This window comes from Streptomyces sp. NPDC002643 (genome assembly GCF_053592555.1).
On record NZ_JBSFVY010000031.1, the window covers coordinates 11,204 to 58,429 of the forward strand.

45 protein-coding genes and 1 riboswitch are annotated in these 47,226 nt (G+C 71.4%); of the genes, 18 read left to right on the top strand and 27 right to left on the bottom strand.

Features of this window, described 5'->3' with window-relative positions; translation table 11 throughout:
- Positions 1–153 precede the first annotated feature (153 nt).
- The gene (locus ACWD4G_RS35170; protein WP_451300825.1) at positions 154–984 is read right to left on the bottom strand and encodes an alpha/beta fold hydrolase; all 831 of its coding nucleotides are present in this window, start codon (positions 982–984) and stop codon (positions 154–156) included.
- A gap of 240 nt (positions 985–1,224) precedes the next feature.
- Here ACWD4G_RS35170 and ACWD4G_RS35175 point away from each other — a divergent pair, with 240 nt between their 5' ends.
- Both ACWD4G_RS35175 and ACWD4G_RS35180 read left to right on the top strand, forming a co-directional pair.
- Positions 1,225–2,112 (top strand): RNA polymerase sigma-70 factor, encoded by an 888-nt coding sequence (locus tag ACWD4G_RS35175; RefSeq protein WP_451300827.1) that lies wholly within the window; start codon positions 1,225–1,227, stop codon positions 2,110–2,112.
- A gap of 193 nt (positions 2,113–2,305) precedes the next feature.
- Positions 2,306–3,067 (top strand): GntR family transcriptional regulator, encoded by a 762-nt coding sequence (locus ACWD4G_RS35180; RefSeq protein WP_451300829.1) that lies wholly within the window; start codon positions 2,306–2,308, stop codon positions 3,065–3,067.
- Positions 3,068–3,233: 166 nt separating this feature from the next.
- On the opposite strand, the gene ACWD4G_RS35185 is transcribed toward ACWD4G_RS35180, so the two are convergent.
- The 3 genes from ACWD4G_RS35185 to ACWD4G_RS35195 all read right to left on the bottom strand — a co-directional run bounded on the left by ACWD4G_RS35185 (position 3,234) and on the right by ACWD4G_RS35195 (position 6,491).
- On the bottom strand, positions 3,234–4,376 hold the full coding sequence (locus ACWD4G_RS35185) for an ROK family protein (RefSeq protein ID WP_451300831.1): 1,143 nt from the start codon (positions 4,374–4,376) through the stop codon (positions 3,234–3,236).
- A 122-nt stretch (positions 4,377–4,498) separates the two neighbouring features.
- On the bottom strand, positions 4,499–5,167 hold the full coding sequence (locus ACWD4G_RS35190; protein ID WP_451300833.1) for a response regulator transcription factor: 669 nt from the start codon (positions 5,165–5,167) through the stop codon (positions 4,499–4,501).
- 163 nt (positions 5,168–5,330) lie between these two features.
- On the bottom strand, positions 5,331–6,491 hold the full coding sequence (locus ACWD4G_RS35195) for a sensor histidine kinase (protein WP_451300835.1): 1,161 nt from the start codon (positions 6,489–6,491) through the stop codon (positions 5,331–5,333).
- 108 nt (positions 6,492–6,599) lie between these two features.
- Here ACWD4G_RS35195 and ACWD4G_RS35200 point away from each other — a divergent pair, with 108 nt between their 5' ends.
- The 3 genes from ACWD4G_RS35200 (at position 6,600) to ACWD4G_RS35210 (ending at position 8,803) form a co-directional block, all read left to right on the top strand.
- Complete coding sequence (locus ACWD4G_RS35200) at positions 6,600–7,571, top strand: ABC transporter ATP-binding protein (RefSeq protein ID WP_451300837.1); 972 nt, start codon at positions 6,600–6,602, stop codon at positions 7,569–7,571.
- Between the two features lie 2 nt (positions 7,572–7,573).
- Complete coding sequence (locus ACWD4G_RS35205; RefSeq protein ID WP_451300839.1) at positions 7,574–8,296, top strand: ABC transporter permease; 723 nt, start codon at positions 7,574–7,576, stop codon at positions 8,294–8,296.
- 69 nt (positions 8,297–8,365) lie between these two features.
- Positions 8,366–8,803, top strand: coding sequence for a hypothetical protein (locus tag ACWD4G_RS35210; protein ID WP_451300841.1), 438 nt, complete (start codon positions 8,366–8,368; stop codon positions 8,801–8,803).
- A 104-nt stretch (positions 8,804–8,907) separates the two neighbouring features.
- Here the strand turns inward: ACWD4G_RS35210 and mug are convergent, their stop codons facing one another.
- The 10 genes from mug to ACWD4G_RS35260 form a co-directional block, all read right to left on the bottom strand.
- The gene (mug, locus tag ACWD4G_RS35215) at positions 8,908–9,453 is read right to left on the bottom strand and encodes a G/U mismatch-specific DNA glycosylase (RefSeq protein WP_451300843.1); all 546 of its coding nucleotides are present in this window, start codon (positions 9,451–9,453) and stop codon (positions 8,908–8,910) included.
- Between the two features lie 16 nt (positions 9,454–9,469).
- Positions 9,470–10,912: an adenylosuccinate lyase gene (purB, locus tag ACWD4G_RS35220; protein WP_451300845.1), complete on the bottom strand. Its 1,443-nt coding sequence runs from the start codon at positions 10,910–10,912 to the stop codon at positions 9,470–9,472.
- 59 nt (positions 10,913–10,971) lie between these two features.
- On the bottom strand, positions 10,972–11,322 hold the full coding sequence (locus tag ACWD4G_RS35225; RefSeq protein WP_451300847.1) for a DUF4326 domain-containing protein: 351 nt from the start codon (positions 11,320–11,322) through the stop codon (positions 10,972–10,974).
- Positions 11,323–11,347: 25 nt separating this feature from the next.
- On the bottom strand, positions 11,348–12,187 hold the full coding sequence (locus ACWD4G_RS35230) for an SGNH/GDSL hydrolase family protein (protein ID WP_451300849.1): 840 nt from the start codon (positions 12,185–12,187) through the stop codon (positions 11,348–11,350).
- Between the two features lie 623 nt (positions 12,188–12,810).
- Positions 12,811–13,827, bottom strand: a complete 1,017-nt coding sequence (locus tag ACWD4G_RS35235; RefSeq protein ID WP_451300851.1) for a hemolysin family protein — start codon at positions 13,825–13,827, stop codon at positions 12,811–12,813.
- Positions 13,824–15,155, bottom strand: a complete 1,332-nt coding sequence (locus ACWD4G_RS35240; RefSeq protein WP_451300853.1) for a hemolysin family protein — start codon at positions 15,153–15,155, stop codon at positions 13,824–13,826. Before ACWD4G_RS35240 ends, ACWD4G_RS35235 begins: the two co-directional genes overlap by 4 nt.
- 230 nt (positions 15,156–15,385) lie before the next feature.
- Complete coding sequence (locus ACWD4G_RS35245; RefSeq protein WP_451300855.1) at positions 15,386–15,811, bottom strand: GNAT family N-acetyltransferase; 426 nt, start codon at positions 15,809–15,811, stop codon at positions 15,386–15,388.
- A 153-nt stretch (positions 15,812–15,964) separates the two neighbouring features.
- Positions 15,965–16,882: an LLM class F420-dependent oxidoreductase gene (locus ACWD4G_RS35250; RefSeq protein WP_451300857.1), complete on the bottom strand. Its 918-nt coding sequence runs from the start codon at positions 16,880–16,882 to the stop codon at positions 15,965–15,967.
- 60 nt (positions 16,883–16,942) lie between these two features.
- Positions 16,943–19,531 carry an ABC transporter permease gene (locus tag ACWD4G_RS35255; protein WP_451300859.1) on the bottom strand — a complete coding sequence of 863 codons (2,589 nt, stop codon included), beginning with the start codon at positions 19,529–19,531 and terminating at the stop codon, positions 16,943–16,945.
- Positions 19,532–19,535: 4 nt separating this feature from the next.
- Entirely contained in the window at positions 19,536–20,420 is an 885-nt protein-coding gene (locus tag ACWD4G_RS35260) for an ABC transporter ATP-binding protein (protein ID WP_451300861.1), read from the bottom strand.
- A gap of 231 nt (positions 20,421–20,651) precedes the next feature.
- On the opposite strand from ACWD4G_RS35260, the gene ACWD4G_RS35265 reads away from it, so the two are divergent.
- Both ACWD4G_RS35265 and ACWD4G_RS35270 read left to right on the top strand, forming a co-directional pair.
- Positions 20,652–20,891, top strand: coding sequence for a toxin-antitoxin system HicB family antitoxin (locus tag ACWD4G_RS35265; RefSeq protein WP_451300863.1), 240 nt, complete (start codon positions 20,652–20,654; stop codon positions 20,889–20,891).
- Positions 20,892–20,895: 4 nt separating this feature from the next.
- On the top strand, positions 20,896–21,270 hold the full coding sequence (locus tag ACWD4G_RS35270; RefSeq protein WP_451300865.1) for a fic family toxin-antitoxin system, toxin component: 375 nt from the start codon (positions 20,896–20,898) through the stop codon (positions 21,268–21,270).
- Here the strand turns inward: ACWD4G_RS35270 and ACWD4G_RS35275 are convergent.
- On the bottom strand, positions 21,267–21,929 hold the full coding sequence (locus tag ACWD4G_RS35275; RefSeq protein ID WP_451300867.1) for a class I SAM-dependent methyltransferase: 663 nt from the start codon (positions 21,927–21,929) through the stop codon (positions 21,267–21,269). The two genes, ACWD4G_RS35270 and ACWD4G_RS35275, sit on opposite strands and share 4 nt — an antisense overlap.
- 149 nt (positions 21,930–22,078) lie before the next feature.
- Positions 22,079–22,765, bottom strand: coding sequence for an esterase/lipase family protein (locus ACWD4G_RS35280; RefSeq protein WP_451300868.1), 687 nt, complete (start codon positions 22,763–22,765; stop codon positions 22,079–22,081).
- Between the two features lie 110 nt (positions 22,766–22,875).
- On the opposite strand from ACWD4G_RS35280, the gene ACWD4G_RS35285 reads away from it, so the two are divergent.
- Positions 22,876–25,143 carry a LuxR C-terminal-related transcriptional regulator gene (locus tag ACWD4G_RS35285; protein ID WP_451300870.1) on the top strand — a complete coding sequence of 756 codons (2,268 nt, stop codon included), beginning with the start codon at positions 22,876–22,878 and terminating at the stop codon, positions 25,141–25,143.
- Between the two features lie 96 nt (positions 25,144–25,239).
- Here ACWD4G_RS35285 and bioD read toward each other — a convergent pair whose 3' ends face one another.
- The 3 genes from bioD to bioB are packed head-to-tail and all read right to left on the bottom strand — an operon-like array spanning position 25,240 to position 28,518.
- Positions 25,240–25,965: a dethiobiotin synthase gene (gene bioD, locus ACWD4G_RS35290; protein ID WP_451300872.1), complete on the bottom strand. Its 726-nt coding sequence runs from the start codon at positions 25,963–25,965 to the stop codon at positions 25,240–25,242.
- 17 nt (positions 25,966–25,982) lie between these two features.
- Positions 25,983–27,263, bottom strand: a complete 1,281-nt coding sequence (locus ACWD4G_RS35295; RefSeq protein ID WP_451300874.1) for an adenosylmethionine--8-amino-7-oxononanoate transaminase — start codon at positions 27,261–27,263, stop codon at positions 25,983–25,985.
- Positions 27,256–28,518: a biotin synthase BioB gene (gene bioB, locus ACWD4G_RS35300; protein WP_451300876.1), complete on the bottom strand. Its 1,263-nt coding sequence runs from the start codon at positions 28,516–28,518 to the stop codon at positions 27,256–27,258. Before bioB ends, ACWD4G_RS35295 begins: the two co-directional genes overlap by 8 nt.
- 235 nt (positions 28,519–28,753) lie before the next feature.
- Between bioB and ACWD4G_RS35305 the strand changes: the two genes are divergently transcribed.
- Positions 28,754–29,881 carry an 8-amino-7-oxononanoate synthase gene (locus ACWD4G_RS35305; RefSeq protein ID WP_451300878.1) on the top strand — a complete coding sequence of 376 codons (1,128 nt, stop codon included), beginning with the start codon at positions 28,754–28,756 and terminating at the stop codon, positions 29,879–29,881.
- A gap of 102 nt (positions 29,882–29,983) precedes the next feature.
- Here the strand turns inward: ACWD4G_RS35305 and ACWD4G_RS35310 are convergent, their stop codons facing one another.
- Positions 29,984–30,208, bottom strand: coding sequence for a DUF397 domain-containing protein (locus ACWD4G_RS35310; protein ID WP_451300880.1), 225 nt, complete (start codon positions 30,206–30,208; stop codon positions 29,984–29,986).
- 23 nt (positions 30,209–30,231) lie between these two features.
- Positions 30,232–31,089, bottom strand: coding sequence for a helix-turn-helix domain-containing protein (locus ACWD4G_RS35315; protein WP_451300882.1), 858 nt, complete (start codon positions 31,087–31,089; stop codon positions 30,232–30,234).
- A 249-nt stretch (positions 31,090–31,338) separates the two neighbouring features.
- Here ACWD4G_RS35315 and ACWD4G_RS35320 point away from each other — a divergent pair, with 249 nt between their 5' ends.
- The gene (locus ACWD4G_RS35320) at positions 31,339–31,797 is read left to right on the top strand and encodes an ATP-binding protein (protein ID WP_451300884.1); all 459 of its coding nucleotides are present in this window, start codon (positions 31,339–31,341) and stop codon (positions 31,795–31,797) included.
- Here ACWD4G_RS35320 and ACWD4G_RS35325 read toward each other — a convergent pair.
- From ACWD4G_RS35325 to ACWD4G_RS35340, 4 genes are all read right to left on the bottom strand, one after another.
- Positions 31,769–32,245, bottom strand: a complete 477-nt coding sequence (locus ACWD4G_RS35325; RefSeq protein WP_451301004.1) for a DUF6328 family protein — start codon at positions 32,243–32,245, stop codon at positions 31,769–31,771. The two genes, ACWD4G_RS35320 and ACWD4G_RS35325, sit on opposite strands and share 29 nt — an antisense overlap.
- A gap of 151 nt (positions 32,246–32,396) precedes the next feature.
- Positions 32,397–32,870, bottom strand: a complete 474-nt coding sequence (locus tag ACWD4G_RS35330) for a C40 family peptidase (protein WP_451300886.1) — start codon at positions 32,868–32,870, stop codon at positions 32,397–32,399.
- 3 nt (positions 32,871–32,873) lie between these two features.
- A riboswitch (cyclic di-AMP (ydaO/yuaA leader) is annotated at positions 32,874–33,044 on the bottom strand.
- Between the two features lie 496 nt (positions 33,045–33,540).
- Positions 33,541–33,852 (bottom strand): hypothetical protein, encoded by a 312-nt coding sequence (locus ACWD4G_RS35335; RefSeq protein WP_451300888.1) that lies wholly within the window; start codon positions 33,850–33,852, stop codon positions 33,541–33,543.
- A 7-nt stretch (positions 33,853–33,859) separates the two neighbouring features.
- On the bottom strand, positions 33,860–34,501 hold the full coding sequence (locus ACWD4G_RS35340; protein ID WP_451300890.1) for an ATP-dependent Clp protease proteolytic subunit: 642 nt from the start codon (positions 34,499–34,501) through the stop codon (positions 33,860–33,862).
- A 112-nt stretch (positions 34,502–34,613) separates the two neighbouring features.
- Here ACWD4G_RS35340 and ACWD4G_RS35345 point away from each other — a divergent pair, with 112 nt between their 5' ends.
- Complete coding sequence (locus ACWD4G_RS35345) at positions 34,614–34,892, top strand: type II toxin-antitoxin system Phd/YefM family antitoxin (protein WP_451300892.1); 279 nt, start codon at positions 34,614–34,616, stop codon at positions 34,890–34,892.
- 10 nt (positions 34,893–34,902) lie between these two features.
- Here the strand turns inward: ACWD4G_RS35345 and ACWD4G_RS35350 are convergent, their stop codons facing one another.
- A complete protein-coding gene (locus ACWD4G_RS35350; RefSeq protein WP_451300894.1) occupies positions 34,903–35,526 on the bottom strand; it encodes a TetR/AcrR family transcriptional regulator in 624 nt (207 codons plus the stop codon).
- A gap of 136 nt (positions 35,527–35,662) precedes the next feature.
- Between ACWD4G_RS35350 and ACWD4G_RS35355 the strand changes: the two genes are divergently transcribed.
- Positions 35,663–36,637: an alpha/beta fold hydrolase gene (locus ACWD4G_RS35355; RefSeq protein ID WP_451300896.1), complete on the top strand. Its 975-nt coding sequence runs from the start codon at positions 35,663–35,665 to the stop codon at positions 36,635–36,637.
- 49 nt (positions 36,638–36,686) lie between these two features.
- On the top strand, positions 36,687–41,771 hold the full coding sequence (locus ACWD4G_RS35360) for a hypothetical protein (protein ID WP_451300898.1): 5,085 nt from the start codon (positions 36,687–36,689) through the stop codon (positions 41,769–41,771).
- A gap of 138 nt (positions 41,772–41,909) precedes the next feature.
- Here ACWD4G_RS35360 and ACWD4G_RS35365 read toward each other — a convergent pair whose 3' ends face one another.
- Positions 41,910–42,965, bottom strand: a complete 1,056-nt coding sequence (locus ACWD4G_RS35365) for an ABC transporter permease (protein WP_451300900.1) — start codon at positions 42,963–42,965, stop codon at positions 41,910–41,912.
- Positions 42,966–43,135: 170 nt separating this feature from the next.
- Here ACWD4G_RS35365 and ACWD4G_RS35370 point away from each other — a divergent pair, with 170 nt between their 5' ends.
- From ACWD4G_RS35370 to ACWD4G_RS35390, 5 genes are all read left to right on the top strand, one after another.
- Positions 43,136–43,765, top strand: a complete 630-nt coding sequence (locus ACWD4G_RS35370; protein ID WP_451300902.1) for a TetR/AcrR family transcriptional regulator — start codon at positions 43,136–43,138, stop codon at positions 43,763–43,765.
- 131 nt (positions 43,766–43,896) lie between these two features.
- A complete protein-coding gene (locus ACWD4G_RS35375) occupies positions 43,897–44,199 on the top strand; it encodes an urease subunit gamma (RefSeq protein ID WP_048819736.1) in 303 nt (100 codons plus the stop codon).
- Between the two features lie 13 nt (positions 44,200–44,212).
- Entirely contained in the window at positions 44,213–44,524 is a 312-nt protein-coding gene (locus ACWD4G_RS35380; RefSeq protein WP_451300904.1) for an urease subunit beta, read from the top strand.
- The gene (locus tag ACWD4G_RS35385) at positions 44,517–46,238 is read left to right on the top strand and encodes an urease subunit alpha (protein WP_451300906.1); all 1,722 of its coding nucleotides are present in this window, start codon (positions 44,517–44,519) and stop codon (positions 46,236–46,238) included. Before ACWD4G_RS35380 ends, ACWD4G_RS35385 begins: the two co-directional genes overlap by 8 nt.
- Positions 46,238–46,912 carry an urease accessory protein UreF gene (locus tag ACWD4G_RS35390; RefSeq protein WP_451300908.1) on the top strand — a complete coding sequence of 225 codons (675 nt, stop codon included), beginning with the start codon at positions 46,238–46,240 and terminating at the stop codon, positions 46,910–46,912. The genes ACWD4G_RS35385 and ACWD4G_RS35390 overlap by 1 nt, the downstream gene beginning before the upstream one ends.
- Positions 46,913–47,226: the final 314 nt, after the last annotated feature.

The window sequence follows — 47,226 nt, forward strand, 5'->3', positions numbered from 1 at the left end:
ACCGGCGGCCTTCCGGCCCACCGGCGGCCTTCCGGCCCACCGGCGGCCTTCCGGCCCACCGGCGGCCTTCCGGCCCACCGGCGGCCTTCCGGCCCACCGGCGGCCTTCCGGCCCGCCTGTGGCCCACCGGCCCAGGCGTCGGCCGGCCTGCGATCAGCGGCTGCCGTCGAGGATGACGCGGGCCACGAGGGCGGGGTCGTCGTTCATCGGGCAGTGGCCGCAGCCGGGAAGGCGGACCAGACGGGCGCCGGGGATGATCTGCTTGGCGCGGACGCCCTGGCGGCGGACGAGGAGCCAGTCCCGGGTGCCCCAGGCCACGGTGACGGGGAGGCCGGGGATGTCGTCGGAGAACTGGACGCTGCCACCGGCCCGCAGAGTCTCGTCGAACCCGGTCGCCCGCGCGAGCGCCAGCGTCTCCGCGACCACCGCCTCGGGCGAACGGCGGCCGGGACGGGCGTAGATGGTGCTCGTCAGCATCGTGCGCCCGGCCGCCGACCTGGACAACTGCTCGACCAGCGGCAGCGGCAGCCGTCGCGAGATGTGCCGCATGGCGAGCAGCACACCGAAGGCGTAGCGCCGCTCGGCCTCGTTCCAGAACCCGGCCGGGGACAGGGCCGTCACCGACCGTACGAGCTTCTCGCGGCCCAACTCCAGGGCGAGCAGCCCGCCGAGGGAGTTGCCCGCCACATGCGGGCGGTCCAGGTCCAGCGCCTCGCAGAACGCCCCGAACACGGCCGTCGTCGTGGGCAGGTCGTAGGGCAGCCCGGCGGGCAGTCCGGGGGACTCGCCGAAGCCGGGCAGGTCCACGGTGATGACCTCGCGCTCGCCCGTCATGAGATGGGTGACCGGGTCCCAGGCCTGCCGGTGATGGCCGATGCCGTGGAGCAGGAGCAGCGGTTCGCCGGTGCCCTCGCGCGCGTAGGAGACGGTCACGGTCCGCGGGCCGACCGGGGAGGGAACCTTGAAGGAGACCGTGGCGGACATGGTGCAACTCCTCGTCTGTGGGCCCTCGTCGCCGAGGGCGGGCGCGCGGTGTGGCATACGGCCGGTGTGGCATACGGCTTTCGTAGACAGCTTGTCAGCAACTCCTACTGGCGGGTAGCCCTTGGGGGTGACAAGCGTCCGCGTGTCGCCGGGGGCACCCGTATGGCGGGCCGCCGCGGGCAGCCGCGGGCCGTCCGGTGCTCCTGGACACCGCCGTACCCGTCGGGATGGGATGAGACCGTGACCACTGACACCGCGACCGACGTCTTCGAAGAACACCGCCCCGTCCTCATGGGAGTGGCCTACCGCATGCTCGGCCGGGTGGCCGACGCCGAGGACGTGGTGCAGGAGGCCTGGCTGCGCTGGTCCGGCACCGACCGGGCCGCCGTGCGCGAACCACGCGGATACCTGGTCCGCGTCACCACCCGGCTCGCCATCGACCGGCTGCGCCAGGTGCGGTCGCGCAACGAGGCGTATCCCGGCCCGTGGCTGCCCGAGCCGTACGTCACCGACTATGTGGGCACCGTCCCGGACACCGCCGAGCGGGCCGTGCTCACCGACACCGTCTCGCTCGCCGTCCTCGTCGTCCTGGAGGCACTCTCGCCCCTGGAGCGCGCGGTGTTCGTGCTCCGCGAGGCCTTCGGATACCCATACGCCGAGATCGCCGCCATGCTCGACCGCGCCGAGCCCGCGGTCCGTCAACTGGCCGGGCGGGCCCGCAAACACGTCGACGAGCGCAGGCCCCGCTACGAGGTCGACCCCACCGAGCAGCGCGAGTTGACCGAGCGGTTCCTCGCCGCCGCGGCGGGCGGCGATCTCGAAGGGCTGATGTCGCTGCTGGCCCCCGACGCGCGTCTGGTCGGCGACGCCGGTGGTGTGGGCAAGGCTCCGGTGCGCGTCCTCGAAACCGCCGACAAGGTCGGTCGTTTCCTGCACGGCGTCGCCGCCAAGGGCCTCCTGGACGTCTCCGTCCGCCACATGGAGATCAACGGTGCCTTCTCGTTGGTGCTGCTGTCCGCCGGAAAGGTCGACAGCGTGTTCCAGCTCGACGTCGCCGACGGCCGTGTCCAGTGCGTCTACATCATGCGCAACCCGGAGAAACTGGCGGCCCTGTCGCTCGACGACTAGACGCGGCCGGTCACCCGGCGGCTCCCGGCCGCCGGGTGAGGGAGCGCGAGCCCCCGCGAATGACGTCCGGCCCCCTGGATTGGTCTTGACCAAGGGTGGGGGCCCGCCTATGGTCGCAAGAAAGTGCAACAACCTTTAATAAACAAGGGCGCTAAAAACGCCGCCGGGCCACGGCGAAGCAGCGGAGGACAGGGTGGGGACCCAGCAGCTTGAAACGGTGCCGGAACCGAAGTACTGGCATCTGAAGACCGTGCTCACCGAGGCATTGGACTCCGAGTTCTCGGTGGGGGAGATCCTGCCCAACGAGCGTGATCTCGCGGCCCGTTTCGGTGTCGCCCGGGCCACGCTCCGCCAGGCGCTGGAGCAGCTGGAGCTGGAGGGCAGGCTGCAGCGCCGGCGCGGTGTCGGTACGACGGTGGCCCCGCCCCGCGTGGGCGTCGCGGTCGGTGGCGAGCAGCAGGCATGGCCGGGCGCCATCGGGGACGCCTGGCAGGCCGTGGACTGCGCGCAGGCGGCGCCGCCCGCCCAGGTCGCCGACATCCTGGAGAGCCTGCACGGCGAACAGGTGCACATCGTGCGCCGCTCCCGTATGTCCCACGGCCAGCCCGTCGCCGCGGAACTGCTCTACGTCCCGGCCCGCTCGGTGCCCGCGCTCTCCGGCATCGACGCGCCGTCCGGCGCGGCACGCGCGCGTGCCGTGCTGCGCGAGCTGCACCGTCTGGAGCTGGAGGGCCAGGACCGCTCGGTGGAGCTGGGCTCGGCCCGCGCGGACGACGCCAAGGAACTCGACCGGCTCCCCGGCGCACCCGTCCTGGTCGTCACCACCCGCTTCTTCGCCGAGGGCCGCACGGCCGCCGTCTCCCTGGCCACCTACCGTGCTGACACGTGCCGCCTGACCTTCGGCGACACGGGCGGCGTGGAGATCCACCACGGCCCGGAGCGCCGCGCGTCCTGACGACGCCGACCGCGTCGGTCGAGACCGCCACTTCTGAAGCCGCACCCCCGCGCCCCACAAGGGGCGCGGGGCAGTGTGGATATGCGGCTACCGCCGCGCGGGCGCGACCAGCCACGACGGCGCCGCAGACGAACAACTACCCAACACTGCGCCCATAGCGGAGCGCTCACGTGCCGTCCACCGCGAACAGCTCCTCCTCGACATGGTCGAGGGCCAACCGCAGCGCACCCATCGCGACGGCCGCCTCGCCCAGCAGGGACAGGGCCACCCGGGGCGGGCGCAGACAGTAGCGGGCCAGTTCCTCGCGCAGGGGTTCGAGCACATCGTCGATGCCGGCCGCCCAGCCGCCCACGACGACGAGTTCGGGGTCGAGGGCGAGGACGAGGGCGGCCACATCGTGGACCAGTCGCTGTATGAAGCGGTTCACCGCCGCCCGGGCCCCCTCGTCGCCCTCCCGCGCGTGCTTGAAGACCTCGGCGACCGCCTGCTCGTCGAGCGGATGCAGGGGCTCACCCGTGGTCGACAACAGCGCCTCAGGGGTCGCCTCGCGGCCCAGCAGATGGAGTGCGCCGATCTCCCCGGCCGCCCCTCCGTAGCCCCGGTGCAGCCGCCCGCCGATCAGCGAACCCGCACCCGGGCTGAGCCCCGCCAGTACGAACACCACGTCGTCCGACTCGGTGGCCGCGCCCTTCCAGTGCTCGGCGACGGCGGCGGTGTTGGCGTCGTTCTCGACCAGGACCGGGCACTTGAAGGAGCGGTACAGCCGCTCGCCCAGGTTGAGGCCGGTCCACTCCGGCAGGGCCGCGCACAGCCGTACGGTGCCGTCGGCCTCGACGATGCCGGGGCTGCCCACACCGACCGCGCGCAGCGAGTCACGGGAGACCCCGGACCTGCGCAGCAGTTCGGTCACGGTCGAGCGCAGCCGCTCCAGCCGTTCCTCCGCCGACGCGGACTCGGAGAGATCCTTGGACAGCGAGCCCATCACCCGCCCGTCGAGGTCCGAGAGCAGCGCGCTCACCCGGTGCGAACCCACGTCCACGCCCAGCAGATGGCCCGCCTCGGCCCGGAACCGGTAGCGCCGCGCGGGCCGCCCCTGCCGCCGGGCGACACTCTCGTCCGCGGCCTGCTCCACCACCAGCCCGGCCCCGACCAGCCCGTCGACGACACCCTCGACCGTGGGCCGGGACAGCCCGGTGACCCTGGTGATCTCGGTGAGCGTCGCATGGTCCGTGGCCCGCAGCGCGTGCAGCACCACCGCCGAGTTGATTCTTCGGAGCAGAGAGGGATCTCCGCCGGTCAGCCGCCCCAACGTCCGTCCTCCCAGCTTGCGCCCATGTTGGGCGGATCGTACTCGTCGGTGCGGTTCCCGGCGAGTGCCTGTCCCGCCCGACCTGCGACGATCACAGCCACGGCGACCGCGCTCGACCCGGCTCAGCCGGGCGCCACGAAGCCCGACTCGTACGCCGCGATCACCGCCTGGGTGCGGTCCCGCGCCCCGAGCTTCGCCAGTACGGCGCTGACGTGGGACTTCACCGTCTCGGTGCCGACGATCAGCCGGGCGGCGATCTCCGCGTTCGACAGCCCCCGGGCCATCAGCCGCAGCACCTCGGCCTCGCGCTCGGTCAGCGCGGCCCGCTCCATCGCCGCCCGCGCCGCCCGGTTGCCGCCGCCCGCTTCGCCGTACTCGGCGGCCAACTGCCGTACCGAGGCCGGGAACAGCAGCGACTCGCCCTCGGCGACCAGCCGCACCGCGTGCACGATCTCGGCCGGGCGGGCCCGCTTCAGCAGAAACCCGTCGGCGCCCGCGCGCAGCGCCTCGTACACGTACTCGTCGTTCTCGAACGTCGTCACCACGAGGATCTTCGGCGGCTCCGGCACGGTCCGCAGCACCGCCCGCGTCGCCTCGATCCCGTCCAGCAGCGGCATCCGTACGTCCATGGCGACGACGCTCGGCCGCAGCTGCCGCACCAGCGGGATCACCGCGGCCCCGTCCGCCGCCTCCCCGACCACCTCGATGTCCGGCTGGGCCTCCAACACGGCCCGCAGACCGGCCCGTACGAGAGGTTCGTCGTCGACAAGCAGAACGGTGATCGGCGGCATTCGATCAGCGTAGATCAGCGCGACGGCGACGTGACCGGCGCCCGACGGGCCGACCGGACGCCGGTCGACACCGGCCGGCCGAACGCCGGTCGGCACAGGCCCGGCCGTACGCCGGTCAGCAGGGCGGCCTGACGCCGGTCGGCGCAGGAGGGCCTGACGCCGGTCAGCCCAACGGCAGTTCCACGCGTACCCGCCAGTCGCCCCGGTCCGGGCCCGTCTCCGCCCGGCCGCCCAGCAGGGCCGCGCGCTCGCGTATGCCGCGCAGGCCGCTGCCCCGGCCGGGCCCGGGTATCCCGGTCGGCACGGGGTTGCGGACCTCAAGGTCCAGGCTGCCGTCCGTGACCGCGACCCGGACCTGGACGGGGACTCCGCCCGCGTGTCTGAGCACATTCGTCAGGGACTCCTGCAGGATGCGGTAGCCCTCGCGGGACACCGGGCCGGGCACGGTCTCCAGGGGCCCCGACAACTCGGCGTCGACCTTCGCGCCGGAGCCGCGCGCGGACTCCAGCAACCGGTCGGCGTCGACCAGTGTGGGCCGACCGCTCACGGGCCGCCCGGACTCCCTGAGTACGCCCAGCACCCGCTCCAGGTCCTCCAGGGCGGTCCGGCCGGTCTCCTCGATGGCGGTCAGCGCCCGCTCGGTGAACTCCGGGTCGCCCGCCGCCCGCGCCGCGCCCGCCTGCACCACCGCCACGGTCAACGCGTGCCCTATGGAGTCGTGCAACTCCCGCGCGATGCGATTGCGTTCGAGCAGTTGCTCGGTGCGCTCCTCCAACGCCGCCAGCCGTTCGGCCGCCGAGGGACCGAGGAGACGACGGGCGATCACGGTGGCCAGCTCACCGAGACCGATCACAACGGCGTACATCACGACGAGCGGGAGCGGCACCAGGAAGGCGTACGCCCAGTGCGGCTCGGTGACGGTCAGATACAGGTTCTCCGTGAGCGGGTGCCCGAGCGCGACCGTGATCAGGTCGTACGCGGCGATCGGCAGCCAGACGGTACAGAAGCCGGCCAGCCATCCGAGGGCCATCCGGATCTCCAGCCACAGCACCGTGCGGAACCGGTCGCCCCACGTGGCCGACGACGCCACGGAGAACCCCGACTCCTCCTCCGCCTCGTCGGGTGTCAGCAGCACCCGCGCCTGTACGCCCTCGCCCCGCCGCACGGCCGGGATCAGCCCCAGCGGGATCAGGAACAACGCGGGCATCCACAATCCGTCGGGCCTGATGAACGCCCACACGCCGATGGGGAGCACGGGCACCCAAAGGTGCACCAGGCGTGTGTACGTCTTTCCCCGGATCAACGGGCGCAGGAGGCGGGCCATTCGGTCATCGTGCCAGCCACCACTGACAACGGGCCTCCCCCGGGCGGGGGAGACGCTCTCCACCGGCGGGGGAGGCCCGGGCACCGACCTGACGGCCAGGCTGGGCCCATGACCAGCATCGACGTACGAGACCTCACCAAGGAGTACGGCACCACCCGCGCCGTGGACCACCTCACCTTCCGCGTGGAACCCGGCCGTGTCACCGGGTTCCTCGGCCCCAACGGCGCCGGAAAGTCCACCACCATGCGGCTCGTCCTCGGCCTCGACCGGCCGACCTCCGGCACCGCCACGATCGGCGGCCACGCCTACACCGCCCTCGACGAACCGCTCCGCCAGGTGGGTGCGCTCCTCGACGCCCAGGCCGCGCACGGCTCCCGTACCGCCCGCGACCATCTGCGGGCCCTCGCCGCCAGCAACCGCATCGCGCCCGCCCGCGTGGACGAGGTCCTTGAGGAGACCGGGTTGACGACGGTCGCCCGACGCCGGGTGAAGACGTACTCCCTGGGCATGCGGCAGAGGCTCGGTATCGCGGCGGCCCTGCTCGGCGACCCGCCCGTCGTCCTGCTCGACGAACCCTCCAACGGTCTCGATCCCGAAGGGATCATCTGGATACGCGAGCTGCTGCGTCGGCTCGCCCGGGAGGGCAGGACCGTCCTGGTCTCCAGCCACCTCATGAACGAGACGGCCTCCTTCGCCGACCATCTGATCGTCCTCGGCCGGGGCCGCCTCCTCGCCGACACCCCCATGGGGGAGTTCATCCACGCGCGTGTACAGCCCCGCGTACGGGTACGCACCACCGAACCCGAGGCGCTCACCGAACTCCTCGCCCGGCACGGCCACCGCGCCGACCTGGGAGAGCGCGGGACCGGGCACCTTGAGGACGCCAGCACGGTGATCGTGCACCACACGCGCGTGGAGGACATCGGCCGCCTCGTCTCCGGCGCGGGCCTGACGATCCTGGAACTCGCCGCAGAGGAGGCCACCTTGGAGCAGGCCTACCTCGACCTGACGGCCACCGAGGCCGAGTTCACGGCGGTGGCCCCCACCTCCGTCACCACCGCACAGCCCCAGGAGGCGTGACCATGGCGTTCGCACCCGTTCTCCACTCCGAGTGGATCAAGATCCGTACGCTGCGGTCGATGATCTGGGCCCTCGTGGCGATGGTCCTCGTCACCGCCGCCTTCTCCGCGCTCGCCGGACTCGACTCCGACGGCACCGACTTCGACCCGTTGTACGCGGCGTTCTTCGGCGTCAACTTCGGTCAGGTCGCGGCGGTCGCCTTCGGTACGACGGCCCTGTCGTCCGAGTTCCAGGGCGGCGCCCTCCGACTCACGCTGGCCGCGGTGCCGGAGCGGGGCCGGTGGTTCACGGCCAAGGCGATCGCGATCGGCGTACCCGCACTGGCCGTCGGCCTGATCACGGGGCTGGCGAGCCTCGCCGTGGGCAGTGCGGTCCTGGGGGACGAGATGGGCGAGCTCACCACCGCCGACAGCCTCCGCGCGGTCCTCGGCTGTGCCGTCTACCTGTCGCTGATGGCGCTGCTCGCGGCCGGCCTGACCGCCCTGCTGCGCAGCGGCGTGGCCACCCTGAGCATCCTCATCCCGTTCCTGCTCATCGTGTCCTTCGTCGTGGGCGACGCGTCCGGCACCGTCGCCGACTTCCTGCCCGACAAGGCGGGCCAGGTGATCCTCCACACGACCTCCGACAGCGCGCTCGGCCCCTGGACCGGCCTGGCGGTGACGGCCCTGTGGGCTGCGGCGGCCCTCGGGACGGGGGCGTGGAGCGTACGGCGCCGGGACGCATGACTCCCGTGCCGGTCCCGGCCGTCCGCTGACGCGGCGCCAATTGTCAGTGGTGCCTGTTCTACTGGACCCATGAGCATCACCCAGCATCTCGCCGTCATCGACCGGCTGTGCTCCGAGGACTTCCCGGCGGAGCCCGGCCGGTCCGACGTCGGCACGGCCGGACCCGGGTATCACGTCGCGGAGTTACAGACGAGCGACGACTTCTGGGAGGACGACGGCACTCGGCGGGAGGAGACCGAGGAACAGTACGAGGCGGAGCGGGACGCGCTCTCGGAGCGGCTCGGGGACCGCTGGGGACCCCCGCACGTCATCAGCCTCTGGAGCGTCCAGGAGCGCTCCATGGAGGGCGAGGACATACCGGAGCCGTGGGTCGTCCTCAGCTCGCACGTCCCGGATGTGCACCTCTGGCAGGTCGACGGCCGCTGGATAGCCCTCGGTGTCTCCCAGTGGGACAAGGAGCTGCCGTTCCAACTCGTCGCGTTGATAACGGAGATCGACCCGCCCTGAGACGGGTGTCGTCCTGAGCCGGATGCCCGCACCCTTGAAGGGCTCCCGCCGCTCCGACGGCTGATCGCCATGCGCACCGGGCGTGCCGCCGGGCCCCGACGGGGTCAGCCCTCGGCCGCCGCCCGCAGCCGCCCGAACTCCTCCGCCATCGTGGCGGCGGTCCAGTGCGCGTTGAGCCCGCTGGGGTTCGGCAGCACCCACACGCGCGAGTCGCCGATCACCCGCTCCTGCGGCCCGATCACGGCCTTGCGGTCCCCGAACGCGGCCCGGTACGCGGTCACGCCCACGACCGCCAGCCAACGCGGCCGAAGCCGCTCGACCTTGGCGGTCAGCAGACGCCCGCCCTCGACGTACTCGTCCGCCGTCAGCTCGTCGGCGCGTGCCGTGGCCCGGGCGACGACGTTGGTGATGCCGAGCCCGTACGACGTCAACTCGCCCTGCTCCGACGGCTTGAACAGCCGGGGTGTGAAGCCGGACAGATGGAGTACGGGCCAGAAGCGGTTGCCGGGGCGGGCGAAGTGGTGGCCGGTGGCGGCCGTCATCAACCCCGGGTTGATGCCGCAGAAGAGCACACGGAGGCCGTCCGCGACCACGTCCGGGACGAGTCGGTCGCGGGCGGCCTCCAGCTCCGCCTGGGTGAGGCGTGTCATCGTGTGCCGCGGCGCGTCAGAGGATCGCTCCGGGGGCGTAACCGGCGGCCTCGGGACGCTGCTTGACGATCTCCTCGACACGCCCCACGACGACACCGACCTGGGCTGCGGCCGCACCGGTGAAGGACAGCTTGTCGGCCATCAACGCGTCCAGCCCGTCCCGGTCCAGCGGAATGCGCTCGTCGGCGGCGAGCTTGTCGAGCAGTTCGTTGCGCTCGGCACCCTGCTCGCGCATCGCCAGCGCCGACGCGACCGCGTTCTCCTTGATCGCCTCATGGGCGACCTCGCGGCCGACCCCCGCGCGCACCGCGCCCATCAGCACCTTGGTGGTGGCGAGGAAGGGCAGATAGCGGTCCAGCTCCCGTGCGACGACCGCCGGGAACGCGCCGAACTCGTCGAGGACGGTCAGGAACGTCTCCAGCAGACCGTCGAGGGCGAAGAACGCGTCGGGGAGCGCCACGCGGCGGACCACCGAGCAGGACACATCGCCCTCGTTCCACTGGTCGCCGGCCAGCTCGCCGGTCATCGAGGCGTAGCCGCGCAGGATGACCATGAGGCCGTTGACGCGCTCGCACGACCGCGTGTTCATCTTGTGCGGCATCGCGGAGGAGCCGACCTGGCCGGGCTTGAAGCCTTCGGTCACCAGCTCGTGCCCCGCCATCAGCCGGATCGTCTTGGCCAGCGACGAGGGTGCCGCCGCCAACTGCACCAGGGCGGTCACGACCTCGTAGTCCAGCGAACGCGGGTACACCTGGCCGACCGAGGTGAACGCCTGCGAGAAACCGAGGTGCCCGGCGATCCGGTCCTCCAGCTCCGCCAGCTTGGCCGAGTCCCCGCCGAGCAGGTCGAGCATGTCCTGCGCGGTGCCGACCGGGCCCTTGATGCCGCGCAGCGGATAGCGGCCGAGCAGCTCCTCGACCCGGCCGTACGCCACCAGCAGTTCGTCGGCGGCGGTCGCGAACCGCTTGCCGAGGGTGGTGGCCTGCGCGGCCACGTTGTGCGAGCGGCCGGCCATGACCAGCTCGCCGTACTCACCAGCCAGCTTGCCCAGCCGTGCGAGCACGGCCACCGTACGGTCCCGCATCAGCTCCAGCGACAGCCGGATCTGCAGCTGCTCGACGTTCTCGGTGAGGTCGCGCGAGGTCATGCCCTTGTGGACGTGCTCGTGCCCGGCGAGGTCGTTGAACTCCTCGATCCGCGCCTTCACGTCATGCCGCGTGACCTTCTCGCGCTCGGCGATGGACGCCAGGTCGACGGTGTCCAGCACCCGCTCGTAGTCGGCGAGGGCCTCGTCCGGCACCTCGATCCCGAGGTCCTTCTGGGCCCGCAGCACGGCCAGCCAGAGCTGCCGCTCCAGCCTCACCTTCTGCTCGGGCGACCAGAGCGTGGCGAGCTCGGCGGAGGCGTACCGTCCGGCGAGGACGTTGGGGATACGGGGCTTGGCTGGCGCAGAAGTCACGTGACGAAATTCTACTGGCGATTCGTGCAGGTGAGCGCAGCGGGCCTCTTCGGAGGAACCTACGAGGGCCTGTCCGACCCGTCGGCGATCTCCGCCAGGATGTCCCCGTGGCACAGTTCGGGGGCGCACCAGCAGGCCAGGGTCTTGCCCCGTAGCTCCGGTACCAGGGCGAGCAGCTCGGGGTCGGCCATCAGGTACTCGCGGTACTTCTCCATGACCTCGGCCCGTGTCCCGTCCCGCTTCTTCTTCGGGGTGTCGTACTGGAACGGGTTGTAGAGCGGGTGCTGGGGCAGGTCCCAGTGGCCCATGGTCCAGCGGCGGCCGATGTAGACCACATCGCTGGGGGCGTACTCCAGGGAGGGGCCGAACTCGCCGATCCGGCCCTTGAGGTTGATCACGGTGGTCGTCACACACGCCTCCCGTCGCGACGGTTCCCTACGCTACTGGCCCTTCGTAGGGCAGCAACTCGGGCCGCTTGGCCGGCAGGCCGTCGCCGGACGAGCGGCCGGTGAGGCGGCGGCCGATCCACGGCAGCAGGTACTGGCGGGCGAAGCGCACATGCTCCACCTGGCGCGCGGCCCACGCGGGCGGCGGCGTCGCGGGCATCGGCGTACGCCACTCGGCGTCCTCGGCCGGATAGCCGAGGGTCTGCCACACCCCCTCGGCGACCCGGCGGTGTCCCTCGGGGGTCAGATGCAGCCGGTCCACGTCCCACAGGCGGGGGTCGGCCAGCGAGGGTGCCCCGTACAGGTCGACGACGACGGCGCCGTGCCGGGCGGCCAGCTCCTCGACGCACCCGAACAGCTCCTCCATGCGCGGCCGGAAGCGTTCCAGGACAGGGCCCTGGCGGCCGGGGCTGCGCATCAGGACGAGTTGCTCGCAGGCCGGGGCCAGCCGCTCCACCGCCGCCTCCAGCAGACCGCGCACCCGGCCCATGTCGCACTTGGGGCGCAGGGTGTCGTTGAGACCGCCGACCAGGGTGATCACGTCCGGGCGCATCGCGGCGGCCACGTCCACCTGCTCCTCGACGATCTGGCCGATCAGCTTGCCCCGTACCGCGAGGTTGGCGTACCGGAAGCCTGGCTTCGCCGCGGCCATCCGGCCCGCGAGGAGATCGGCCCAGCCCCGGTACGAACCGTCGGGCAGCCGGTCCGACATGCCCTCGGTGAAGGAGTCACCGACCGCGACCAGGCTGGCGTACGGCGGACTGGCGGGCGGGGTGCCGGGGGCGCTGGGCGCGCTGGGGTGGTTGGGGTGGTTGGCATTCGTCTGCATGGCGACAGCGATGCTATCCCGTGCACATACCCGCCGGTCGGTCGGCCTCCGCGTCCGGCCGGACTTGGCCCAGGGCCAAGTCCGGGACGGAGGCCGAGAGCGGGATGCGCCCCGGACCTCAACCGGCGTGCCCCACCCGGGCCGGAGCCGAGAGCGGCGCGGCTCCCGGGGCTTTGCCCGGCTTGTTCACCCGGCCTGAGTCAGGGTGGTGTGGGTCCTGGGTCTTGCCCGGCGTGCCCTGCTTGGCCGGAGTCGGGAGCGGCGTGGGTTCCCGGGGTCTTGCCCGGCTTGTTCACCCGGCCTGAGTGAGAGTGGTGTGGGTCCCGTGCCCTGCCCGGCCGGGAGCCGAGAGCGGCGCGGCTCCCGGGGCTTTGCCCGGCTTGTTCACCCGGCCCGAGCCAGAGCGGCGTGGGCCCCGCGCCCTGCCAAGCATGCCCACCCCGGTCAGAGCCAAGGCCCTGCCCGGCGTGCCCACCCGGTCGGAGCCAAGAGCGGCACGCCCCCCGGCCTCGCCGACCTGCTTCCCCCCCGGGCCTCGCCCAAGTCCCGGCCTCGCCCACGTCCCGGCCTTGCCCGAGTCCTCGGCCTTGCCCGAGTCCCGGTCTCGCCCGACCCGGCCGTGCTCAGATGGCAGGCTGTCCGAACAGTTCCCTCAGTACGTCCTCCATGGTCACGATCCCGGCCAGTCGGCCGTCCGAGCCCTGGACCGCCGCCAGATGCGTACGGCTGCGGCGCATCGCGGTGAGGACGTCGTCCAGCGGCGTCGCCTCCCGTACCCGTGCGATGGAGCGCATGTCGCGGACGGCGAAGGCCACGTCGCGCGGGGCCGCGTCGAGGGCGTCCTTCACATGGAGGTAGCCCACGATCCGGCGCCCCTCGTCCACCACGGGGAAGCGCGAGAACCCGGACTCGGCCGACAGCCCCTCCAACTCCTCGGGGGTGACGCCCACGCGCGCGTAGACGACGCGTTCCAGCGGGAGGACGACATCGCGGACGGGCCTGCGGCCCAGCTCCAGGGCGTCGTGCAGCCGCTCCTGGGCGCGGTCGTCGATGAGCCCGGCTTCGCTGGAGTCACGGACGATCCGGGCGAGTTCGGCGTCCGAGAACGTCGCCGCGACCTCGTTCTTGGTCTCGATCCGCATCAGCTTCAGCAGTCCGTTCGCGAAGGCGTTGATCGCGAAGATCACCGGGCGCAGCGCCCGCGACAGCGTGACCAGCGGCGGGCCCAGCAGCAGCGCGCTGCGCACCGGCTCGGCGAGCGCGATGTTCTTCGGCACCATCTCGCCGAGCAGCATGTGCAGATAGGTGGCCAGGGCCAGCGCGATCACGAAGGACACCGCGTGCCCGGCGCTCTCCGGCACGCCGAGGGCGTGGAACACCGGTTCCAGCAGATGCTCGATCGCCGGCTCCGCGACCACACCGAGGACCAGGGTGCACAGCGTGATCCCGAGCTGTGCGGCGGCCATCAGCGCCGACACGTGCTCCAGCCCCCACAGCACACTGCGCGCCCGCCGGTCGCCCTGCTCGGCATACGGCTCGATCTGGCTGCGGCGTACCGAGATCAGCGCGAACTCGGCGCCCACGAAGAACGCGTTGACGACCAGCGTCGCGAAACCGATCAGCAGTTGGACGGCGGTCATCGCGTCTCCTCCTCGTCGGACGGGACCACCGGCGCGTGCAGCAGCACCCGCGCCGCGCGGCGCCCGGTGGCGTCCACGACGTCGAGGCGCCAACCGGTGACCTCGACGGTGTCGCCGACGGCCGGTATGCGGCCCAGCTCGGTGGCGACCAGGCCCGCGAGCGTCTCGTACGGTCCCTCGGGCGCCTTCAGGCCCACGCGCGCGAGCTGGTCGGTGCGGGCCGAGCCGTCGGCCGAGTACAGGGCGCGGCCGTCGTCGTCGGTGCCGACGGGGGCCAGGTCGGGTGTCTCGTGCGGGTCGTGCTCGTCGCGGACCTCGCCGACGACCTCCTCGACGATGTCCTCCAGCGTCACCACCCCGGCGGTCCCGCCGTACTCGTCGATGACGACGGCCATGGTGCGCTTGCCCGAGAGCCGGTCCAGGAGGCGGTCGACGGTCAGGGTCTCGGGGACGAGGAGAGGCTCGCGCAGCAGCTCGGCGACGGAGGTGTGCAGCCGGCGCTCGGCCGGGACGGCGAGGATGTCCTTGATGTGCGCGGTGCCGATCACCGAGTCGAGGCTTTCGCGGTAGACGGGGAAGCGGGACAGGCCGGTGGCCCGGGTCGCGTTCGCCACGTCCTCGCAGGTCGCCTGGGCGTCGAGGGCGATGACCTGGACGCGGGGGGTCATCACGTTCTCCGCGGTGAGATCGGCCAGGTTGAGCGTGCGGACGAACAGCTCCGCGGTGTCCGCCTCCAGCGCGCCCTCCTTGGCCGAGTGCCGGGCGAGGGCCGCCAGCTCCTGGGGGCCGCGCGCGGACGCAAGCTCCTCGGCGGGCTCGATGCCGAAGAGGCGGACGAGCCGGTTGGCGGTGTTGTTGAGATGGGTGATGAAGGGGCGGAACGCGGCGCTGAACCAGCGCTGCGGATTGGCCACCCGCTTCGCCACCGGCAGCGGCGTGGAGATCGCCCAGTTCTTCGGGACCAGCTCGCCGACGACCATCAGCACGACGGTCGACAGGGCCGTACCGATGACCAGCGCCACCGAACTCGCCGCGGACGCGGAGACCCCGATGGACTCCAGCGGGCCCGCGATCAGCTTGGCGATGGACGGCTCGGCGAGCATACCGACGACCAGGTTGGTGACGGTGATGCCGAGCTGGGCGCCGGAGAGCTGGAACGTCAGATTCCGTACGGCCCTGAGGGCGCCGACGGCCCCTCGCTCACCGCGCTCCGCCGCCCGCTCCAACTCGCCGCGCTCGACCGTGGTCAGGGAGAACTCGGCCGCCACGAAGGCGCCACAGGCCAGCGAGAGCAGCAGTGCCACCAGAAGGAGGAGCACTTCGGTCATCGGGTCACCTCCGTCCCATGGTCGGGCAGGGGCGGGAGGATCGCGCGATGTCGTGCACCGGCTCGGACGCGTGAGGTACCGGGTCGGGTACTGGGAGGCTCGCCCATGGGCGGACGCTCACAACCTTTCCGTAGAAGCTGAGTGGTCCACCCATGGTAAAGGACGGGCAAAGTGCGGAGTCGGGTGCCTACGGTCACCCTCTTCGCCCGCTCCTTGGAGCCTCCCGCCGGTCATTCCCCGAGCGGCTTCACCCACCGCCGCCACTTCTCCTCCGGCCCGTACCCCGCCGCGCTCCACGCGTGATGGGCGGTCTCGTTCCGCACGAGCACCATCGCGTCGGCACGCCGGCCCCCGAGCCGTACGAACCGCTCCTCGGCGGCGGCCAGCAGCGCCGAGCCGATGCCCTGGCGCCGCCGCTCCGGGGCCACCGCGAGCCGGTACAGATGGCACCGCCAGCCGTCGAAACCGGCGATCACCGTGCCCACCAGGTCGCCGTCCAGTTCGGCGAGGATCAGGGAGTCGGGGTCGCGTGCCACCAGCCGTTCCACCCCGTCGCGGTCGTCACTGATGCTCGTGCCCTCGGCGGCCGCCTTCCAGAAGGCGAGCACGGCATCGAGGTCGTCGGGCGTCGCGGCCCGTATACGCAGGTCGGTCATGAGGTGATCTCAGCACGGCGGCCGAGGGGCAACCTGGAATTCCACGATCCGGACGCCCGCCCTCGGACCGACGGCCGCGCAGCGCCTCCATCGGCTCGCCCGCCCTCGGGCCGACGGCCGCGCAGGCCCTCCATCGGCTCGCCCGCCCTCGCGTCAACGCCCGCGCAGCGCCTCCATCACCTGGCCGAAGACCTCCATGTTCGGCTCCAGGACGGTCAGATAGGTGAAGCCGTACCGCTCGCGCTGGGCCAGTACCTGCTCGACGATCTCGTCCAGGGTGCCCACGAGGACCAGCGGCAGTCGGAGGATCTGCTCCTCGGTGAGGTGGGGGATGTGGTCGAGCCAGGGGCGCGCGGCGGCGGCGCGGTCGTCGGTGATCTCGACGATCTGGATCAGCAGGTTCAGCTCGGCGGGTTCCTTGCGGCCGGCGGCGAACTCCTGGTAGCGGGCGACCCGTTCGTCGAGTTCCTCCGCCGTGAGCGGTTCCAGCCGACCGCCCCCGACCGAACGGGCACCCGTGAACGCCGCGATGTCCGCGTGCTCGGCGGTGATCCGCAGCATCCGGTCGCCGTTGCCGCCGATGAGCAACGGCACCCCGGAGCTCTGGACCGGGCGTGGCATGGGGGTCCCCCCGCTTGAGCGCAGCCGAGAGTGGGGGAGCTCGTCGGAGCCGAGCAGGCGGTCCAACTCCTCGACAGTGCGCCGCAGATGGTCGACCCGCTCACCCGGCGACCCCCACGGCAGCCCCGCCTTCTCGTGCTCCGCCTCCACATACCCGGTGCCGAGCCCCAGCTCCAGACGCCCGCCGGTCAACGCGTCCGTGGTGGCCACCTCGCGCGCCAGCAACGCCGGGTTCCAGAAGCCCGCGTTGAGGACGAACGTGCCGAGCCGGGGCCGCTCGGTCGCCTCGGCCGCGGCGACGAGCGCCGGGAACGGGGCCGGCATACCCAGATGGTCCGGGACCAGGATCACGTCGAAACCGAGCTGTTCGGCGCGGCCGCACTTCGCCCGCCACTCCTCGCCGGACGTGGGACTGAGCAGATTGACTCCGAAGCGGAACGGGCGCGTCATGAACTCTCCTCACCGATACGGGACTTGAGCCGGAATACCGCTGGAACACCGGTGAGTACATCACTCGTGCGCGATTGCCGCCAGCACGTTCATCCGGGACGCGCGCAGCGCCGGGAGCAACGCGGCCACCACGCCGACCACCGCCGAGCCCACGACCACGGCGACGACCGTGCCCCAGGGGATCGCCAGCGCCCGCATGCCCTGCAACGCCAGCACCTGCTGGACGCACACGCCCCAGATCAGACCGAGTGCGAGCCCGAGGACCGCGCCGAAGACGGCGATGACCACGGACTCCAGCCGGATCATCCGCCGCAGCTGCCGCCGGGCCAGACCGATCGCCCGCAGCAGCCCGATCTCACGCGTGCGTTCGACCACGGACAGGGCCAGGGTGTTGACCACGCCGAGGATCGCGATGACGATCGCGAGGCCGAGCAACGCGTAGACCAGGTACAGCAGTACGGCGATCTGGCCGCGGATCAGCTCCTTGTAGTCGGCCTGGTCGCGGACCTGGACCTGCGGATACTCCTCCAGCGTGCGCTCCAGGTTCGCGCGCAGCGCGTCCGCGCTCGTACCGGAGGCGGCGTTGACGTACAGGGCGGAGTCCTGGCCGCCGGGTACGTACTTCTCGATGGTCGGCATCCCGAAGAACAGCCCGCCCTCGACGCCGAAGCCCTCGGCGGCCTCCTGGTCGGTGAGCGCGGTGACCTTCAGCTCGGCGTTCTTCCCGGCCGGGAACTGTACGGGGATGACGCTGCCGACGGTCACGTCGTGGTCCTTCGCGAAGTCCACGTCCATGGCGATGGCGCCGTCCGCGAGGGCCGCCGCGCTGTCGCCCCGCGCGTAGGTGACGTTCGCGATCTCGTCGAGTTCCGCGTCGTACGCGGAGGCGGTCGTCTCGATCCGGTCGCCGTCCGGCAGCCGTACCGCGACCGGGGTGAACCGCTGGCGTACGACCAACTCTGCCCCCTCCTGCGGCCCTGACCCCACCATGTCCTCGACCCGGTCGGTGACCTCCTGCGGGAACGGCAGGAAGTTCTGGTTCTGGACGACGAAGTCGGCGCCCAGGGTGCGGTCGATCTCGTCGTCGAACGACTTGGTCATCGAGGCGCTCGCCACCGACATCCCGGTGACCAGCGCGAGCCCCACCATCAGCGCGGCGGCGGTGGCACCGGTGCGCCGGGGGTTGCGCAGGGCGTTGCGCTGGCTCATCCGCCCGATGGAGCCGAACAGCGCGGGGAACGCGCCGCCGAGCACCCGGATCACCGGTCGTACGAGAAGGGGGCCCGCGACGACGGTCGCGATCAGGGTGAGGACCACGCCCAGGCCGAGCAGCGAGGCCGCCGAGCCGGTGTCCGTGGACACCGCGCACCCGATGAGCGCGGCGGCACCGGCCGCCCCGACGATCCCGCCGACCACCGCGCGCAGCCGCAGGGGCCGTCCGACTCCGGTGATCTCGGCATCGGAGAGCGCCGCCATCGGCGAGACCGTCGCCGCCCGCCGGGCCGGGAGATAGGCCGCGACGAAGGTGACGCCGAGGCCGACGACATACGCGGCGATCGGGGTGCCCGCACCGATCACCATCTCGGCGGCGCTCAGGTTCATCCCCAGGACGCCCATCAACTCGATCAGCCCGTACGCCAGTCCGATGCCCGTGGCGAGCCCGAGCGTCGACCCGACGAGGCCGAGCAGTGCCGCCTCGGTGAGCACGGACCGGCGCACCTGCCGCCGGTCGGCGCCGAGGGCGCGCAACAGGCCCAGTTCGCGGGTGCGTTGGGCGATGAGCATGGAGAAGGTGTTGACGATCAGGAAGACGCCGACCAGCGTCGCGATGCCGGCGAAGCCCAGCATCATGTACTTGATGACGTCGAGGAAACCGCCGAGTGAGGCCGCCGCCGACTCTGCCTGTTCGTCGGCGGTCTGGTAGTCGTACGTCTTCGGTCCGAGGGCGCGGGCGATGCGCCGCTTGAGCTGGTCGTCGGTGACGCCGGGCGCCGCCGTCACCGAGATGCTCGTGGCGGCCTCGGGGTCGCCCAGCAGCCTGGTCTGGGCGGTGGCGGTGTCGAGGAAGACGAGGGCGGCGCCGGGGTTGGTGGTGGTGAAGGTGGCGATGCCGACGACCTTCACCTCGAAGGAGCCGGGCCCCGCGAGCACGGTGAGCGTGTCGCCGATCCGCACGTCCTTCTTGTCGGCGGTGTCCGCGTCCAGCAGCGCCTGTCCGGGGCCCTCGGGCGCGTGTCCGCTGGTCAGTTCGACCGGGCTGCGGTCGGTGAGATACCAGTTGGTGGCGATGGTGGGGGCGCCCGTCGTCGGGCCCACCGACTCGTTCTCCCCGTCGACGACCGTGATGTTCTCCACGGACGCGTCGACATGCGTGTCCGCGACACCGTCGATCCCGGCGATCCGCCGGGCGAGCGACGCCGGTACGGTCTCCACCGCCCCGGTCGGCAGCTGCCCGTCGAGGTCGTCCTCCCTCGGGCCCACCGTGACATCGGCCGAGGTGGAGGCGAACAGCCGGTCGAAGGTGCGGGTGACCGTGTCCGAGAAGATCAGACTGCCCGCGACGAACGCCACCGACAGGATGACCGCCAGCGCCGACAGCACCAGCCGTCCCTTGTGCGCCAGGAAACTCCGCAGGGTCGCCCTGAGCACGGTCTCAGTCCTCGTCGAGGGCGGTCGGACCGGTGGTCCTGACCTCCATGGGCGTGCCCGGCGCATCCGCGGGCTTGCCCTCCCCGGCGGCCGGGCCGGGCCCCTGGCCCCCCGGGTTCCCGCCGGTGAACAGCCGCATCCGCTCCAGCACCGCCTCGGACGTCGGGCGCTCCATCCGGTCCACGATCCGGCCGTCCCCGAGGAAGAGCACCAGGTCGGAGTGGGCGGCGGCGCCCGGGTCATGGGTGACCATGACGACGGTCTGGCCCAGCTCGTCCACGGCCTCCCGCAGGAAGCCGAGCACCTCAAGACCGGCCCGGGAGTCCAGATTGCCGGTCGGCTCGTCGGCGAAGATCAGCTCGGGCCGAGAGGCGAGCGCCCGGGCGCAGGCCACGCGCTGCTGCTGGCCGCCGGAGAGCTGGGAGGGCCGGTGCTTCAGCCGGTCCCGTAGTCCCAGGGTGTCGATGACCTGGTCCAGCCACTTCTCGTCGGGCTTCTTGCCCGCGATGTCCATGGGCAGGGTGATGTTCTCGGCGGCGGTCAGCGTCGGGATCAGGTTGAAGGACTGGAACATGAAGCCGATCCGGTCACGCCGCAACCGGGTCAGATCGCGATCCTTCAGCCCGGTGATCTCGGTGTCCCCGAGCCACACCTGCCCCGCCGACACGGTGTCGAGCCCCGCCAGACAGTGCATCAACGTGGACTTTCCCGAGCCCGAGGGCCCCATCACGGCGGTGAACCGGCCGCGTGCGATGTCCACGTCGACCGAGTCGAGGGCGAGCACCGCGGTCTCGCCCGAGCCGTACGCCTTCGTCAGGCCCCGGGCACGGGCGGCGACACCGTCCGCTTCCGCTCGGCCGAGGGAGTGCTCAGCGGCAGCAGTGGACAAAACGGCCTCCAGGATCGAACCAGTTCGAATTCCGGGCGTTCTCGGACGAGCCTAATGTGATCCAGTGCACACCCGGTATCCCTCGGAGGTCAGATGCGCCCCTCCGTCGCAGGTCGGATGTTCGAGGCCGATGTAAGGGGCACCGATATGCCGCCCCTGAGGGAGGGTCCGCGCCCCTTACGGGCAAGGGCGCACTTGCCCCCGCTAGCACCCCGGCGCTAGCGTCGAACCATGGCCAAGACCCAGCTGAACGTACGGGTGGACGAGGACACGGCCCGAGCCGCCCGGGAACGAGCCATGGAGCGTGGGATGAGTGTGAACCGGTACATCGAGGAACTGGTCAAGCAGGACACCGGAGAGGTGGGGCACACCTTCGTGGAGTCCGCCGCCGATTTCATGAAGCAGTACGAGGCTGTCTTCGCCGAGGAGTTCGGCGGGGAGTCCGAAGGCCGGCGCGAAGGGCGTCACTGATCCCTTGAGTCAGCTCCGTATCGACCTCGCCTGGCTCCTGATGGTCGCCGAACGGAAGACGCCCGGAGATCCCCAGGTCACCGACTGGGGCGCCCTGGTCGCGGCCGTCGCCCGCCACGAGGCCGAGATCTTCGACGTCCCCGTCTACGACACCCCGCACGCCCGAGCCGCGTCACTCCTGCAACTCCTGATGCATGTCCCGGCGCTGGAACGCTCCAACGCCCTGTTCGCCTCCGCCGTCGCCTACGGCTATCTCGTCGCCAGCGGCGTCAAGGTCGTCACCTCCCCCGAGCGGGTCCGTGAACTGGCCAAACTGGTCAAGAGCGGCGAGGCGACCGTGTACGACATCGCGCACGAGCTTCGGCAGTGGAGCGCCTAGGAGTCCTCGGCCTCGGGTCGCCGCGCCCGGCCCATCACCAAGCGGGAGCCGGGGAGCCTCGGCCCCCGCGCGGTCGGCGTGACCTCCTCGTATGTCTCGATCTCGAACCCGGCCGCGCGGATTTCCGCGAGCGGATCGCGTGACACATGGCAGCCGCCGAACAGCAGCGGCCACACTGTGCGGTCCAACGCGCGCTGGACCAGGAGCATCGGGCCCTCGCCGCCCCGGCCGTGCTCGAAGAACCGCAGCTCACCGCCGGGGCGCAGCACCCGCCGCACCTCGCCGAGCGAGCGCCGTACGTCCCGCACACTGCACAGCACCAGGGACAGCACGGCCGCGTCGAACGCCTCGCTCTTGACCGGCAGCGCCTCCGCCGAGCCCGGTACGACATCCACGGGCACCTCGGAGCGCAGGGCGGCCTCCAGGGCCAACTGCCTCAGGGAGCGCTCCGGTTCGATGGCCACGACCTCCGAGACCGTGGTCGGGACATGCGCGAAGTTCAGACCGTTTCCGGCGCCGATCTCGATGATCCGCCCCGAGAGCCCGTCGAAAAGCCGGTCCCGCAGCGGACCCACCTTCGGCTCCGCCGACACGCTCAGCCTCGCGTAGAAGCGGGCGAAGAGCGGATGGTGCACGGCGTCCTTGGGGGCACTGGCCATCACGGACCTCCCGAGGGGGGACGGCGGTTACCGCGATTGTCCCCCGGGAAGCACCGGCTCACCCGTCCGGAAGCGCCGGTGCGCCCGTCGCGCGACCCTGGGGAGTGGTCGCGCGACGGGCGCGCAGGGCGTACGACAAGCCCAGTGGGTCAGGCGACGAAGTCGCGCACCTGCTCGTAGACGCCGTAGTCGTTGTTCATGTCGGTGTGCGAGACACAGCCGACCTCGACATTGGTGGCGCCGCTGAGGATCGCCGTGGTGTCCGGGGTGAGCGCGTCGTCGCAGTTCGACCAGTAGCTGGCGTACGAGACGCTGCCCGGGGTCTCGTCACCGGAGTTCAGCGAGGTCAGGAACGAGCTTCCGGTGTACATCTCCGCGCACGAGGTGTACAGCCACGAGCACCACGAGGCCGTCGTCGTCCCGTGGTTGACGCCCGCGACCGACACGAAGTCGTCCACGGACGAGGTACCGCTGAGGTTCTTGAGGTAGTAGCGGGAGTTGAGCGCGCCCATCGAGTGCACGACCAGGTCGACCTTGGAGGCGCCGGTCGCGGAGAGGACGCTCTGAATCTTGGTCCGCAGTTGCTGTGCCGTTGTCACATTGGACTGCGCCCAGTCATAGGACCAGGCGTACAACTCTGACGACGAGTAACCGTCCTCCTCGAAGTACGAGACCCATTCGTCCCAACTGCTGGACGAACTGCTCAATCCATGCACGAAAACGATCGGGTTGTGGGTCGCGGCCCGAGCGGGGGCGGCCGTGAACGTCAGTGACAGAAGGAGCGTGGTGGTCACGGTCGCGAGGGCCGTGGCGATACGGCGCATGCGGCGATGCATGGTGCCTCCTGAAACGGGTGGGGTCGAACAGGAGTGTCAGATGAGGTCTACGCGCGCCGCATCGGTGAAATCGCCGGTCTTTACTCGCCGGTTAACTCGCCAGTAACGTGATGAGTGTGGTGACTCCGGTGAACCCCCCACAACTTCCGCATCGCTCGCCACCGCCCCCCACGCACCAGTGGCCGAGCCCGGAGGACGAGCCGGCCGCACAGGCCGCGCTCTTCGAAGGCGTACACGTACGCCTGCTGCACGCCGCCCACGGCGACCCTCGCGCTGCCCGGGAACTGGCCGCCGCCCTGACCGAACGCCAGGCCGCCGGACTCGACCCGCTCCCCGCCGAGCCGTTGACGCTCGCCCCCGCACTGCTGAGGACCCACCGGCACGAGGTACGGGCCCTGCCCGCCGACACCCGCTTCCTGCTGCTGCTCGCCGCCGCCGACCAACACCCCTTCCCCACCCACGCCTACGCCCGCGCCGTCACCGCCGCCGGACTCGACACCGCCCCCGTCGACGCGGCCGAGACGGCGGGCCTCGCCCACGCCACCGCGCAGGGCATCGTCTTCCGGGACGCCTGGACCAGGATCGCCGTATACGAGTCCGCCGCCATGGACGACCGGCGCGCGGCCCACCGTCTCCTCGCCGGGGTCCTCAGCGGCGAGGGCGAGAGACCCCGGCGCTCCTGGCACCGGGCCGCCGCCGCCCTCGGCCCCAGCCGCCGGCTCGCCGCCGAACTCCGGCTGTCCGCACGGGTGGCACGTGCCATCGGCGAACCCGCCCTCGCCTCCGCCCTCGCCGAACGCGCCGCCGCCCTCACCCCGGAACCCGCCGAACGCCCCACCCTGCTCGCCCAGGCGGCAGCCGAGGCCTGGCAGTCCGGCGACGGCGACCGGGCCCGCCGCCTCATCACCGCCACCGACCACGACGCCCTCGGCGGCCTCCTCGCCCTGCGCGCCGGCAACGCCTCCGAGGCCTTCGACGCACTGCTCACCGCCACGGCCCGCCACGGCCACGGGCATGACCCCGACCCCCACCCCGACCACGGCTTCAGGCGTGCCCCCGGTCGTGACCACTCCTCGGACACCGCCGTCCATCTGCTGGCACGAGCCACCGAGGCCGCCATCTACACCGGCGATCTGCGCCGCTGCCGCGAGGCCGCCGATGTCGCCGACGCGCTCGGCATCCTGACGCCCAGCACCCTCGGCGCCCTCACCGCCGCGTCCGCCGGACGGTACGACGACGCCCGCGACGTCCTCGAAGCCGCCGCCGGACGCTGCGGCCCCGGCGGCGACCCCACCCTGCTCATCCACTCCGGGATCGCCGCCCTCCTCCTCGGCGACCACACCCTCGCCACCACAGCCACGTCCCGCGCCGCCGCCTCCGCCCGTGCCAGGGGCGAGATCGTCACCGTGCCGCAGGCCATGGAGTTCCGGGCGTACGCCGAGTTCTGGACCGGCCGCCCCAAGACCGCCGAGGCCGCCGCCCTCGACGCCCTCCACCAGGCGTACGCCACCGGCCAGGACAACGGGGCCTGCCATCTCCAGGCCGCCCTCGCGATGTTCGCCGCCATCACCGGCGACGAGCAGGTCTGCCGTGAACGCGCCGAGTCCGCCCGCGCCCACGCCCTCGCCCGTGGCCTCGGACTCCCGGCCGCCCTCGCCATGTTCGCCCTCGCCTTCCTGGACCTCAGCACCGGGCGGTTCGCCGCCTCCGCCGCCCGGCTGCGCGCGCTCGCCGGCTTCGGCCCCGGGCACGGGCATCGGGCCATCCGGCATATCGCCACGCCGCACTATGTCGAAGCCGCCGTGCGCACCGGCGACACCCGTGTGGCCCGCGCCGCCCACGCCGACTACGACCGCTGGGCCCGGACCGTCCGCAGCGCCGACGACCTCGCCCTCAGCGCTCGCTGCCGGGCCCTGCTCGCCACCGGGGAAGGGGCCGTCGAGCACTACCGCACCGCCCTCGACCTGCACGCCGGTGGCACCCGTGACTTCGAACGTGCCCGTACGGAGCTGCTGTTCGGCAGCGCTCTGCGACGGCTGCGCAACCGCACCGAGGCGCGGGACCGGTTGCACAGCGCGCTCGAAGCCTTCGAGCACTTCGGGTCGCCGCAGTGCGCGGGCCAGGCGCGGGCGGAGCTACGCGCGTTGGGGGAGCGGGCTGAAGTGACCTCCGGGGCCGATGACTTCGCGTCCCGGCTCACCGCCCAGCAGTTGATGGTGGCCCGAATGGCCGCCGAGGGGGCGACGAACCGGGAGATCGCCGCCCGGCTGCTGTTGAGTCCGCGCACGATCGATCACCATCTGCGGGGGGTGTTCACCCGGTTGGGGATCAGGTCGCGGATCGAGTTGGTGCGGTTGTTGGGGGACGGTGATCGGTGAGTGGTGGTGCGGGTGGGCGGGGTTTCGCTTACCGGCGCGAGCAGGGTGCCGCTCTCTTTGGGATGGGCACCGCCCCAGCGGCACGATTGCCCGCAGCTACGCCGCCCTGGCGGACTCCCGTGTTGTGAAGGCCTGGGCGTCCCAATCACCGCCCAACCCCGGTGCCAGCCAACCCCCCGCCCGCGCACGGAAGTCGGCCGGTTCCAGGGCGCCCGCCCCCGCCGGGATCGCCCCCAACAGCGATGCCCCCGCCACCACCGGCAGGTCCGCCAGGTTGCAGCGGGACGCCAGGTCGGGGGACTTGGGCCAGCTGCCGATCACCACTCCCGCCAACTCCACTTCCCGTACGGCCAGTTCGCGGGCGGTCAGTTCCGTCGTGTTGAGGGTGCCCAGGCCGGCCGAGGCGACGAGGAGCACCGGGGCGCCGAGGAGGCGGGCCGTGTCGGCGAGGGTGCCGCCCGCGTCGTCGAGGCGGACGAGGAGGCCACCCGCGCCCTCGACCAGCACCAGATCGTGGTCCACCGCCAGCTTGGCCGCGGCCTCGGCGACGTCCTCGGGGTGCACGGGCGGCAGACCGGAGCGCCGGGCGGCCGTCGCGGGGGCCAAGGGCTCGGGGTAGCGGGCCAGTTCGTGCGCCGAGACGGCGCCCGCCAAACGCGCCACCTCCTCCGCGTCGCCCCGCTCGTCCGGGCCCACACCCGTCTGCGCGGGCTTGAGGACGGCGACCGAGCGGCCGGCGCAGACGGCCACCGCCGCCACCGCCGCCGTGGCGACGGTCTTGCCGACCTCCGTGCCCGTCCCCGTGATCAGCAGGATCGTCATGTCGTCGTTCTCTTCCTTCATCCCGCCGTCGCCGCCGCGCACACCGCGCGGGCGATCCGTGCCACGTCCTCGTCGCCCGTCACATACGGCGGCATCGTGTAGACGAGGTCACGGAAGGGCCGCAGCCACACGCCCTCGCGCACTGCCGCCGCCGTGGCCGCCCCCATGTCCACCTCGTGGTCGAGTTGGACGACACCGATGGCGCCGAGGACACGGACGTCCCGCACACCGGGTACGTCGAGTGCCGGGGCCAGGCCCTCCCGAAGTCCCGCCTCGATCCGCTTGACCTCCGCGCGCCAGTCCTGGCCCAGCAGAAGGTCGATCGACGCGCAGGCGACCGCCGCGGCCAAGGGATTGCCCATGAACGTCGGACCGTGGGCCAGCACGGGGACCTCGCCCCGCGAGATGCCGTCGGCCACCCTCGGCGTGCACAGCGCCGCCGCCATCGTCATATAACCGCCGGTCAGCGCCTTGCCCACGCACATCACATCGGGGGTCACCGCCGTGTGCTCCGCCGCGAACAGCGCGCCCGTACGCCCGAACCCGGTGGCGATCTCGTCGAACACCAGCAGCACGCCGTACGCGTCGCACGCCTCGCGGAGCACCCGCAGATACGCGGGGGAGTGGAACCGCATCCCGCCCGCGCCCTGCACCACCGGCTCCACGATCACGGCGGCCAGGTCGTCGGCGTGCCGCTCGATCGCCGAGCGCAGCAACTCGGCGTACGACTCCTCGTACTCCTTCGGCGGTGCGTCCACGAAGACCTGGCGGGGCAGTACGCCCTGCCACAGCTCGTGCATACCGCCCTCGGGGTCGCACACGGACATCGGCTGCCAGGTGTCGCCGTGGTAGCCGCCGCGCCAGGTCAGCAGGCGCCGCTTGCCGGGGCGGCCGAGCGAACGCCAGTACTGGAGGCACATCTTGATCGCGACCTCGACCGAGACCGAGCCCGAGTCGGCGAGGAAGACATGCTCCAGCCCGTCCGGTGACATGTCGACAAGGCGCTTCGCCAGCCGTACGGCGGGCTCGTGCGTGAGCCCGCCGAACATCACGTGGCTCATCCGCCCCAGCTGGTCGTGCGCGGCCTCGTTGAGCACCGGGTGGTTGTAGCCGTGGATCGCCGACCACCACGACGACATACCGTCGACCAACTCGCCCGAGCCGCCCGCCAACCGCAGCCGGACCCCGCTCGCCGACTCCACGACGAGCGGTTCGTGCCGGCCCGGCATCGGCCCGTACGGATGCCACACATGCCGCCGGTCGAGTTCCAGCAGCTCCGGTACGGGCAGGTCAGGCATTGGGCGCGAGGTCGGTGCCGGCGCCTCGGCGGCGTACGGTCACCAGATCCGTACGCGGCTCGGCGGTCGGAGCGGCGGGGGCGGCCTGCGCGGTGGCGGCGGCCGGTACGGAACCGCAGACTCCGCCGCCCGCGTGGGACCCGCAGCCCCCGTCCGGGCCCTCGTGGGACCCGCACCCGGACGCCCCGTCCGCCGAGGCGTGCGAGCCGCAACCCGCCGCCCGCGACCCGCAGGCCCCCGCCTCCCCGGCCACCCGGTGCTCCGGCAGGGTCGTCTCGCCCATGCCCTCCACCTCGAAACCGGCGTCCGCGATCATCTCCAGGTCGGCCTTGCCGCCCTGGCCCTCGGTGGTGAGGTAGTCGCCGAGGAAGATCGAGTTGGCGAGGTGCAGGGCGAGGGGCTGCATCGTGCGGAGGTGGACCTCACGGCCGCCCGCGATACGGACCTCGATGTCGGGGCAGACGAAGCGGACCATCGCCAGGATGCGCAGACAGCGCTGAGGGGTGAGGTGCCACTCCTTGGCCAGCGGGGTGCCCTCGATCGGGATCAGGAAGTTGACCGGCACCGAGTCCGGGTCCAGCTCACGGAGGGAGAAGACCACGTCGACCAGGTCCTCGTCCGTCTCGCCCATGCCCGCGATCAGACCCGAACACGCCGACAGCCCGGCCGCGTGGGCCTTCTGGACGGTGTCGACACGGTCGGCGTACGTGTGCGTGGTCGTGATCTCGCCGTACGTCGACTCGGAGGTGTTGAGGTTGTGGTTGTAGGCGTCGGCGCCCGCCTCGCGCAGGCGTTCGGCCTGGCCGTCGGAGAGCAGACCGAGACAGGCGCACACCTCGACGCCCTCGTTCTGGTCCTTGATCGCCTTGATGGTGCCGGCGACCCGCTCGACGTCCCGGTCGGTCGGGCCCCGCCCGGAGGCCACCAGACAGACCCGCTTGGCCCCACCGGCGAGCCCGGCCGCCGCCGCCCTGGACGCCTCGTCGGGCTTGAGCCAGGTGTACTTCAGGATGCCCGTGGTGGAACCGAGCCGCTGGGAGCAGTAGGAGCAGTCCTCGGGACAGAGCCCGGACTTGAGGTTGACCAGGTAGTTGAGTTTGACCCGGCGGCCGAACCACTGCCGGCGCACCTTTCCGGCCGCGGTCACCACGTCGAGAAGGTCGTCGTCGGAGGTGCGGAGAACGGCGAGCGCCTCGTCACGGGTCACCGGCTCGCGCCGGAGCCCCTTGTCCACCAGCGTGTTCAGCAGGTCCATGAGAGCCGATCCTGTCCTACGGGACCGCCCCGGGCCAAGGAGACTTCGGACAACAGACCCGGATCGACATGTGGGTATCGCCACATCGTGAGCGACCGGCGCTGCCATTAGGGTCTGTGCACTGCCTACAAAATCCGCACCCGGGCCCCGCGCGCCGTGTGCGGCACTCGCATGCCCCGCCCACGGCAAGCGCATACTGCGCGGGGCGCCCCACCTCACCCCCGGAGGACGACCCATGGCGTTCGGCTGGATCGACGAGCAGGCCGCCGCGCGCCGCCGCGCCGGGCTCGTACGGACCCTTCGGCCCCGCCCGGCCGACTCGCCGCTCCTCGATCTGTCGAGCAACGACTATCTGGGCCTGTCCCGGCACCCGGAGGTGACGGAGGGCGCCGCCGAGGCCGCGCGCCGGTGGGGCGGCGGGGCCACCGGCTCCCGGCTGGTCTCCGGGACGACCGAACTCCACGGCGAACTGGAGCGGGAGCTGGCCGACTTCTGCGGTTTCGAGGCGGCCCTGGTCTTTTCCTCCGGCTACGCGGCCAATCTCGCCGCCGTCACCGCGCTCGCCCCGCACGGCTCCCTGATCGTCTCGGACGCCGGCAACCACGCCTCCCTCATCGACGGCTGCCGACTGGCCCGGGGCACCACCCAGGTCGTCGGGCACGGCGACCCGGACGCGGTCCGCAAGGCGCTCGGCACCCGCACCGGGCCCGCGATCGCCGTGTCCGACACGGTGTTCTCGGTGGACGGCGACGCCGCCCCGCTGGCCGAACTGGCCGCCGCCTGCCGTGAGTACGGCGCCGGTCTCGTCGTGGACGACGCGCACGGACTCGGGGTGCTGGGGGACGGCGGCCGCGGCGCCGCGTACGCGGCGGGGCTCGCGGGCGATCCCGATGTGGTCGCCACGGTCACGCTGTCGAAGTCGCTGGGCAGCCAGGGCGGAGCCGTTCTCGGACCGGCGCATGTCATCGACCATCTGGTCAACGCGGCCCGGACGTTCATCTTCGACACGGGGCTCGCCCCGGCCGCGACCGGTGCCGCGCTGGCCGCGCTGCGGCTGCTGCGCCGGGAGCCGGAGCGGGCCGCGCGGGCCGGCTGGGTGGCCCGGGAGCTGCACGCACGGCTGACGGCGTCGGGCCATGAAGCGGTGCGGCCCGACGCCGCCGTGGTGTCCGTGCGTGCGCCGTCTCCGGATCAGGCGGTGCGATGGGCGGCGGACTGCCGTACGGCGGGTCTCGCCGTCGGCTGTTTCCGCCCACCGTCCGTACCCGACGGCGTATCGAGGCTGCGGTTGACCGCCCGGGCGGATCTCACCGAGGGACAGATCGACCGAGCCATGGGGATCATCGACGAAACGCGACCGTGAGTCGGCGTCGCGGCCGTGCGTCGTCAGAAGCGGAACTTCCGGTGGCGGAGCCTTGGCGAACGAGGCTCCCGGAAGCGGAACCGCCGGCGCTCGCGGCGGTGCTCACCGAAGCGTGGTGATGAATCCCTCCCATGCCTCGGGGGCGAACAGCAGGGCCGGCCCCGCCGTGTTCTTCGAATCGCGCACGGCCACAAGGCCGGCCCAGTGGCCGGACCCGGGACGGGCCGTTTCCACACAGTTGGCCAATCCCGCGCTGCGGCTGCTGCGCCGCCACCGCACATCGCGCAGTGCGGTACTGGTGGGTACGGACCGAGGCAGTGCAGACATGGTGCCTCCTCACGCGCCGAAAGCTAGCCGTGAGCCAGCCCGGCGATGTAATCCAACGATTCCTCGGGCGAAAGGGCGTGGATCTGAAGGGTGTTGAAGGCCTCGACATAGGCCCTGAGGTCTTCTTTCCGTTCGAGATAGAGGCTACTCGTCAAGTGGTCGAGAACAACCACGTCCAGATCGGAAGTGCTCCTAAATGAGAAAATTACGAAAGGACCGGTGATGCCGATGTGCGCCCCGGCAGTGAACGGGAGTACCTGCAGTCGCACCTGAGGAAGGCGCGCGGCCTCCGCCAGACGCCCCAACTGACGGGTCATGACATCCGGTCCGCCGACCTCCCGCCGTAAAACCCCCTCGTCGAGCACGGCAGTCAGTGCCATCGGCGGATCGCCGCGCAGTACGTCCTGCCGCGCGAGCCGCACTTCCACGAGCGCGTCGAGTTTGTCGTCTTCCAGCCCCTCCACCGTGGCCCGCGTCACCGCCCGCGCGTACTCCGGGATCTGCAAAAGCCCTGGCACGACCGAGGTCTCCACCGTCCGCATCCCGCTGGCCTGCGACTCCAGGCTGATGAAGTCGCGGTACGTCGGCGGCAGTACACCCCGGTAGGCATGCCACCAGTTGTGGCGCCCACCGCCGTCCTCGGAGCCCGCGAGCGCCAGCAGCAGCTCCCTCAACTCGCCGTCCGCCACCTCGTAGGTGTCCAGCAGCTTCCGTACGTCCGGGGGCTTCACCCCGCTGGCGCCGGTCTCGATCCGGCTCACCTTGGACTGGTGCCAGCCCACGAGACCGGCCGCCTCGATACTGGTGAGCCCGGCGCGGGTGCGCAGAAGGCGCAACTCGGCACCGAGCTTGCGGCGGCGCACCGCCGGACCGTACTGCATGGCTCTCTCCTTCCGCCCGGCGCGCTGTGGGTCGGGTGACGACAGAGGATGGCCCGAGAGTGCACCGGAATACGGTCGGCCGTCGGAGAGTTCACCGCTTCGGGGGACAGATATATGCATATCTTGGTGGATCGCCACCCCAGAGGGTCCAGGTAGTGGCAGTCTGGCGCGAAGCACCAGTCCGGGACCGTAGTCGAATCATCCGCTCCCTGTCGGACACCGGTCCCGTGGGAAAGGGACGACCGTGCCATGGCAGATCATCAGGAAGCCTCCGTCACTCTGCCGAGCGATCCCGCCTCGGTGTCCGCCGCCCGTAATTACGTCGCCGATGTGCTCGCCGAATGGGGCCTGCCGAGCGACACGGACATCGCGGACACCGTGCGCCTGATCGTCTCCGAACTCGCCACCAACGCCGTCCTGCACACCTTCGGCCAGTCGCCCACGTTCACCGTGGACATCTCCCTCGACCGGGACGAGCATCTGCGCATCGGTGTCACCGACAGCCATCCGCGTTTTCCGAAACGTCTGCCCGCGGCCGTTCAGCAGGACAACGGCCGGGGCATGGTCATCATCCGCTGGCTGACCGCCGAGTGCGGTGGCCGACTGAGCGTCAGACCCACCCGCGAGGGCGGCAAGACGGTCGCCATCGAACTGCCGTGGACGGTCCCGCTCCAGCCGCTCAGGGCCGGCGCTCCGCGGCACCCCTGACCCACCTGGGCAGCAGATTCCACAGGCCCAGACAGACGGCGAGCGTACCGACGCCCGCGATGATCCCGGCCGTGCGGCCGAGGGTGACGTCCACGACCAGCAGTACGGAACCGGCCAGCGCCGGCATCAGCACGGCCAGCCCCACCGTCGCCAGCCGGGACGAGACCCGGACGATCGTGGGCTTGGCGTTCTGCTGGAACAGCGAGCGATGCAGTGCGGCCGGTGCCGTGAACAGCGCCGCCGCCAGCACGGCCAGCAGCAGCGTGGTGATGTAGGTGGCGCGCTGTACGGAGTCGAGGTCCTCGAAGCGCGGTGTGAAGGCCAGCGTCAGCAGGAAGGCGAAGAGGATCTGCACACCGGTCTGGGTGACCCGCAGCTCCTGCAGCAGCTCGGAGAAGTTGCGGTCGGCGCGCTCCAACGGGGTCTCGTCGCGGTCGGCGCGGTCCAGCGGGGTCTTGTTGCGGTCCGCGTGCTCCAGCGGTGTCCGGTCGCGCGCGGGGCGGGTGTGGTCGGGGGCCATGACACACCGGGTAACCACTTTCGGGGCGGTGTCACGCCCGTCGGGGGCGGCGGTGGTTTCCGCCGCCCCCGACCCCGGGTCAGCGGACCCGGCCGTACCAGACGCTCTTCGTCCAGAGCTTCTGGAGGCGTACGACGTCACCCGTCTTCGGCGAGTGCCAGATCTTTCCCTTCCCCGCGTAGATCCCGACGTGGTAGACGCTGGAGCCCGAGTGGAAGAAGACGAGGTCTCCGAGCTTGCGGTTGCTCGCGGAGATGTGCTTCGTCTTGTTGTACTGCTGCTGGGCGGTGCGGGGCAGCTTCTTGCCCGCCTTCTTGAACGAGTACTGCGTCAGCCCCGAGCAGTCGAACCTGCTGGGACCCGTGGCGCCCCACCGGTAGGGCGAGCCCTTCTTGGAAGCCGCGACCTTGAGTGCCTTCGACGCCACGGTGGCGGCCTCGGCGTCGCCCGCGACGCCCGGTACCACGATGCTGCCGCCGACGGCGGCGATGGTCAGAGCCGAGGCCGTACCGGCCCGGGTCAACAGCGACGGGACACGATTGAGCGCAGTCATGCGCAACCCTTCGTCAGCCGCCTGTGAAGGATGACCTGTCGGATTCGGGCTGGCGAAGTTGCCCGGCCGCTGACGCGGCTTCACCCCAAGGGTTGCTCGGCACGGACATGGCTTGTCCGCTCCGGCGACCCGTCGTGCTTGGGTCCTCCACTCCTGCCGATGCACTCCTGTCGACCGGTCATCCGGGCGGCGGCAGGACTCGGCGTCCGCCCGGATCGCCCCGCCGCTGTGGCGGGGGCTTGTCGTCAGGAAGGGATCTTGACGCACGGAAGTCCGAAAAACCCAACGGAATCGGGGATTTGTGGCCTTACTCACCACCTGCATATTCAGCTGAAGGGGGTGATTTGAGTAAGGATGTCCACCCCGTCGAGGGGTCCGAACGACCGTATCGGAATAGTGCATTCCGGCCTGGAACCAGGCATGACGCGCAACTCCCCCGGTTCTGGAGCGGGCTGAGTGAGTGTCCGCTGCTGTCGCTGCTTCTCCCACTGCTCCGCGCTCCGCTCCGAGTCCGGTCCTGACGCCCCTCAGTACGGCCCGCCGTCCGGACTCCGTTCAGCCATGTCGACAAGATCACACCTGTCGAGCGGGTCGGCCGAGCCGTCGCCCGGGTTGGTGGCCGAGGGGGGTGTGTCGCGGTCGAAGGGGTGGTGTGGGGTCGGTTGGGCGGTCAACTCGGCGTCGTGGGCGGCGGCAGTGCGACCCGTGCGGCGCGCCGCTCGCCGTCCAGGACGCGAAGCGCCCGCGCGAGGGTGGGGGCATGGACCTCGTTCTCGCCCCGTCCGTGCATCAATTCGAGCGCGTCGCGCAACGCGGTCGCCTTGCCGACGAGGGCCTGCGCCGCCCGCAGCCCGCGATAGGTGTCGCCCGGGCGGGCCGGATTGATCCGGCCCAGCAGGTCCACCACGTCCAGATAACGGTCGATCAACTCCGCCTCGGCGCGCGTCAGCGCGGGCAGCGGCGGCAACTCGGGTGGGAGCATCGGCCGCTCACCTCGTGCCGGGGAGCGTGCGCGAGGTCTTGCGGCTCGGAATGATCCGGTCGGCCAGGCCGTACTCCACCGCCGCCCGGGCGTCGAGGATCGTGTCCCGCTCGACATCGGCCCTGATCCGTTCCGGGCTCTGCCCCGTGTGCCGTACGAGCATCTCCTCCAACGTGCGCCGGGTGCGCAGCAGTTCCTCGGCGAGGATCGCCAGATCGCTCGTCTGCCCCTGGACCGGCTCGCCGTACGCCGGCTGATGGATGACCACGCGCGCCCCCGGCAGCACATACCGCTTGCCCGGTGTGCCCGCCGCCAGCAGCACCGCGGCGGACGATCCCGCCTGCCCCAGACAGATGGTCTCCACATCGCAGGTGACGTACCGGATCGTGTCGTACACCGCCGTCATCGCGCTGAACGAGCCGCCGGGCGAGTTGATGTAGAGGGAGATGTCCCGGTCGGGGGACTGGTACTCCAGGTGCATGAACTGCGCCATCACATCGTTCGCCGAGGTGTCGTCGATCGCCGTCCCGAGGAACACGATCCGCTCCTCCAGCAGCTTCGAGTAGGGGTCCGTCGTCCGGGCACCCGCGCTCGTGCGTTCGGTGAACTCGGGCAGTACATAGCGGGCCGTGGGCGGTTTCGCGGACATGGTGGCGCCTCCTCGGATAGACGTCTGCCGTGGTTCGACGTCTGTAAAAAATGTACAGGACGTACGTTTCTCAGGGCCAGGTCTGAGGTGGGCCAGGTTTAAGCTGGACTGCATGGCCTACGAGATTCCGGTGACGCAAGCCAGGGCTGAGCTCGCCGACCTGATCAACCGGGTGGTCTACGGCGGCGAGCGCGTCGTCGTGACGCGGCACGGCAAGCCCCTCGTCGCCCTCGTCTCCGCCGCCGATCTGGAGCAGCTGGAAGCCCTCCAGGAACCCGCCGAAGAGCCGATGATCACTGCCGTCTCCGCCGTCCGCGAGGTCGCCTCACCGCCGCGCGAACAGCAGCGCTTCGGTATCACGGCGGAGCACCGGGGGAGCGGGGCCTCCTAGGGGGCCGGTGTCAGTGCGCGCGGCCCCGGGGCGCGGTGCGGAAGACCCGGTCGAGTTGGTTGTCGAGCACCTCGACGGCCGACTCCGCGCTGCGCTGGCCGACCAGAACGCTCGTGCCGAGTCCCGCCGACAGCGCCAGCAGGGCGACCGCCTCCAGATGGGCGTCCACGCCGGGTGCCAGCAGCTCCGCCTCCTGGGCCCGCTGAAGGAGTTCGGTCACCGCGCGCTCGGCGGCGATGGGATTCCTGATGAAGGGCTGGGCGGCGAGGGCCGGGTCATGGACGGACAGCACGGCGTACGACGTATAGAGGAGATGGAACGTACGGCTCTCCTCGTCCACCGGCAGGGCCGTCCTCAGCAACGCCTCGATCGTCGCCCTCGGACCCGGATCGCCCCCGGCGGCCCGCACACGGGCGGCGACCCGCTTCTCGAAGCCCTCGGCCAACCGCTCCAGCCCGAAGAGCAGCAGCTTCTCCTTGGTCTCGAAGTAGTACTGCACCAGCCGCAGTGACACACCCGCCTCGGCGGCCACATCGCGCATCCCCACGGCATGCAGCCCGCGCCGCCCCGCGATCCGCACCAGCGCCTCACCGATCTCGGCGCGCCGCTCCGCGTGATCCACGCGCTTGGGCATGGGCAGGCCTCCGCTTCTCTTCCGTCGCGATTTCCCCGGTGCGACCGCCTGGACCGGCCGCACGGCTTTCATGGTACGGCCGTACCATTATCGTGGTACGTTCGTATCACGAAACCCGAGCTTCCGGAGGTGGCCCGTGCCTGAGACCACTGCCCGCAATCAGACCGACAGCACCCGGGCCGACGTCGGCCGCTATGTGAGCGACGCCCTGCGCGACCGGCACTTCGCGGCCTGCGACGCGGTCTACGCGCTGGGGGCGCCCGCCCTCGCGGAACAGGACGTGGAAACCTCCTTCGGCACCACCCACGTCTACCGCTACGGCCCCACCGACCCGGCCGCCCAGGCCCGAACCCCGGTCGTGCTGGTCCACGGGGCGGGCTCCTGTTCCGCCATGTGGTATCCGAACACCGCCGACCTCGCCGCCGAGCGCCCCGTCTACGCCCTCGACACCCCCGGCGACCCCGGCCGCAGCGTCCAACGGCACCCCATCCACCAGCCCGAACGCGCCGCCCAGTGGCTCGACGAGACCCTCGCCGGCCTCGGCCTCGACGAGGTTCATCTCGTCGGCAGCTCCTACGGCGGCTGGCTCGCCCTGAACGCCGCCCATCGCACCCCCGGACGTCTCGCCTCGGCCACCCTTCTCGACCCCGGCGGCCTGGAGAAGGTGGGGCTGCGCTTCTTCGTCTGGATCTTCGCCGGTCTCTTCGCCACCTTCGCGCCCAAGGCGCTGCGCCCGCGCCTCGCCGCCTGGCTGCAACAGCCCGTCCTCGTCGTACCGGAACTGCGCACGATGATCAGGACGGCGACCCGGGCGTACCGCATCCGCCGCCCGTCCCCCCTGCCCCTGACCGAGGCCGAACTCTCCTCCGTTCGCACTCCCCTCTATCTGGTCCTCGGCAAGCGCAGCCTCCTTGTCCACCCCGAGCGGCAACTGGAGCGCGTTCCGCGCCTGATCCCGGGCACCCGCGCCGAGATCATCTCCGCCACCGGACACGGACCGCAGATCGACCACGCGGCGGAGGTGAACCGCCGGATGCTGGAGTTCATGGACGAGATCGACTCGCGGGGCGGGGACACGGCGCGGCGGCGCCGATCAGCGGGCGGCGCGTGAACTCCGGTGCGAATGCCCCCGATTGATCACTGAAGCAATGATTGCGGTCATGTCCGACCTTCGTTATATGGGGAACATGACGCATGTTCTGGTGGGACGAGTCGTCCTGGGGGAGAGCGGCGGCGTCGGCGTCGAAGGCGCTGTCGCGGAGGCCGTGGCGAGCGGGCCGGACGGGACACCGGAGGACACCGTCTCCGTCACCGCCACGACCGGCGCGGACGGCCGGTTCCTGCTGATCTACCTGGCGGGGAACGTCCAGGCCCTGAAGATCCGTGTCTCGGCTCCCTCCGGAGTCCTGGTCGAGGAACGGGAGCCGAGGCCACCGGGCGACAACCAGGACACCTTCGACGATCTCGGCGAGTTCGTCCTCCCCTACGGCGACTCGGGCCTGGTCCTGCGGCGTCGTACACCCGCGGCGCCGCCCCGGCCACGGATCACCGGCCGGGTCGTGGACAGCGGCGGCGAATGCGGCATCCACTGCCTCCAAGTGCTCTTCGAAGCGGCCCCCTTGGGCGCCCCCGATGCCTTCCGGCCGGTGGCGGTCGCCCGTACGGACCGCTCCGGGCGGTTCTTCGCCGACTATCCGAGCACTCCGTTCAGCGCGGTTCGCGCGGTCATCCCCGGTGTCGAACAGCCGATCTCGGTGCCCACCACCGAGCAGGGGCTCATCGGACCCGACCCCCTGCTCGTCATCGATCTCGATGCCGCGCAGCACGCCCACGAGACGTCCGGATGCGACTGCGGCTCGGCTGATACACCAAGGCTCCCCGGACAGGAGGAACTCGCCCAGTCGTCGACGTACACGACGGATCTCGGCGCCGGATGCGTCACCTTCAACACCCCCAACCGGGCCATCGAGGAGTTCGACTTCTGGACCGTGGTGCGCACGAGCCAGCCACCGGTCCGGGAACTGAACGCTCGGAACAGCGGCCTGAACCCGGTCCCGGCCCCCCGCCAGGAACTGGCCGACCACCCCATCGCCTGGGACGAGGACCCCAGCCTCTACCAGGCTGCCGGGGCCGCGCACGGCCATCTGCTGCACTTCCGGCAGACATGGTTCGCGGACGGCTACTCACTGGGCGACCTCCTCTACAGCCTGCCGCTCGCCCCGGGCCAGAAGAAGCTGATCTCGGTGGTGGAATGGGAGCGTTCGGAGTCGGTGGGGCGTCAGGAGGACACCACGTTCTCCGAGAGCGTGGGCTCCGACCTGCGACACAAGAGGGACATCACCGAGGTCATCAACGCCGCCCTCTCGGAACAGTCGCGCGGCGGGTCGACCTCCTCCACCTGGGGAGTCGGCACCGGCACCGGCGGCGCGGGCAACGGCAGCTACCAGGGCTTCAACTTCGGTGCCCTGTTCGGGATTTCCGGCGGGTACAGCCGGGCCGACAGCGAGGCGTGGCAGGACTCCTCCCGCAACCTCGCCTCGACATCGATGAACGCGCTGCGCGACAACGTTCTGCAGGCCGCCTCGGCCGTCAGGGGAATCCGCAGCACCGTCGTCACCACCGTCGGCCAGAGCGAGGCCGTACGCGCCGAGACCGACGTCGTCGCCAACCACAACCGCTGCCACGCGCTGACCATCCAGTACTTCGAAGTCCTGCGGCACTTCCAGATGCGTCATGAGCTCGTCGAGGTCAAGGAGTGCCTCTTCGTGCCGCTGCCGCTGAGCCCGTTCGACGGGAAGAAGGTGCTGCGCTGGCGCGACCAGATCACCCCCTACCTCCTGCGTCCGGACCTGGTGGGCGCGGTCGAGGCCCTGCGCAGGGTGGAGACGAACTGGGCCGAGACCCCCACACCGGTGGGCCGCTACGCCGACGAGGCGGTCGTCGAGATCAGCGGCGAGTTCGACCTGGAGTTCCAGGCGTACCCGCCTCCCCTGCCGGACCCGGAGAAGGCCGACCCCGTCGCGAACGCCCTGGAGCAGTCCGCCGGGGCCGTCATCGCCTCCATCTTCTTCCCGCCCCTCGCGGTGACCCTGCCGGCCGCACTCGCCAACGCGGCGACCGGCGCCGTCTCGGGGCTCAAGGCCCTGCGGACGGAGGAACTGCGGTTCCGTAAATTCCACCGCGACCACATGCCCCGGTTCGCCGCCCGGTTCGTCGACAAGCTGTCCCTGGTGGTGCGGCACACGGACGGTTCACGGACGACGGCCGAGGCAGACTTCACCCTGGTGTCGCGCTACCAGCCGGACCGCCCGCTCGTCGTCGGTTTCAAGGCCCGGATCAGCGGGATCACCCGCGCGGACATCGACTCGGTGTGCGTGGAAGCCGACACGGGCGTCCCCGACGCGGTGCGCTGTCTCGCACGCGGTCTGCGCTGCGACTACGCGACCTCCACCTTCGGACACCGGCTGGCGGCGACATCACGCCTCAACGACGACCTGGACGGACCGCGCCTCGTGCCCAGCGGTACCTGGCCGTTCATCCAGTTCGGGCTGGACCCCTCGACCGCCGATCCGGTGCGGGTCCGTACGCCCCTCGATCCCTGGGAGCGGCGCAGCCCCCGTGACGAGGACCGCCGGTTGGCCGCCCGCCTCCTCGACCACATGAACGCGAACCTGGAGTACTACCACCACGCCATCTGGTGGACGATGGACCCCAACCGCCGCTACCTCCTGCTCGACGGCTACCTCGCCCCGAACGGAGGCGGGCGGTCCATCGCCCAGGTCGTCGAGAACAAGCTGATCGGAATCGTCGGCAACTCCCTCGTCCTGCCCGTGGCACCGGGCACCCGACTCGACCCCCTCATCCGCATGGCGGGCGCGGGCGCGGGCGCGACAAACGGTGACAGCTCCGCCGCCGAGATCGACGCGACGAACGGTGAGAACTCCGCCGCCGAGATCGACACGACGAACAGTGGAAACTCCGCTGCCGACATCGACGCGACCTCCCGTGCCGCGGACCCCACCGGCCTTCTCGCCTACTACGCTCCTCCCACCCCCGTCCCCCCGGCACGGGTCAGCCTGCCGACCAAGGGGGTCTTCGCGGAGGCGGTGATGGGGGCCTGCAACGCCTGCGAGCGCATCGACGACTCCCGTTTCTGGAAGTGGGAGCAGTCCCCCCTCGACGAACCGCCCGCCATCGAGCCGGCCAGCACGGGATCACGGCGCTCGGAACCGCAGCCGGCCGACCCGACCGACTACCCCACCCCCATCGTCAGCATCCAGAACGCGCCGGCCGCTCCCGCCCCGACCGACCTCACCAAGGTCTTCGAACTCCTGGGACGGGCGGTGTTCGGCGACATCACCGGCCTGTCCGGAACCCAGGCGAACGCGGCGGCCACGTACAAGCAGAACCTGGACACCGCGCTCGCCTTCGGCAAGGAGGCGAGCGAACTCGCCAAACAGGCCGGCATGCTCAACGCCAAGGACAAGGCGTTCGCGTCCATCGACGCCGCCGAAGCCGACGGGAAGATCACCCAGGAGGAGGCGCACGACCTGCGGCTGAGCGCCTTCAAGAAGATGGTCGGCGAGGCGGACTCCACGAGCGCCGACGTGGAGGCCACCAAGAAGCGACTGACCCTGATCGACGAGGCGGGCAGGAGCGGCGTCGTCGACGGACGCAGGGCCAGGGAACTCGCCGGTACGGTCCTGGACGACTTCGCTCGCGGGGACCGTCCGCAGGACCCCGAGCGGGAAGCGGCCGCGCGGAAGATCGACGGGATGCCCCCGGCGGAGGTCTCGGCCGTGGACGTCCAGCGCGCCGACGGCACCACCCGGGTCGAAGCCGGATACCGACTGACCGGCGCCGACGGCAGGGCGCCGGCGCACAAGACGGGCGTGGGAGGAGTCACCGGTCGCAGGCCTCCCGAGCGCGGCACCGCGTATCTGCAACGTTTCGTCGACTGGGCCACCGACCTCGCCGAGGCGGCCATCGCCTCCGAGGACGAGAAGCTCGGCAGGGCGCTCGCCGACGCCGCGGTGGAGATCGCGAAGGCCGAACTGGCCGGGGCCGTCGACCAGGTGCCCCTGGGCAAGGCCCTGAGGCTCGCCGTACGGTATTCCGTCGTCTTCGCCGAGGGCGCGGGAACGGTGATGGACGCGGTGCGCGCGGACATCCGGCAGGCGGTCGACGACGCGGTCGGCTTCTCCGGGGACAACGGCCTGGCCGACGACGGGGCAGCGCTCCGACGCGTCAGGTCCCATCAGCAACTGGCCGTGGAACGCCTCCCGGACGTACTCGAAGCGGGCCTCGCCCAAGTCGTCGACGAACTGCTCGACACGGCGACCGGCGCCCTGGCCGAGGCCGCGGGCAAGGTGACCGGGCGGATCACCCGGAACATCGCCGAACGACTCGTCAGGTCGGCACGCGTGGACCGGGTACTGCTCGCCGTGACCCAGGAGGCCGGCAACGACATTCCGGCGGCACGCCGCAAGGTCTATGTGCACCTGAGCAAGAAGCTCGCCCGCCTCGCCATCGCCACCTTCGCCGATTCCGCGACCCAGCGTGCCCGCCTCAAGGCCCTGTTGCCGAAGAACGGCGAGGACCCCGCGGTCGGCCTGCTGCGGGGCCTGGTCGAACTCGGCACGGCGCAGTTCGTGCGCGGCATCGACCCGTTGGAGGGCGTCTTCCCGCCGGACAGTGAACTCCACACCGTCACCCTGAGCGATCTGGTCACCTACGAGACGAGGCGGGCCATCAAGGCGATCATCGACGAACTCAAGGCCGGGCACGACGGCTGGACCTTCAGTACCCGGGCGGACCTGCGGACCATCGACGTCGACAGCGCGGCGCACCACATCCGACTGCCCGCCGCGGGCCTGGAACTGGACCCGTCGCCTCCGCGTGGTGAACTGGGCCTGCTGCGGGACGACGACCTGGCCACCGACGTACAGGCCCTCGCCGCCGTCCACGAGGGCCTCGGCACCAGCCTGCTGCTGCGCGCCGGGGGCTATCAGGCGGACATCGACGAGGCTCCCGGAGAGGCGTGGACGGCCCGTTACGACAGCGGCACGGCCCGCTGCCAGCAGGACGCCGCCGCGGCACGGACAGCCCTGCGCAATGTGTCGAACGCCCTACGGAGCGTCTACGCCGGAACGCGGCTGCAGTCCGACGCCGACGCCGCGTTGCGGGCCCCGACGATCCAACCGGTCGCCCTGCGACGCCGCTCCACGGGGACCACGATGGTGTGAGACGGGGGACGCGCCGGACCGGGGGATCATGGCGTCGCCCATGCCGAAAGGCCGTGTGCCCCCGTCCGCTACAGCGGGGGCACACGGCCGGTCCGTGTGGAGTGTTCCGGGATTCCGGGTCGGTGCTTCGGCGCGGGCTCAGTGGGCCGGGGCCGGGGTCGGCGCGGTGGTCGGCTCCGTGATCCGTGCCGGGCGCCCGCGCCCGCCGCCCAGGAGGACCGCCGTCAGACCGAGAGCGGCCCAGGCGGTGAGGACGAGAGCGGGGGTGAGGGCCGCGGCTCCCTCGAAGTACGACACCGAGCGCAGCAGCGTCGCGCCGGCGCCCGGCGGGAGCCACTGGCCGAGGACGCCGGCCGGCTCGGGGAGCATCTGGGGCGCCGTCGCGGCACCCGAGAAGGGGTTGCCGAGGAAGACGATCAGCAGGGCGCCGAGGGCGATGCCCTTCTGGCCCAGCAGCGCGGCGCATCCGGCGATGGTGGCGCCCACGGCCAGGGTCGCGAGACCGAGCACGCCGGCCTCGGCCCACCAGTTGCCGGTGAGCACGCCCAGCCAGCTGTGCGCGATCGCGGTGGCGGCGAGCCCGACGACCACGGCGGCCCCGGCCAGCGCGCCCGCCGCACGCGCCCCGCGCAGCCCGAGCACGGTGACCGCACCACCGGCGGCGGTCCCGGCCAGCGCCAGCGGCAGCACACTCGAACCGAACGCCGAGCCCCGGGGGTCGCCCGCCGGTGCCGCCACCACATCGGCGGTCGTCACCGTCACCCCCTCCCGCGCGGTCTGCTCCGTCACCGCCTGCTGCAACAGCTGGGCCACCATCGGGCTCGCGGCCGACGCCGTCAGCAGCTTCGGTCCCGCCTCGGTGACGACCACCGCGCCATAGACGGTGCGGTCCTCGATGGCCTCCCGCGCGGCGGCCTCGTCCGCGTAGTGGTGGATGGCGAAGGCGCCCACCCGCTGCTCCAGCTTCTGTTCGAGCTGAGCGGTGGCCGCCGCCGGGCCCGCCACGCCGAGCGGCAGATCACGGGGTGCCATACGGGCGTTCGGCCAGGCGAAGGCCCAGAGCGCGAGCGCCGCGATCAGGGGGATGAGGACGATGACCGCGACCATACGGCGACCCGGGGGTGTCGAGTGCGCCGGGGACGCGACCGGGGCGGTGGCCCGGGGCGCGGTGGGTGCGGCGGACATGGCGGACATGTTTCTCCTCCATGGGGATGGAAGGTGCTCGGTGGGTGCGTCGCTCCCGGGTGAGGTGGGGTGTCGGAGACACCCGGCCTAAAAAGAAGGAGCGTTCGTTTTTCTTGGCTTCACCATGCTCCCGGTGCGTGTCGCTTGTCAAGAAGGAACGTTCGTTTTACTTTTGCCGCATGCCTCGCGTATCCCAGGAGCGTCTTGACGCCCGTCGCCGCCAGATCCTCGACGCCGCCGCCCGCTGCTTCGCCCACAACGGGTTCCACGCCACCTCCATGCAGGACGTACTGAAGGAGGCGGACCTCTCGGCCGGTGCCGTCTACCGCTACTTCAGCGGCAAGGAGGAGCTGATCTCCGCGATCGTGGGCGAGGTGCTCGGGGAGATCCGCGGCGCCTTCGAGGACGCCGCGACCCAGCGCCCGCTGCCGCCCCCCGACATGCTGATCGGGATGGTCATGCGGCAGATCATCGGCAGGCGGTCGGGGCTGGGGGGAACGGATCAGTCCCTGTATCCGAGGCTGATGGTCCAGGTGTGGGGCGAGACGCTGCGCAACCCCGAGCTGAGCGCGATGCTCCATCAAGGCTTCGAGCAGGTCCGCCGGCCGTGGATCGAGATCGTCGAGGCCTATCAGGACGCCGGGATGATGCGGGCCGACATCCCCGCCCTCAGCGTGGCGCGGACGATGATCGCGGTCGCTCAAGGGTTCGTGGCCCAGTACGCGCTCTTCGGCGAGATGCCGATCCAGGTGGTCGAACTGGGGCTGAAGGCGCTGATGAGCATGGAGGACCAGGACGCCCGCACGTGACCGGAACACACGTCGGTTAACGTCACCGAAACGCCGCCCAATTAGCCTGCGCCCACGCCACCTGCGATTTCGCCGGTGGCCGCGGCAACCGGACCCCGCACGGTCCGGAGCGAGGATGTGAGGTGGACGCCGTGCAACTGACCCCGCACGAGCAGGAGAGGCTGCTGATCCATGTGGCGGCCGACGTGGCCGAGAAGCGCCGGGCCCGAGGGCTGAAGCTGAACCACCCCGAGGCCGTCGCCCTGATCACGGCGCACATCCTCGAAGGTGCGCGGGACGGCCGTACGGTGGCCGAACTCATGGCATCGGGGCGGAAGTTGCTCACGCGGGACGACGTCATGGAGGGCATCCCCGAGATGATCCACGACGTCCAGGTCGAGGCGACCTTCCCGGACGGCACCAAGCTCGTCACCGTCCACGACCCGATCGTCTGAGGGGGAAACCGCCGTGATTCCCGGAGAGATCCTCTTTGCCGAGGACTCAATCGTGTACAACGCCGGCCGTGAGGTCACCCGGCTGACCGTCCTCAACGCCGCCGACCGGCCCGTCCAGGTCGGCTCCCACTACCACTTCGCGGAGGCCAACCCCGGACTGGAGTTCGACCGGGCCGCCGCGCGCGGCAAGCGGCTGAACGTCGCCGCCGGCACCGCCGTGCGGTTCGAGCCCGGCATCCCCGTGGACGTGGAACTCGTACCCCTCACCGGTGCCCGTGTGGTGCCCGGACTGCGTGGGGAGACCGGAGGTGCCCTCGATGCCTGAGATCTCGCGTGCCGCGTACGCCGACCTGTTCGGTCCGACCACCGGTGACCGTATCCGGCTCGCCGACACCGATCTGCTGGTCGAGATCGAGGAGGACCGCTCCGGCGGGCCGGGGCTCGCCGGCGACGAGGCCGTGTTCGGCGGTGGCAAGGTCATCCGCGAATCCATGGGCCAGGCGCGTGCCACGCGCGCGGAGGGCACCCCGGACACCGTCATCACGGGTGCGGTGATCATCGACCACTGGGGCATCGTCAAGGCCGACATCGGTATCCGTGACGGCCGGATCACCGGTATCGGCAAGGCGGGCAACCCCGACACCATGGACGGGGTCCACCCCGACCTGGTCATCGGCCCCGAGACGGAGATCATCGCGGGCAACGGGCGGATCGTCACCGCCGGTGCCATCGACGCCCACGTCCACTTCATCTGCCCGCAGATCGCCGACGAGGCGCTGTCGGCCGGGGTGACGACGCTGGTGGGCGGCGGTACGGGACCCGCCGAGGGCTCCAAGGCCACCACCGTGACGCCAGGCCCCTGGCATCTCGCCCGGATGCTGGAGGCGATGGAGCAGTACCCGCTCAACATCGGCTTCCTGGGCAAGGGCAACACCGTCTCCCACGAGGCGATGCTCTCCCAGATCCGGGGCGGCGCGCTGGGCCTGAAGCTGCACGAGGACTGGGGTTCGACCCCGGCCGTGATCGACGCGTCCCTGACCGTCGCCGAGCAGACCGGCATCCAGGTCGCCATCCACACGGACACCCTCAACGAGGCCGGTTTCGTCGGCGACACCCTCGCCGCCATCGCCGGACGCGGCATCCACGCGTACCACACCGAGGGCGCGGGCGGCGGTCACGCGCCCGACATCATGACCGTGGTCTCCGAGCCGCACGTCCTGCCCAGCTCCACCAACCCGACCCGGCCCTACACCGTCAACACCGCCGAGGAACACCTCGACATGCTGATGGTCTGCCACCACCTCAACGCGGCCGTCCCCGAGGACCTCGCCTTCGCCGAGTCCCGTATCCGGCCCTCCACCATCGGGGCCGAGGACATCCTCCACGACCTCGGCGCCATCTCGATCATCTCCTCCGACGCGCAGGCCATGGGCCGGGTCGGCGAGGTCATCCTGCGGACCTGGCAGACCGCCCATGTGATGAAGCGCCGGCGGGGCGCGCTCCCGGGCGACGGCCGCGCGGACAACCACCGGGTACGTCGATATGTCGCCAAGTACACGATCAACCCGGCCCTCGCGCAGGGCCTCGCCCGGGAGATCGGGTCCGTCGAGAGCGGCAAGCTCGCCGACCTCGTGGTGTGGGAGCCCGCGTTCTTCGGAGTGAAGCCGCAGCTCGTCATCAAGGGCGGGCAGATCGCGTACGCGCAGATGGGCGACGCCAACGCCTCGATCCCGACGCCGCAGCCGATCCTGCCCCGGCCGATGTACGGCGCGATCGGGCGGGCGCCGGCTTCGAACTCGTTCAACTTCGTGGCGCCGCTCGCCATCGAGGACGGGCTGCCGGAGCGGCTCTCGCTGGGGAAGCGGTTCGTCGCGATCGAGTCCACGCGGGGGGTCACCAAGGCGGACATGCGGGAGAACGACGCACGGCCGCGCGTCGAGGTCGACCCCGACAGTTTCGCCGTGCGTATCGACGGCGAGCTGGTGGAGGCCACGCCCGCCGCCGAACTGCCCATGGCCCAGCGGTACTTCCTCTTCTGATGTCCAGGGCTGCGCTGCTCGTTCTCGCCGACGGCCGGTTTCCCGCCGGGGGGCATGCGCACTCCGGTGGGGCCGAGGCGGCGGTCAAGGCCGGGTTGATCCGGGGTGCTGAGGGGCTGGAGGCGTTCTGCCGGGGGCGGTTGCACACCGCCGGGCTGGTGTCGGCGGCGTTTGCCGCCGCCGCCGCGCTCGGTGTTGAGCCGGGGGAGCTGGACGCCGCCGCCGATGCGCGTACGCCGTCCGTCGCGCTGCGGGTCGCTTCGCGGAAGCTCGGGCGGCAGTTGATGCGGGCGGCTCGGGCCACCTGGCCGTCCGATGAACTCGATGCCGTGGCTCGGGAGTTCCCCAAGGGGGCGCATCAGGCGGTGGTGCTTGGTGTGACCGCGCGGGCTGCCGGGCTGGGGGCGGAGGACGCGGCGTACTGCTCCGCGTATGAGGGGGTCGGTGGGCCGGCCAGTGCGGTGGTGCGGTTGTTGAGTCTTGACCCGTTCGAGGCGACCGGGGTGTTGGCTCGGTTGGCTCCTGAGATCGATGTGGTCGTTGAGGCGGCGGTGGGGGTGGGGCGGGAGGCTGTTGTGGGGGGTGTCGGGGTGCTGCCTGCGGCTTCTGGGCCGTTGTTGGAGATTGGGGCGGAGGGGCATGCGGGGTGGTCTGTGCGGTTGTTCGCTTCGTGAGTTTTCCTCGCCCCCGCCGCCCCTACCCGTCCCATCCCAGGGGCTGCGCCCCTTCGACCCCAGCCCATTGGCTCGGGGGGATGGGTTCGTTGGCGGGTGCGGGTGGGTGGGGGCTGGTCGCGCAGTTCCCCGCGCCCCTGAAAAGCAGGGGCTGCGCCCCGCTTTTCATCGGCCCGTAGGGCCGTTTTCAGGCCCGTAGGGCCTGGTCTTTTAAGGGGCGCGGGGAACTGCGCGAGCAACCCCCCCCCCCCCCCCCCCCCCCCCCCAACCCCCACCCCCCCCCCAAACCCCCCCCACACCCCCCCCCCACACAC

Bases quoted from the DNA above. Each gene is read 5' to 3' on its own strand.
- ACWD4G_RS35320 (WP_451300884.1), top strand. From the start codon at position 31,339: ATGGCAGATCATCAGGAAGCCTCCGTCACTCTGCCGAGCGATCCCGCC.
- ACWD4G_RS35345 (WP_451300892.1), top strand. From the start codon at position 34,614: ATGGCCTACGAGATTCCGGTGACGCAAGCCAGGGCTGAGCTCGCCGAC.
- ACWD4G_RS35235 (WP_451300851.1), bottom strand. From the start codon at position 13,827: ATGACCGCCGTCCAACTGCTGATCGGTTTCGCGACGCTGGTCGTCAAC.
- ACWD4G_RS35210 (WP_451300841.1), top strand. From the start codon at position 8,366: ATGAGCATCACCCAGCATCTCGCCGTCATCGACCGGCTGTGCTCCGAG.
- ACWD4G_RS35350 (WP_451300894.1), bottom strand. From the start codon at position 35,526: ATGCCCAAGCGCGTGGATCACGCGGAGCGGCGCGCCGAGATCGGTGAG.
- ACWD4G_RS35205 (WP_451300839.1), top strand. From the start codon at position 7,574: ATGGCGTTCGCACCCGTTCTCCACTCCGAGTGGATCAAGATCCGTACG.
- ACWD4G_RS35280 (WP_451300868.1), bottom strand. From the start codon at position 22,765: ATGCATCGCCGCATGCGCCGTATCGCCACGGCCCTCGCGACCGTGACC.
- ACWD4G_RS35365 (WP_451300900.1), bottom strand. From the start codon at position 42,965: ATGTCCGCCATGTCCGCCGCACCCACCGCGCCCCGGGCCACCGCCCCG.
- ACWD4G_RS35315 (WP_451300882.1), bottom strand. From the start codon at position 31,089: ATGCAGTACGGTCCGGCGGTGCGCCGCCGCAAGCTCGGTGCCGAGTTG.
- ACWD4G_RS35330 (WP_451300886.1), bottom strand. From the start codon at position 32,870: ATGACTGCGCTCAATCGTGTCCCGTCGCTGTTGACCCGGGCCGGTACG.
- ACWD4G_RS35385 (WP_451300906.1), top strand. From the start codon at position 44,517: ATGCCTGAGATCTCGCGTGCCGCGTACGCCGACCTGTTCGGTCCGACC.
- ACWD4G_RS35310 (WP_451300880.1), bottom strand. From the start codon at position 30,208: ATGTCTGCACTGCCTCGGTCCGTACCCACCAGTACCGCACTGCGCGAT.
- ACWD4G_RS35265 (WP_451300863.1), top strand. From the start codon at position 20,652: ATGGCCAAGACCCAGCTGAACGTACGGGTGGACGAGGACACGGCCCGA.
- ACWD4G_RS35190 (WP_451300833.1), bottom strand. From the start codon at position 5,167: ATGCCGCCGATCACCGTTCTGCTTGTCGACGACGAACCTCTCGTACGG.
- ACWD4G_RS35275 (WP_451300867.1), bottom strand. From the start codon at position 21,929: ATGGCCAGTGCCCCCAAGGACGCCGTGCACCATCCGCTCTTCGCCCGC.
- bioB (WP_451300876.1), bottom strand. From the start codon at position 28,518: ATGGACCTGCTGAACACGCTGGTGGACAAGGGGCTCCGGCGCGAGCCG.
- ACWD4G_RS35295 (WP_451300874.1), bottom strand. From the start codon at position 27,263: ATGCCTGACCTGCCCGTACCGGAGCTGCTGGAACTCGACCGGCGGCAT.
- ACWD4G_RS35370 (WP_451300902.1), top strand. From the start codon at position 43,136: ATGCCTCGCGTATCCCAGGAGCGTCTTGACGCCCGTCGCCGCCAGATC.
- ACWD4G_RS35305 (WP_451300878.1), top strand. From the start codon at position 28,754: ATGGCGTTCGGCTGGATCGACGAGCAGGCCGCCGCGCGCCGCCGCGCC.
- ACWD4G_RS35340 (WP_451300890.1), bottom strand. From the start codon at position 34,501: ATGTCCGCGAAACCGCCCACGGCCCGCTATGTACTGCCCGAGTTCACC.
- ACWD4G_RS35360 (WP_451300898.1), top strand. From the start codon at position 36,687: ATGTCCGACCTTCGTTATATGGGGAACATGACGCATGTTCTGGTGGGA.
- ACWD4G_RS35240 (WP_451300853.1), bottom strand. From the start codon at position 15,155: ATGACCGAAGTGCTCCTCCTTCTGGTGGCACTGCTGCTCTCGCTGGCC.
- ACWD4G_RS35250 (WP_451300857.1), bottom strand. From the start codon at position 16,882: ATGACGCGCCCGTTCCGCTTCGGAGTCAATCTGCTCAGTCCCACGTCC.
- ACWD4G_RS35245 (WP_451300855.1), bottom strand. From the start codon at position 15,811: ATGACCGACCTGCGTATACGGGCCGCGACGCCCGACGACCTCGATGCC.
- ACWD4G_RS35200 (WP_451300837.1), top strand. From the start codon at position 6,600: ATGACCAGCATCGACGTACGAGACCTCACCAAGGAGTACGGCACCACC.
- ACWD4G_RS35335 (WP_451300888.1), bottom strand. From the start codon at position 33,852: ATGCTCCCACCCGAGTTGCCGCCGCTGCCCGCGCTGACGCGCGCCGAG.
- mug (WP_451300843.1), bottom strand. From the start codon at position 9,453: ATGACACGCCTCACCCAGGCGGAGCTGGAGGCCGCCCGCGACCGACTC.
- ACWD4G_RS35170 (WP_451300825.1), bottom strand. From the start codon at position 984: ATGTCCGCCACGGTCTCCTTCAAGGTTCCCTCCCCGGTCGGCCCGCGG.
- bioD (WP_451300872.1), bottom strand. From the start codon at position 25,965: ATGACGATCCTGCTGATCACGGGGACGGGCACGGAGGTCGGCAAGACC.
- ACWD4G_RS35230 (WP_451300849.1), bottom strand. From the start codon at position 12,187: ATGCAGACGAATGCCAACCACCCCAACCACCCCAGCGCGCCCAGCGCC.
- ACWD4G_RS35285 (WP_451300870.1), top strand. From the start codon at position 22,876: ATGAGTGTGGTGACTCCGGTGAACCCCCCACAACTTCCGCATCGCTCG.
- ACWD4G_RS35390 (WP_451300908.1), top strand. From the start codon at position 46,238: ATGTCCAGGGCTGCGCTGCTCGTTCTCGCCGACGGCCGGTTTCCCGCC.
- ACWD4G_RS35195 (WP_451300835.1), bottom strand. From the start codon at position 6,491: ATGGCCCGCCTCCTGCGCCCGTTGATCCGGGGAAAGACGTACACACGC.